The sequence below is a fragment of the Erwinia plantamica genome (assembly GCF_043420595.1).
Classification (GTDB): Bacteria; Pseudomonadota; Gammaproteobacteria; order Enterobacterales; family Enterobacteriaceae; genus Erwinia; species Erwinia aeris.
Window position 1 is genome coordinate 287,112 of sequence record NZ_JBGCUC010000002.1, and the last position, 56,148, is coordinate 343,259.

Below are 56,148 nucleotides of genomic sequence, written 5' to 3' on the forward strand. Positions count from 1 at the left end.
GCCCAAACGCAGTCCGCCCATGTCCGCCAGTTCAGCCGCAAAAGCCATCAGGTCGGCACGCTCGCCGGTTTTCAGCTCCAGCTCGATTTCGTTCAGCGGCTCGCTTAGCTCGCCCGCCTGCACTTCGCCGTGGTCAAAAGCCACTTCAATCTCGCTGTTCAGGTAAGTAACCACCCACTTTTCCCGCACGAAGTGGGTGCTGAACAGCGGCTGCAGCTGCGCCTGTAACGCCGCTACATCACAGTCCTGCGGCCAGATTTCCGCCGGCAGCTGCGCGAGGGCCAGCTCGGGCTTTTCCAACGCTACATTGTATTCCGGGCGCTGATGCAGACCGCCGACGGTTTTCCCCGCCGTTTTCAGCGTCATTTCATAGCTGTCGCCGAAGCCGCGAATACGCAGCCCCATATCCCAGCGGCGCAGCTGGCGATCCGGCGTTTCAAAATAGATGTTGGTCAGTTTCTGCGGCGCGCTGTGCACGTTTGGCCAGGCAGCGAGACGAGCCGGCAGCTTTTCGGCGCCTTCAGGCGTGGTAATGAACTTTAATTCAATTTCTATGGTCATATTTTCTTAATCAGATTAGCGGCACGGTCAACAAAGGCCAGATTATACCTTGCGGCCTCGGCTTTTATGCAGTGCGAAGTCGAAAACCGCGGGTAACGGGCAAGCCAGAGATGACGAAAAGAGTAATGCACAATCGCCCTGGTTGTCCCGCTTTTCCTGGCGCTTTGCGCGTCAGGTCGAGTCCAGGATAGTTCTCATTCAGCTTTATGCGAGCCATCTCCAGACTGTGCCATTACTTTTTTTTCCGCACTCACAAAAAAGATACCGAATGAAAAAAACGCATTTACTTGGCCTCACTTTACTGACTTTCAGCGTTGCCGCCTCGCTTCATGCCGAAGAGAAGCGCTATATTTCAGACGAACTTTCCACCTGGGTACGCAGCGGCCCCAGCGACAGCTACCGCCTGACGGGCACGCTGAACGCGGGGGAAGAAGTAGCGCTGGTACAGACCAACAATGATACGCATTATGCCCAGATCCGGGATGCTAACGGCCGGACGTCATGGATCCCGCTGGCGCAGCTGAGTCAGCAGCCAAGCCTACGCACTCGCGTTCCACAGCTGGAACAGCAGGTAAAGGATTTGACCGATAAGCTGGCCAATATCGACGGCAGCTGGAATCAGCGCACGGCGGAAATGCAGAAGAAAGTCGCGGGCAGTGATGACGTGATCAACGGCCTGAAAGCGGAAAATCAGAAACTGAAAAACGAGCTAATCGTGGCGCAGAAAAAAGTCAGCGCCGCTAACGTGCAGCTTGATGACAAGCAGCGCACCATCATTATGCAGTGGTTTATGTATGGCGGCGGCGTAGCCGGTGTCGGTCTCCTACTGGGCCTGCTTTTGCCGCATATGATCCCCAGCCGCAAGAAAAAAGATCGCTGGATGAGCTGACGCTTTTTCGGGCATCTTTCGGTGCCCTTCTCCTCTTTTTGTCCACCGGCCAGGCGCTTCACAACGGTAGGAGAGCTTCTACACTTCACGTATGATGCCAGAAAAATTTAGTTCGGGAGCCTGTAGTGAAGAGTTATCTTGTCGGTGGCGCGGTACGCGATGCCCTGTTAAATTTGCCGGTCAAAGACAAAGATTGGGTGGTGGTAGGCGCTTCGCCTGCCGAGATGCTGGCGCTCGGCTTTCAGCAGGTCGGCCGTGATTTTCCCGTGTTCCTGCATCCTGACACGCAGCAGGAATACGCGCTGGCGCGCACCGAGCGCAAAAACGGCAGCGGCTATACCGGTTTTGTCTGCTATGCCGCGCCAGACGTGACGCTGGAGCAGGATTTGCAGCGCCGCGATCTGACTATTAACGCCATCGCTCAGGATGACGAGGGCCGCTATTACGATCCCTACAATGGCCGTGCCGATATCGAACAGCGTCAGCTACGCCATGTTTCCGCCGCCTTTAATGAAGATCCGCTGCGCGTGCTGCGCGTGGCGCGCTTTGCCGCGCGCTTTGCTCACCTTGGTTTCGTAATCGCCGGGGAAACGCTGGCGTTGATGCGCTCGATGGCGGAAAGCGGCGAACTGAGCGCGCTGACGCCCGAGCGCGTCTGGAAAGAGACCGAAAAGGCGCTGGAAACCCGCATGCCTCAGGTCTATTTTCAGGTGCTGCGCGACTGCGGCGCCCTCGCCGTGCTTTTTCCCGAGCTGGACAATCTTTACGGCGTGCCGGCACCGGCCAAATGGCATCCGGAAATCGATACCGGCGTGCATACGCTGATGACGCTGGCGATTGCCGCTGAGCTGAGCGATGAAGTAGACGTGCGTTTCGCCACGCTGTTTCATGACGTCGGCAAAGCGCTGACGCCGCCGGAAAAATGGCCGAGCCATCATGGTCACGGCCCGGCGGGCGTGCCGCTGGTGGAGCAGCTTTGCCAGCGCCTGCGCGTGCCGAACGCCATTCGCGATCTGGCGCTGCTGGTGACGGAATTTCACGATTTAGTGCATACCGTCGAGCGGCAAAGTCCGGAAACGCTGGTCGCCCTCTTCGATCGCATTGACGCCTGGCGCAAGCCCCATCGCGTGGAGCAAATTGCGCTGACCAGCGAAGCGGACGCGCGCGGCCGCACCGGATTTGAGAACAATGCTTACCCGCAGGGCGACTATCTGCGCAAGGCGTTTGAGATTGTGCAGAACGTGTCGACCAAAGACGTGGTCGCGGCGGGTTACAAAGGCGTGGAGGTCAGGGAAGAGCTAACGCGAAGGCGTATTGCCGCACTGGCAGCCTGGCGGGCAGAGCCGCTTTAAAAAGAAGCCGGACAAACGTCCGGCTTTTTTTGACTAGACGAAAATCATGTAGACCGCAGCGGCCACAATAAAGCGGTAGATAGCGAAAGGAACGAAGGAGATACGCTGGATCAGCTTCAGGAAGACCTTGATAGCAATCAGCGCCACCACGAAGGCCGTGAGGAAACCTACGGCGAACATCGGCATATCGGCCATCGTCAGGAAGCCCAGGCTCTTATACAGATCCAGCACCGTCGCGCCCATCATCATCGGCACAGCCAGAAGGAATGAGAACTCGGAGGCCGCATAACGACTCACGCCCATCAGCATGCCGCCGGAAATGGTCGCGCCGGAGCGAGAAAAGCCCGGCCACAGCGCCAGACACTGGAAACAGCCAATCATAAAGGCCTGACGGTAAGTCATATCGTCAATCCCTACGGCTTTAGGCTGTTTGGGTTTGAGATATTCCGCCGCCAGCAGCAGAACGCCGCCGACAACCAGCGCGTACATCACGTTAATGGGATTGAAAAGCGTTTTAATTTTATCGTGAAAAATCAGGCCAATCACCACGGCCGGCACCATACCCAGCAGGATGTGGATCAGCGTCAGATGCCCTTTGCCTGTGCCTTCGTGCGGCACTTTGCCAAAGTGGATGCCAATCAGGCCAAACAGACGACGCCAGAACATCACTACCACCGCCAGGATCGATCCCAGCTGAATAACTACTTCAAACGTATCGGCTTTATCACCTTCAAAGCCCAACAGATGACCGACAATGATCATGTGCCCGGTGGAAGAGACGGGGAGAAACTCCGTTAACCCCTCAACAATCCCAAGGATTGCTGCCACCCATAGCTGATGAATATCTGCCATCAAATCTACCCCTATCCGTATCAAAGCCATTAAAAAGGCGGTCGCTGTACGCCACCGCCAAAATTGTGCCCGCAGAAAGGCGGGCCAATCCTCAGACAGCCCATAATGTGGTTTGGTTTCATCGTGATGGCAATCACATTGCGCTTATTTCGGAATAGTCCCTCGTTCGATGATTACGCCAACCTGAAGCGCCTGCGCTACCGCGCCCGGCTTGCTCAGTTTGATCCGCACCCACGGCGACCCGAAACGCGTCAGCAGCAGGGTGGCAACCTCTTCTGCCACGCGCTCGACCAGCGCGAAGCGGCCGCCTGCGACATGGTTAATAATCGCTTCGGAAACGTCCGCATAGCTCAGGCAGTCGTTGACGTCGTCGCTGGCCGCCGCGACGCGGTTATCCCAGGCCATTTCGACATCGAACACCAGCTTCTGCGAAATCGTCTGTTCCCAGTCGTAAACGCCAATAGTCGTGATAACCGACAGCTGTTCAATAAATACAATATCCATGATGCGAGTCTCTGTTTTTACGGTTGCCGGATACCACTTCCGACGGATTATGCGTATTATCCACGGATGACGAGAACAAAACGACCCCCTGAAGACGGAACGGTGTTATGAGCATATTCGCGCCCGGTATGATTATTTTCGCGTATCTGTGCGGTTCTATTTCCAGCGCAATCCTGGTATGCCGACTGTTCAGATTACCCGACCCGCGACAGAATGGATCCGGCAATCCCGGTGCCACTAACGTGTTGCGTCTCGGCGGTAAAGCGCCTGCGCTGCTCGTCCTGCTGTTTGATATCCTGAAAGGTATGCTGCCGGTCTGGCTGGCTTATCATTTCGGGCTCTCGCCCTTCTGGCTTGGCCTGATCGCTATCGCGGCCTGTCTGGGTCATATCTATCCGATCTTTTTCCAGTTTAAAGGCGGTAAAGGCGTGGCGACGGCGTTTGGCGCCATCGCGCCGATCGGCTGGGATCTCACCGGCCTGATGACCGGCACCTGGCTGCTGACCGTTCTGCTGAGCGGCTATTCGTCGTTAGGCGCCATTATCAGCGCGCTGATCGCGCCGTTTTATGTCTGGTGGTTTAAACCGCAGCTGACTTTTCCGGTAGCGATGCTTTCCTGTCTGGTGCTGTTGCGCCATCACGACAATATCCAGCGCCTTTGGCGCGGCCAGGAAACTAAAATCTGGAAGAAAAAGCGCAAATAAATTCATGTAATATCCTGTTAATTCTAAAAAAACAGGTTTACGGCCTTCGCGTTAATCTAATAAAATTATTAACCCGCACATAAGATGCGGGTTTATTTTTTATTACAAGGAAACGTGATGAAAGAATTAACACAGCATGAAGTGATGCAGGTCAGCGGCGCTGGCTATATTCAGGAAGCGCTGAGCAGCATAGGTAGCTATGTCGGCAACGGCCTGTACGGTCTGGTCGCTAATACAGGCGTGGAGCTGCCGCTAATCGGTAAGGTCAGCATAGGCTCTTTCTATCCCGATTTGGGCAAAGATATCGGTTCAACGTTGGGTAGTCAGGCTGGCGGTATGATCGAAAGCCTTATCGCCGGTATTCCGCTGATCGGCGGCTGGCTGAATGGCCTGCTGGGCAACTAGTCTCTAACAGACCGCGCCATTGCCATGAGCAATGGCGCTTTTATGTCAGCGGCTTTCCAGCGGTGAAAGCTCCGACAGCGGCCAGCGCGGACGGACGCTAACGCTCAGGTCGCTGCTTGTCCCGCCTTTGAGCCTGACCATACCCGCGTAGGCGATCATCGCGCCGTTATCGGTGCAGAACTCCGGCCTGGCGTAAAACACCTCTCCGCCCCGCGCTCGCATCACGTCGGCCATTCTTGCCCGCAGCGTACGGTTAGCGCTGACGCCGCCTGCAATCACCAGCCGCGTAAAGCCGGTTTGCTCCAGCGCGCGTTTGCATTTGATGATCAGCGTATCGACAACGGCATCTTCAAAGGCACGAGCCACGTCCGCGCGCGTCTGATCGTCACCGGCGTTTTCACGAATGGTATTCGCTGCGAATGTTTTCAAACCGGAAAAGCTGAAATCCAGCCCAGGCCTGTCGGTCATAGGACGCGGAAAGATAAAGCGCTTTTCCACGCCCTGCTGCGCCATTTTCGACAGCATCGGCCCGCCCGGATAGTCCAGACCCAGCAGCTTGGCCGTTTTATCGAAGGCTTCGCCGGCCGCATCATCCACGGATTCGCCAAGCAGCTGGTATTCACCGATGCCGGTGACGCTAATCAGCTGCGTATGACCGCCGGAAACCAGCAGCGCGACAAAGGGAAACGCAGGCGGATTGTCTTCCAGCATCGGCGCCAGCAAATGCCCTTCCATGTGGTGTACCGGCACCGCCGGCACGTTCCAGGCAAAAGCCAGCGAACGACCGATGGTGGCCCCGACCAGCAGCGCGCCAACAAGGCCAGGCCCTGCGGTATAGGCTACGGCATCTATATCTTGCGCCTGCAGGCCCGCCTCTTTTAGGGCAGCCTGAATTAAAGGCACGGTTTTACGCACGTGATCGCGCGAAGCCAGTTCCGGCACCACGCCGCCGTAGTCGGCGTGCAGTTTGACCTGGCTGTAAAGTTGGTTAGCGAGCAATCCGGCATTATCGTCGTAAATCGCGATACCGGTTTCATCGCAGGAAGTTTCTATTCCGAGCACACGCATGGCATTTACCTCATTCTTGCGGCGCGCAGTGTAACATGAAGCCGCTTCGCGCTGCGGCAAATTTCCGTGTTATCCACCGATCGCCATGATCGATAAGAGGAAAATTTCATCGCCTCGCCTCTTCGAGTGCGGTATAATCCTTGCCCTGAAAAAACCGGCAGCCGCACAGGCGCATCTGTTGGTGAGACATTATGCTATGGTGCTTTACAACGCAGCCTGTGTTGGAGTAAAATTCCGCACCATTTTGAAACAAGCTGGCACTGACGTCAGCAACAAAACCGAATTTATCGAGGTGAGAGTTACATGCCGGTAATTAAAGTACGTGAAAACGAGCCATTTGACGTAGCACTGCGTCGCTTCAAGCGTTCTTGCGAGAAAGCAGGCGTTCTGGCTGAAGTTCGTCGTCGTGAGTTTTATGAAAAACCTACTACCGAACGTAAGCGCGCTAAAGCTTCTGCTGTGAAACGCCACGCGAAGAAACTGGCTCGCGAAAACGCACGCCGCACTCGTCTGTACTAATTATTGAGGGCTTGCCCTCAGGCTTCACAGACCAGTAGTAGTATACAAGGCCGTGCTTTCCGAAAGGAATGCGCGGCTTGTTCTCGTTTATGAGCTGATAGGCCTATGGCTGGACGAATTCCACGCGTATTTATCAATGACTTGCTGGCTCGCACGGACATCGTGGATCTTATCGATGCGCGCGTAAAGCTAAAGAAGCAGGGCAAGAACTATCACGCGTGCTGTCCCTTTCATAACGAAAAGACGCCCTCTTTTACCGTCAACGGTGAAAAACAGTTTTACCACTGCTTCGGCTGCGGCGCGCACGGCAACGCGATCGATTTCTTAATGAATTACGATCGGCTGGAGTTCGTCGAAAGCATTGAAGAACTGGCAACGCTTTACGGCCTCGAAGTGCCGTATGAGAGCGGTTCCGGCCCCAGTCAGTTAGAGCGTCATCAGCGCCAGAGTCTTTATCAGCTGATGGGCAGCCTGAATGATTTCTACCAGCAGTCGCTTACGCAGAACCAGGCGGCTGGCGCGCGCGATTATCTTACCAAACGCGGTCTTAGCGACGATGTTATCCGGCATTTTTCGATTGGCTTTGCGCCTGCGGGTTGGGATAACGCGCTAAAACGTTTTGGTCGCAGCCAGGAAGACCGCCAGTCTCTGAGCGATGCCGGTATGCTGGTCACCAACGATCAGGGACGCAGCTACGATCGTTTTCGTGAACGCATTATGTTTCCTATCCACGATAAGCGTGGACGTGTTATCGGGTTTGGCGGCCGCGTTGTCGGCGATGCACTCCCTAAATACCTTAACTCGCCGGAAACCGAAATATTCCATAAAGGCCGCCAGCTGTACGGCCTGTATGAAGCGCAAAAGAAACATCCAGAACCCGCTAAGCTTCTGGTGGTGGAAGGCTACATGGACGTGGTGGCGCTGGCGCAGTTCGGCATTGATTATGCCGTTGCATCGCTCGGCACTTCCACTACGCCCGAGCATATCCAACTGCTTTTTCGCACGACCGATACGGTAATTTGCTGCTACGACGGCGACAGAGCGGGTCGGGAAGCAGCATGGCGTGCGCTGGAAACCGCATTGCCTTACATGAATGACGGACGTCAGCTACGCTTTATGTTTCTGCCGGACGGCGAAGATCCCGATACGCTGGTGCGGAAAGAGGGAAAAGACGCGTTCGAGGCGCGGATGGAGCAGGCGATGCCGCTCTCCGCTTTCCTGTTCGATACGCTGATGCCGCAGGTCGATCTGAGTACGCCTGATGGCCGTACGCAGCTGACCGCGCTGGCGTTGCCCTTAATTAGTCAGGTTACCGGCGAAACGTTACGTATTTATTTACTTCAGGTACTGGGCGACAAGTTAGGGATCCCTGATCATGTGCAACTGGAAAAACTGCTGACGAAACAGCACGAAAGTGCAAAACAGTCCCAGCAGCCCCAGCTAAAACGCACAACCATGCGTATACTGATTGGATTGCTGATCCAGAATCCGGCGCTGGCGACGATGGTCCCTTCGTTGGAAGGGCTGAATAATTCGGAGCTTCCCGGGTTCCCGCTATTCGTAGAGTTAGTGAGTACTTGCGTAGCGCATCCTGGCCTGACGACGGGCCAGTTACTGGAACTTTATCGCGGCACAAAATTTAGCCAAAGCCTTGAAACGCTGGCAACATGGAACCACATGATAGTTGAGGATGAAGTGGAAACCATGTTCAAGGACTCGCTGGCCAGCATGTATGATGCGGCGCTGGAGCGCAGGCTGGAAGAGTTAATTGCGCGCGACCGCACGCACGGCCTGAATGCCGAAGAGCGTCGTGAATTTTGGACGCTCAGCCAGGCCCTGAAAAAACAGTAACAAACGAATTAACAGCGGCGATGGAAACATGATGAAGCGCATATCGTCGCAGCCGGTTTAAACGCTATCAGCAATAGACCGGCAGGAAAAAAGCTTCTGTCAGCATATCCGCGGCTTAAGTGCCGACTATCCGCCAGGTTGAGCCTGGCAGCCGCCACGATGGGCAGCGGCAATAAACCAACGCCCTCACTGTTATTGTTGGCTGCTTAAACTTAGCCGACCAACACCAATCTAATTTAACAGAAGTGTGGATACCGTCTTATGGAGCAAAACCCGCAGTCACAGCTGAAGCTGCTTGTCACCCGTGGTAAGGAGCAAGGCTATCTGACCTATGCCGAGGTCAATGACCATCTGCCGGAAGATATCGTCGACTCCGATCAGATCGAAGACATCATCCAGATGATCAACGACATGGGCATACAGGTTGTGGAAGAAGCGCCTGATGCCGACGATCTGATGCTGAATGAAAACAGCAGCGATACGGACGAAGATGCTGCCGAAGCGGCTGCTCAGGTACTCTCCAGCGTTGAATCTGAAATCGGGCGGACTACCGATCCGGTCCGTATGTACATGCGCGAAATGGGCACCGTCGAACTGCTGACGCGCGAAGGCGAAATCGACATCGCCAAGCGTATCGAAGACGGCATCAACCAGGTGCAGTGTTCCGTTGCCGAATACCCGGAGGCTATCACCTACCTGCTGGAGCAGTACGATCGCGTCGAGGCTGGCGAAGCTCGTCTTTCCGATATGATCACCGGCTTTGTCGATCCGAACGCGGCAGAAGAGATTGCGCCTACGGCAACGCATGTAGGTTCTGAACTCTCTGAAGAAGAGCGCGACGACGACGAAGACGAAGACGAAGAGTCCGACGACGACACCGCTGACGATGACAACAGCATCGACCCGGAACTGGCGCGTGAGAAATTCACCGAGCTGCGCACGCAGTACGAGAAAACGCGTACGGTGATCAAGGCCAAAGGCCGCAGCCATGCCGACGCCGTCAGCGAGATCCAAAACCTGTCCGACGTCTTTAAACAGTTCCGCCTGGTGCCGAAGCAGTTTGACTACCTGGTGAACAACATGCGTACCATGATGGATCGCGTCCGTACTCAGGAACGCCTCATCATGAAACTGTGTGTTGAAATCTGTAAGATGCCGAAAAAGAACTTCATCACGCTGTTCACCGGCAATGAAACCAGCGAAACCTGGTTCAACGCCGCGCTGGCAATGAACAAACCGTGGTCCGAGAAGCTCAAGGACGTGTCGGAAGACGTTCAGCGCAGCCTGATGAAGCTGGCGCAGATTGAAGAAGAGACCGGCCTGACGATTGAACAGGTAAAAGATATCAACCGCCGGATGTCCATCGGCGAAGCGAAAGCGCGTCGTGCGAAAAAAGAGATGGTTGAGGCTAACCTGCGTCTGGTTATCTCTATTGCTAAAAAGTACACCAACCGCGGCCTGCAGTTCCTGGATTTGATCCAGGAAGGCAACATCGGCCTGATGAAGGCCGTAGATAAGTTTGAATATCGCCGTGGCTATAAGTTTTCGACCTATGCTACCTGGTGGATCCGTCAGGCTATCACCCGCTCTATCGCTGACCAGGCGCGCACCATCCGTATCCCGGTGCATATGATTGAGACTATCAACAAGCTCAACCGTATCTCCCGCCAGATGCTGCAGGAAATGGGCCGCGAACCTACGCCGGAAGAGCTGGCCGAGCGGATGCTGATGCCGGAAGATAAAATCCGCAAGGTGCTGAAGATCGCCAAAGAGCCAATCTCCATGGAGACGCCGATCGGTGATGATGAAGATTCGCATCTGGGCGATTTTATCGAAGACACTACGCTGGAGCTGCCGCTGGACTCCGCCACCTCCGAGAGCCTGCGTTCAGCGACTCACGACGTGCTGGCCGGCCTGACGGCGCGTGAAGCGAAAGTGCTGCGTATGCGTTTTGGTATCGATATGAACACCGACCATACGCTGGAAGAAGTCGGCAAGCAGTTTGACGTTACCCGTGAGCGTATTCGTCAGATTGAAGCCAAGGCGCTGCGTAAGCTGCGCCATCCAAGCCGCTCCGAAGTACTGCGCAGCTTCCTGGACGATTAATCCAGCCTGCGTGACAAGAAGCCCCGGCCCAGGCCGGGGCTTTTTTCTATCTGAAGAAGGGTGCTCAAGGATCCCCCCAGCAATGTGCCGGCGGACCTCCTGTCCACCGGCGGTTTGCCCTACCCTGCGGCGTTGCAGGCTAAGCTGGCCACAACCTCTGTACCTCCCTGCTTAACGTGCAGCTCGCAGAGCGAGCCGCGCGTGATCCAGATAACGGCTATCACCGTTACACAGACCACTATTAAACAGAGCGCGAACAATTTTTGTGCCATCCCAGGCCTCCTTTTCCATTGCTTTACAGCGGGTAAAAGGCTACCTTTACATTGTGGGATGTAGAAAGTAGCCTCACTTTGACTGACGTCGGGTGGGGCTTTTCTCTTTCCGTCCCGGCTGCCCGGAACAAAAAGATCCTGAGCACCCGTCGCGCAGTGTAGCGCGCTTTATCTCCCTCCGCTGGCGCAATTTACTAAACCTGATACTGGATCTGATTTTCCTGCAACAAGCGTGAAAACGGCAGGGCCTAAGGCCGTCTACCGTGGTGATCGTACCAGGGAATATGTAGCGGATTGAATGAAGGCGTTTTTAAGGTGCCTTAAGAAGGGTGCTCAAGGATCCTCCCAACAATGCGCCGGCAGACGTCCTGTCCGCCGGCGGTTTGCCCTACCCTGCGGCGTTGCAGGCTAAGCTGGCCACAACCTCTGTACCTCCCTGCTTAACGTGCAGCTCGCAGAGCGAGCCGCGCGTGATCCAGATAACGGCTATCACCGTTACACAGACCACTATTAAACAGAGCGCGAACAATTTTTGTGCCATCCCAGGCCTCCTTTTCCATTGCTTTACAGCGGGTAAAAGGCTACCTTTACATTGTGGGATGTAGAAAGTAGCCTCACTTTGACTGACGTCGGGTGGGGCTTTTCTCTTTCCGTCCCGGCTGCCCGGAACAAAAAGATCCTGAGCACCCGTCGCGCAGTGTAACGCCCTTCCTCTCCCCGCGCTGATGCAATTCACTAAATCTGGCGCTGGCTCTGATTTTCCTGCAACGCCGATGTAAATCGTCTCAACGAGCAGCTAAAGCCATTACCAATTCTTTATAGGCCGCCACCAGCTCCTCTTGCGAAGCACGGTTCAGCCCGCTGGGATTGGGTAGCACCCAGACTTCCGTTTCACCCAGCTTATGCGGCTGCCTGCCCCATGCCACCTTACTGATGCCGAAAGCCTGCCTGTAGGCCTGCTTGCCTAATACCGCCAGCGCCTCGGGCTGATAGCGCATGATCTTATCGACTAACAGTTTGCCGCCTTCGCGTAGCTCCGTAGCGGAAAGCTCCGTAGCCTCACGGGTGGGCCTTTCCACCAGCATGGTGATACCGCAGCGCGTGGTCAGCAGCAGCTTTTCCTCTTCCGGCTTTAGCTGACGCTCGGTGAAACCCGCCTGCCAGATGGTTTTCCAGAAACGGTTTCCGGGATGCGCAAAATGAAACCCGGTATGCGCAGAAGATTTTCCCGGGTTAATGCCGCAAAAAATCACGCTAAGGTCGGGCGCAAGAATATCGTTGATGCCATGCATCTCGGCTTCCATACGTTTTCTCCTGTCGTTCAGGGAAGAGTAAAATAGCTCAGCGCTTCACAGCCTCTTCCTGCTGACAAAGCGGCAATCACTTTCAGGGCGGCCGCCCTGCGTGTCTTCATCTTCGTGATCAATAGCTTTAAAGGTAGCTTACGGCGCCATGGCGCTTTTGCTTTGGCGCTCGAAAGCGTCGCGCAGCCAGTGTACGAATCCGCTTACGGCCCGTGGGACCTGAGCAGCCCAGGGACGGACGACGTAAAGATGTTCGGCAAAAGCGCCCGGCGTTCGCCACTGCGGCAAAACCTCGACCAGTCTTCCGTCGGCAAGGGCACCCTGCGCGCTGAAATCAGGCAGCAGCGCGATGCCCAATCCTTCCAGCGCGGCATCCCTTATCGATTCGCTATTATTGGTCGCGAAGGGGCCGCTGACATTAACCACGACTTTTTCGCTGCTGTTTTCCCGGCAAAAAGTCCACTGCGGCGTTTCCGTGCCGCGCGGATAGTAGAGGCACTGATGTTCGCTTAGCGCCTGCGGCGTTTGCGGCTGGCCGTACTGGCGCAGATAAACCGGTGATGCCACAACCAGCGCGCGCGTGGCGCATAGCGGTAGCGCTACATGCGTATCGGGCAGCGTATCGCTGTGGCGAATGGCAAGATCGAACCCTTCACTGGCCAGAGAAACCAGCCGATCGGACACTTCCAGCTGTACACGAACCTGGGGATGTTCTTTCAGGAAAGCGGTGATATGCGGCACCAGCTGCTGCCGGGCAAAAGCGACCGGCGCGGTTACGCGGATCAATCCCCGCAGCGGCCCGGCCGAATCGCGCACACTGAAAAAACTCTGTTCTATCTGAGCGAAAGGCGCACGCAGCTCCTCAACCAGTTTTTCGCCCGCGCTGGTCAGCCGCAGGGTACGGGTGGTTCTGGTTACCAATGGCACGCCCGCCTGCTGCTCCAGCTCTTTGATTTTCTGGCTCATGGCGGCCTTGCTGACTTCCAGCCTTTCGGCCGCGCGGGTAAAGCTGCCCTGCTCAGCCAGCACGGTTAGCCAGTGAAGATGTAGCCATAACGCATCGGTTTTTATAGCCATCGTCATTGTTCACTATAATAAATAATCATTTCAACTATAGCGCTTTTTCCCGCGCGCTAATGCCCCTAAAGTAACTTCTGCCGCTCAGGTGCCATTACACTATATTTTAAGGGGAAAACCATGCCATTACTGCAATTTGACGTCATTCAGGGTCGCTCGGAATCGGAACTGAAAACGCTGCTGGATGCCGCGCACCGCGCCGTGCTGGCCGCTTTTAAAGTACCGGCGCGCGATCGCTACCAGATTGTTCACGAAAACAAGCCTTGTCAGATGGTGTTTGAGGATACCGGCCTGGGGCTGACGCGCACCGATAACCTGGTGATGGTACGGGTGTTTACCAGTCCACGCAGCGATGAGCAGAAGCAATTTTTTATGGCGGAACTGTGTCGTGAACTACAAGAGAGCTGCGGTATTTCACCGGCCGACGTGATGATCAGCTTTATCACTAACAGCAAGGGCGACTGGAGCTTCGGTAACGGCGTGGCGCAGTATATGACAGGCGAGCTTTAAGGCATGGGCAGTGAAACAATCCCCGGCCGAAGCCGGGGAAAGCGAGCATCAGAAGTCGTAACGCAGACGCACCAGGTTCATATCGCCCAGGTTATCGCTGCTTGAGGTGAAGACGTGTTCATAATCCACGCGGAAACCGTAGTCGAGCTGGAAGGTGATCCCCACGCCGTTATCGATACGCTGATAGTCGCGATCGTTAACGTATTCCAGACGGTCGCCCATCACATACGGCATAAAGGTTTTCAGGCCGTAGTTGCCAACCGGGATGGTGTAGCCCGCGAGGTACTCAATACCCCACGCATCGCCAGCAAAGTAGTTATCCACGCCTTTTTTCTTGCTCAGCAGATAGTTCTGGTAATAGCCGCCGCCAAGCGAGAAGGTCCAGCTGTCTGGCTTCCAGCTAAGGGAAGTCCCGTAAATGTTCTGGTTCCAGGTTTTATCGTCGCCGGTGCCCGGATTACGCATATCAGCACGGGTATAGTTCCACGCCGCCCCCCAGGTCAGCTCTTTGCTCAGATGGTAATCCACGCCCAGCGAGCCGCCGCCCTGACGCTTGTAGCGCAGGCCATCACCCGGCAAATATTCGTTATCAGCAAACAGATAAGAAGCCAGCACGTCCGCATTACCGAAGGTGTTTTTATACTTCAGCATTTTGCGTGAACGGTAAGAACCGTCGTAGTCGCCGTTGATGCCGTTGCCCGGCGCCTGCGCCAGCATGTCGTAGTCCCAGATATCGGTTTTCGCGCCGACCACATCGTAATACACGCTGTTCTGCTGACCGAAGGTCAGTTTACCCCAGGTCTTGCTCTGGAAACCGGTGTAAAGCATACGGCGGCTGGTGTCATGCGCTTTAGCCGCATAATGGTTGTCCCAGTCGAACAGCGCCGGAATATTTACGCCCAGCTCGTAATACCCCACCCAGCTGACATCGTCAAACAGGTAGTAATCGGCCAGGAAACGGAAACGAGTGCCGCCATCAAAGCCGTTACGCTTATAGGCATTTTTACCGTCGTCGCCGGTCAGGTTATTGAACTGGGGACGGATACTGCCGCCAACGGTGAAATTCAGACGGCTCAGCGGATCGCCCGCCTGCGGATCCTGTTTGATCAACGTTACTTCAGCGTTTGCGGCAAAAGACGCTCCGCCCATCACCAGCGCCAGGCCGACAGCCTGACTTAACACGCGCATTTTTGTTAACATTATGTAGCCCTGTAAAGCATTGCTAAAAAAAGAGAGAACGAAAAAGCAAAAAAACGTCACATAAAGCCGATTTTGCGCGCGATTATAGGGATTAAGCGCGGCAGTACAGCGGATAAAAAAGGCTTTTGTAAAATCTCTTATCTATTTTTGTTTTAGAATTGCTAAAAGCGCCTGCCAATAAACGCCCGAGGCGACACGTTTCTCATTCCCTGTCCACGTTGTGCCCCTGTTTCCCGATAACGCTGGAGAGCCTGACCAGGTTTTCGGCAGCGAAGGCCTTAATCTTTAATTAATTTATTTTTAGCTCTGACGATTTGCCCGCGTCCCTGAGCCTCGTTAAACGCGAAGTTAAACAGAACCTCAACGAAAGTTTATCCCCGTGACGGCGGTCATTTTTCTCGTCTGGCCGCTTATTGCCAGCCTTAACCGGCTGCGTTAAATTGGAAGATTCGCTACAAATTGGTGATGAATACCGGCAGGGACTGCCTTTTTCGGGGAATATAAAAAATAATGGGATCTGAATCACTTTCACTGCTTCTTTTTATCGCCTCGGCCGCGCTGTACAGCTGGAAAGCTGGAAAAAACAGGCTGGGCTTTTCCGCGATTGTTTTACTTCTGGGCATTTATATCGTGCTGAATGCTTCGCTGCTTGCCAGCAACTACTTTACGGGCGAAGGCATTAATGACGCGGTTATCTATACCCTCACCAACAGCCTGAGCGGCGCGGGCATCGGTAAATATTTGCTGCCGGCCGCAGGCATGGTGCTGGCGCTGCTGGTACTGTTTGCCCTGCTTGCCTGGATCTTACGACGCGGCCGAAAGCGTGGCGGCAGCAAGCTTTGCGGCCTGTTGGCGATTGTGCTGGCGCTGGCCTCGATCAAAACCACGCCCGCTTATCAGCAGGTGGCCGATCTGCTGAAATCGCAGCTGGGCAAAGGCGACTCCGATTTTTACGCGCACTATAAGGTGCCCGGCACGCAGATACGCGGCGATAAACCGAATCTGGTTTATATCTATGCCGAGAGCCTGGAACGCACCTACTTTGACGAAGCAGCCTTTCCCCATCTTGCGCCGGAACTTAACGCCGTCAAAGCGGGTTCGCTGGATTTCAGCAACACTCAGCAGCTGCCCGGCACCGAATATACGATTGCGGGAATGGTCGCCTCGCAGTGCGGTATCCCGCTGTTCGCGCCTTTCGACGGCAACGCCTCCAGCTCGCTTTCAACTTTCTATCCGCAGAATGTCTGCCTGGGCGACATTCTGAAAGCGGCGGGTTATCAAAACTACTTCTACCAGGGCGCCAGCCTGAGCTTTGCCGGTAAAGATCTGTTCCTCTCCTCGCACGGGTTCGACCATCTGTATGGATTTAACGAACTGAAAAGCGTGGTGAAAGATCCGAGCTACCGTAACGACTGGGGCTGGTATGACGATACGGTGCTGGATAGCGTTTACGATAAATATGTCGAGCTGGCGCAGCAGGGTCAGCCTTTCTCGCTGTTTGCTCTGACGGTGGATACGCACCACCCTGACGGTTTTATTTCGCGCAGCTGCCAGCGCAACAGCTATCTGTGGGAAGGCAAACAAAACAAATCTTTCGCCGCTGTCGCCTGCAGCCAGCAGCATATTGCGCATCTGATAGAGCGGATCCGCGCCACGCCGTGGTTTAAAAATATGATTATCGTGGTCAGCTCCGATCATCTGGCAATGAACAATACCGCCTGGAAATTCCTTAACCAGCACGACCGCAGCAATCTCTTCTTTATGCTGCGTGGCGATAACGACGACGGTAAAGTCATTGCGGTTAAGCGCAGCACGCTGGACAACGGCGCGACGGTGCTGGACGCGCTGGGCGGCGATAACTTTATCGGCCTGGGGCGCAGCAGCCTTTCGTCCTCTTCTCTTGCCGCGACTTACCTGAATATCAAAGAGAAGATCAACGAGTGGAAGCCGGACGTGATTAAACTGTGGAATTTTCCGAAGGCGATTGCCGATTATAAAACGGACACGGTGAATAACACCTTCAGCTTTGCCGGCGTGCATTTCAAACTGCCGCTGCTGCTCTCCGTTAAACCGGGCAAAATCGAGCCGAAGTTCGACGTCTATCTGGCGCCGCCGTTAAAACAGCAGCTGGCTAATTTTGCGCCGGATGAGAAGTTCGTCTGGATCGATAGCTGCTTTAAAATGGGCGATGTCTGGGATGAGAAACTGGCGCTTAACAGGCAGCTGTGCATTGCCGACGGCACGCTGAATTCACCGCCAACTATCCGCGAGATCAACCCCGGCGTGACTCAGGGCCGCGTGGGCTTCCGCCAGATTGGTGATCAAAGCGAGGAACGCTATCAGCAAACCGTGACCCGGCTGCGCATTGCCGATGAGGATTTACGCTATGCCTCCGACACGCTGCTGTTTGCCCTGCCTGGCCTGCCAAAACAGGTGCAGAAGGTCACCGGCCTTTCCTATATCGAACCCTGGGGCGGACGTTGGTCGGATGCCGGACTGCTGCCTGAAGTCACCCTTACCTGGCTGGAGCCGCTGCCGGAAACCTTCGATCTGCTGCTGACGGCCCGCGCGTTTGGCGCCAACAGCCAGCGGCCTTTCGTTGTTAAAATTGGCGATAGCGAGCAGACGTTCCGCCTGAGCCATAGCGACAGTACGGTCAGCATTCGCCTGTCCAACCCGACACGGGAACGCACGCTGGTTATCAGAGCGCCGGTGCCGGAAACCACTGCCGAAGGCGCGGTAGCCGGTTTCACCGCCCGTCAGCTTGGCATCGGGCTGGTTAGTCTAAAAGTCGTGCCTGTTCAGTAAATTGTCCTCTCCCCGGCCGCATTTTTTCTTTTCCGTCCATGCCTTATGCGCGATTTCGCTCACAATGCCATCAAGTTTTCACGCCTGCTGCCGATTTAATGCCCCTGTAATGCTAAAGGTTTCCTCAGTGACTCTTTTTTAAACAGCAAGGAACAATCCGGATGATTTCTGTAAAAAACTTGAAAGTCGGCGTGCGCCTCGGCGCGGCGTTTGCCCTGGTAATACTGTTATTAATCGTGGTCAGCGTAACGGCTATTGTAAAAATCGGCAGCATTAACGGCGCGGTGGATCGCATTGTTAACGATCGCTATATCAAGGTGAGGCTGGCTTTTGACGCGCGCGACGGGGTTAACGATCAGATTAAATATCTGCGCGGGATGGTTATTGAGACTTCGCATCCGGAGAAAAACCAGAAGCGTTACGGCCAGCTGGACAGCGTGACGCAGCAAACCAACCAGACGATAGACAAGATTGCCAAACTGCAAACAACCGAAGTCGGCATCAAGAAAATCCAGGCAGTAAAAGAGGCGGCGCAGCAGTTTGAAACGGCCAAAAGCGAGCTGCTTACTTTAGTGCGCGCCGGTAATCAGGATGCTGCCGCCGACTATGCGCTGATGAAAATGACGCCTGCCCAAACCGCCTATCTGGATATCGTAAAGCGTTTTGCCGATTCACAGTCCGGACAGCTGCAGGCGGAAGGCGCTAACGCCGTTGCCGATGGCGCTACCGCAATCCGCATTACGCTGATTTTCTCCACGCTGGCGGCGTTGCTGGCGGTCGTGCTGGGCTATTTCCTGACCAGCTCTATCGTTGCCCCGCTGCGCGAAGCAGTACGTATTGCTGAAAACGTGGCGGCGGGCGATCTGCGTACGCAGATCCGCGTGAATTCAACTGACGAAACCGGTCAGCTGATGCAGGCGTTGAAAACCATGAATGAAAACCTGCTGCGTATCGTGACCGAAGTTCGCTCCGGCACCGAGCTAATCGCTACCGCCTCCGGCGAAATTTCACTGGGCAATATGGATCTTTCTTCCCGTACCGAGCAGCAGGCCAGCTCGCTGGAGGAGACCGCCTCCGCAATGGAGCAGATGACCTCTACCGTGAAGCAAAACGCAGACAATGCTCGTCAGGCTAACGAGCTGGCCGCGCTGGCCTCGAAAGTAGCCGTGCAGAGCGGCTCGGCGGTGAATCAGGTCGTCAGCACCATGGAAATGATCAACACCTCGTCGAAGAAAATTGTCGACATTATCAGCGTGATTGACGGCATCGCCTTCCAGACCAATATCCTGGCGCTTAACGCCGCCGTGGAAGCCGCCCGCGCGGGCGAGCAGGGTCGCGGCTTCGCCGTTGTCGCCTCAGAAGTCCGCAACCTGGCGCAGCGTTCGGCCTCCGCCGCTAAAGAAATTGCGCAGCTGATCCAGGATTCCGTGAATAAAGTGGACGAAGGCGGCAAGCAGGTCGCCAAAGCGGGCACCACGATGGAAGAAGTGCTGGCCAGCGTGAAAAGCGTGACGGAAATCATGGGCGAAATCTCTATCGCCAGCCACGAGCAGAGCACCGGCATTGATGAGATCAATATGGCGATTACCCAGATGGATCAGGTTACGCAGCAGAACGCCTCGCTGGTGAATGAATCCGCCGCCGCCGCGCAATCGCTGCAGGAACAGGCTGAACAGCTTTCCCGCGCCATCGGCATCTTCAAAGTAAGCCACAACGCGGCCTGACGGCTAACGGCGGCCCGTAAAAAAGAGGGCCGCCGCTCTTTTTTCCTCTCCAGGAAAAAGATTAGTATAAGGGCACTTTTCCGCTCCCGATGGATATACGCACGTTGAAACCACTCCACCTGCTGGCGCTCTGCGTCCTTTTTCCGCTCGGCGCGCTGGCCGCAAGAACCTCTCCCGATCCTTTACTGGCCTCGCAGATTGTCGATCGCTACGCGCAGAATATCTTCTATAACACCAAAGCGACCGGCATGGCGATGGTGGCGATTGACGCCAACCAGCGCGTCTTTACCAGTCTTGGCTCGGTGCGTCCCGGCAGCAGCGTCAGGCCGCAGAAAACGTCCGTTATCCGTATTGCTTCGCTGACCAAGCTGATGACCAGCGAGCTGCTGGTTAAGCTCGCGGAGAAAGGCGTGGTGCGGCTTGACGATCCGCTAAGCAAATATGCGCCGCCGGGCAGCGCGGTACCGGCCTATGCAGGCCAGACGATCCGCCTGATTAATCTGGCTACGCATACCAGCGGTTTGCCCCGCGAGCAGCCCGGCGGCAAGCCGAACCGGCCTGTTTTCGTCTGGCCAACCGCCAGCCAGCGCTGGAACTGGCTGAAACATGCGCAGCTGAAAGCCGCGCCGGGCACCCGCGCCGCCTATTCCAATCTGGCTTTCGATCTGCTGGGCGATGCGCTGGCTCGCGCCGCAGGCACCTCCTATCCGGCGTTGCTACAGCGTGAAATTACGCGCCCTTTAGGCATGAAGGATACGACTTTTACCCCCTCGCCCGAGCAGTGTTCGCGTCTGATGATCGCGGAAAAAGGCGCCAGCCCCTGCACCAATACGCTGGCCGCTATCGGCAGCGGCGGCGTCTATTCGACGCCTGACGATATGGGACGCTGGATGCAGCAATTCCTGTCTTCCGATCTGCAGGCGCGTTCGCCTCAGGCCGATCGCATTCAGACCATGATTTATCAGCGAGGCCAGCTGACCAACGTCGAGGGAATGGACGTGCCGGGCAAAGCCTCCGCGTTGGGTATGGGCTGGGTTTATATGGCGCCGCAGGGCGGCCGTCCGGGCATTATCCAGAAAACCGGCGGCGGCGGCGGCTTTATTACCTATATGGCGATGGTGCCGCGCTATAGCGTCGGCGTGTTTATCGTGGTGACGCGCTCGCCGCAGACCCGCTTCACGCCAATGAGCGATGGGGTGAACAACCTGCTGACGGAGCTTATCGGCAACACGCCGGACAGCGCGCAGCTGGCCGCCTCCATAATGGAAAGCGAGTAGCTGTCGACGGCGATGGTCTTGCTGGGTTATCGCCGCCCTGCCGTACAAGCATATTGAAAACGGGGCAGCGGTATTCGTCTGAGCGGGGAAACCCGCTCTTTTCCACCGACATTTCCTGAGCGCCCCGGCGTTTGTTAAGCTGGGCTTTAAAGTTCATTTATCAGGAGCCAGCGTGCAGGAAAAAACAGAACCGGCAGGGAAAAAACCGCGCGAACCTCGTACACCGCGACAGCCGCGCACGCCCAGAGAAACGCTGGAACCGCGTGAACCAAGAGAGCCACGGGAACCGCGAACGCCGCGAGAACCGCGTAAACCCCGAGAACCGCGCGCACCACGGCAGTCACGCTTGCCAGAAGAACGGCACACGTCAGGAGAGTCGCATACGCCAGGAGGCACTAGCGTACTATGGGAGCGGTGCCCATCAGCAGAGGCTTGCACGCCAAAAGAGTCTCGTGCACTACAGGAGCTGTGCGAATCAGAAGAGCCCCGCATGCCAGAAAAGTCCTGTACACCGCGAGAACCTCGCCCATCAGAAGAACCGCACGAGCCCCGTCAGACCAAAGCTGACACCATGCCTTGCTCTGAAAAAAGCGGATGGACCGGCGCAAAAAAGCGGATTACGTCAGGCATAAATAAAATCAGGCAGAGAATATCGTCGCGTCCGGGTTTATAAGACATCGGCCGCCAGGACGCCTTTTCCTTTATTTCGGCCGGGCTGCCGAGCGTTCAGCCCAACGATGCTATTCAACGCGAATGTAATGGCCAGCCGCAGAAACGTTATGACCAAACCCGCAGTCACCGTTAACCTGAGTCGTTAAATCCATTGGGGTAAAGAGCAGCGTGACATCACAGTTGCCCCAGTCACCTTCCTCACGTTGTTGCAGTACGCCTCTGCCGTTCTGGATGGTGGCCTTTCCTTCAAGGCTGCCGATATTCGGGCCGTAATACATCGCCATCAGCCCTGGCGAGACGCCATCAAAGTTAATTTTGTAGTGGTCCTGTTCTGCCGAGATGCTGTAGCTATTCCACATCCCTTTTCCTGCGTATTCCCAGTATTCACCAGCGGGCGAAGCAGGCTGCGGTAAGGCAGCAAGTTTCTCTTTTATTAACCCCAGATTATATTGCGATTTGGCGTCTTTCTCATCAATCAGCAGCCAGGCTTTTGCCTTACGATAGTCTCCCTGACGTATCCAGGTGAGCGCCACATTATTATAAGCTACCGCAATAGCGCTATCTGGAAGCTGGCAACTTTCACTCCAGGCTACCTGTTCTGTATAGCTGTAGCGTGCCTTTTCATACTGCTTTGCTTTATAAGCTTTATCGCCTGCTGCGGCATAGTTCTTAATTTTCATACAGTCGATTTCAGGGTGATCCGCATCGGCAAAGGCCATCATTGGGGAAACCATCAAAACTCCGGCCGTGATTGCACGTAACATAGCTCTACCTTATAAAATTAACGGACCCGCAGCTTAACAAACCCTACCGTAAAGATAAGCCCTGATAGTCATTACTCCATCCTGAAGACTCGCCGTGACCTGATCTTAATCAATACTCGTCCGGGCATTCCTCCGCATATTTCCAGCCAGTGATAATAACGTTTGTGATTTTAAAAAATTTGAAACGAGTGGAGAAGATGATGCTACAAAGAATGATTCTGAACGAGACCTCCTGGTTCGGTCCCGGCGCTATCTCGCAAATCGTCCATGAGGTCAGCCAGCGCAGCCTTAAAAAAGCGCTGCTGGTTACGGATAAAACACTGCTTAAAGCGGGCGTAATTGAAAAGGTCACCGCGCTGCTGGATCGGCATCATCTTCCTTACGTCATTTATGACGAGGTGGTGCCGAACCCGACTATCGCCGTCGTTACCCAAGGCGTGGCGGCATTTAAAGCCGCACAGGCGGACTATCTGATCGCCATCGGCGGCGGCTCGCCGCAGGATACGGCAAAAGCTATCGGCATCATTATCAACAACCCTGAATTCGCCGATGTTCGCAGTCTGGAAGGCTTTGCCAAAACCAAAAATCCCTGCGTACCGATTATCGCCATTCCGACCACGGCAGGCACGGCGGCGGAAGTCACCATTAACTACGTGATTACGGATGAGGAAAATCGCCGTAAATTTGTCTGCATCGATCCGCACGACATTCCGGTCGTCGCTATTATCGATGCGGACATGATGGCGAGTATGCCGCCTTCGCTCAAGGCCGCCACGGGGATCGATGCGCTGACCCACGCTATCGAAGGCTTCACCACTAAGGGCGCCTGGGAGCTGACCGACGCGCTGCATCTGAAGGCGATTCAGATTATCAACCGTTCGCTGCGCGCTTCCGTAGCTGGCGACAAGCAGGGCGTAGAGGATATGGCGCTGGGCCAGTACGTGGCAGGCATGGGCTTTTCCAACGTCGGGCTGGGCCTGGTGCACGGTATGGCTCACCCGCTGGGCGCGTTCTACAACGTGCCGCACGGCGTCGCCAACGCCATTATCCTGCCGCACGTTATGGCGTGGAACGCCGATTTCACCGGCGAGAAGTACCGTGATATCGCCCGTGCGATGGGCGTCACCAGGGTGTGCAGCATGAGTCTGGGCGAGGCAAGAGAAGCCGCCGTGGAAGCCGTCCGACAGCTTTCTGTCGACGTCGGCATTCCTGCCCGCCTGCGCGATGTGGGCATGAAAGAAGAAGATATTCCGGCGCTGGCGCAGGCCGCCCTGGACGATGTTTGCACCGGCGGCAATCCACGAGAAGCAACGCTGGACGATATCGCCAGCCTCTACCGCAAAATCTATTGATCGCACGCTATGCAGGCCGCTGCGCCTGCATGTTGCGCAGGCAGTGAAGCCGCCTGCCGGAACGCTGCTGAATGATTGATGCCGCAATCGGCCAGGCACAAGATAGCTGATGGCGGCGTCATGGCTTGATACATGACAAAAAAGAGTAAGCAGATGCGGTGTGGCCCTTGCTGCTTTGCTAACGAACGGCTCGTTCAGGGATGGTTACAGTGAAATACGCCTCAATACCTTTTAACCAGAATCACAATGGCTGGCTGCGCGAGACGCCTGCAAGCCGTCCTGCGCTGCGCGGCGACTGCGAAGCGGACTGGGCGATCGTCGGCGCAGGCTTTGCCGGTCTGGCTTTCGCTCGTCGGCTGGCCAGTCACAATCCGAACCTGAAAATTGTGGTGGTTGATGCCGCCAGCGCGGCGGAAAGCTCTTCAGCCAGAAACTCCGGCTTTGCGATCGGCCTGCCGCATAATATTGGCAGCTCGACGGCGGAGCTGAAAAAGGCGCAGGATTATCGATCCTTATTACAGGCCGGGATCGACGAATTAAAAACGATCGTGACGGATCGAGGGATCGATTGCGAATGGGAGAAGGCCGGGAAGTATCACTGCCAGGCCGATGCACGCAGCGAAAGCGTGTTGCAGGAGTATCGCGATAATCTTGAGCTGATGGACGAGGCTTATGAGGTGCTTGACCGCGAGACGCTGTCGCAAAAGCTGGGCACGCATTTTTATCACAAGGGCATCTATACGCCGGGCGCGGTGCTGCTCAACCCGGCAAGCCTGGCGATCGGGCTGGCCGCAACGCTGCCGGAAAACGTCACTCTTTATGATATGACGCCGGTGATGGCCATTCACTACGGCAAAATAAATCGCCTTGTCACGCCTTTCGGCACGCTTTGTGCGCCGAAAGTGATGCTGGCAACCGCTGCCCTTTCCCGCGAACTGGCACCGGGCATCAGCAAGCAGGCGGCCATGGCGACTTTCGCCAGCCTGACCGCGCCGCTAACCGATGAACAGCGCCAGCGGCTGCCGATCATGAAGAGCTGGGGCCTGACGCCGGTTAACGCCATCGCGGGCGCCACGCTGCGCTACACCGCCGATCGCCGCATTTTAATTCGTCAACACGTGGTGCCGGCCCTGCACGGCCGCGTAACTGCTACGCAAACTTATGCCGCCACGCGGCTGCACAGAGCCACGTTCAACAAAATTTTCCCCCAGCTCACGGACGTCAGCCTGACCCACAGCTGGTCGGGCACCATCAGCGTAACCCGCAACGGCGCGCCGGTCTGGGGCGCGCTGAGCGGCGCTGTTTACACCGCCAGCGGCTGCAACGGGGCGGGGATCTCTAAGCAGACTATCGCGGGATCGCTGCTGGCCGATTATGCGCTGGGCTATGATAATCCGCTGACGGCCACGATGCTGGCGCTGGGCGAAGCAAATTACCTGCCGCCCTCCCCGCTGCTGGATGCGGCCATTGCTGGCTCGCTGCTGAAAGAGCGCTGGCTGGGGAGAAAGGAAGCGTAAGGCGGGCACCGCCGCGAATCGCTTTATTTACTCAGCCATTAGCGGCGGCGTAAGGTTTTAGGTAGTAATGCCTTTGAATAGCAAGCCGGACAGCTCTGACTGTAGCTACAGGCAATTTTGCAGCGTAAATATCAGACAGACATATACGCTGCAGACTAAAAAAATTAAAACCGGGCTTTATTATTCCGTCGGCCTCTCCGCTCAGCCAAATCTCGTCATCTCTGCCAGCACACTGTAATTATCTTCTACCGGCAGCAGCTTTTGCTATTTATCAAACATCGGCCAGGGTCAGGAAGCGCCAAAAAGGAGACGATCGCCGATCTGAATATCGCCGCACGACCAAAGCAGGCTCAGGCAGCGCGGCGGCATTCCATCTGTATAAAAAATATTTGTCAGCTGTGAAGCCGTGCACTATTAAAGCGTATTGCTTACGTTACATTACCCTGATATCGACTTGCATAAGGTATTTAGCATGGAAGCTGAATATAAGATCGCGGATTTTCTGGATACGCACAGGCTGCAAAAGCTACAGGACAACTTCAGCCAGACAATGAGGATTGCGCTGGTAGTGGTGGACGCCACTGGTCTCCCCGTCACCAGGCCAAGCGGCTTTTCTGACTTTTGCGCCCGCTACCGCCAAAACCCGGACCAGGCGGAACGCTGCCACGCCTGCGACAATGCCGGCGGTCGGGCGGCCATGCAGGCGCGGAAACCGGTCATCTACCGCTGCTGCTGCGGCATGGTTGAGTTTGCCGTACCTGTGGTTATTAACGAGCATTATCTGGGCGCTTTTATTGCGGGTCAGGCCAGAGTTGAAGCGGAAAAGGCAAAAACGATCCCCTGCATTCTGCCCAATCGCCCGCGTCGAAAAATCACCCCCTCTCTGAAGCGCTTTCATCAGGCGATACCGATTACCCCCTATCGCCGCTTTGAGCTACTGGCTGAAACCCTGCTGCATATGGCTTCCTGCCTGGTGGAACAGGCCTGGGCCACCACCATCCAGCGCGAACTGCATAAAAAAGAACGGCAGCTGACCCGTGAATTGCGCAGGCGAGTGGAAACGGAAAAACTGCTGCACGAGGCGGAATTTAAAGCGCTGAGCTACCAGCTTAATCCGCATTTTTTATTTAACGTGCTGAATACCATTGGTCGGCTCGCCTTTCTGGAAGAAGCGCCGCGGACGGAAGCCATGGTGCATGATTTCTCCGATATGATGCGCTATCTGCTACGCAAAAATAATCATGCCGTTATCACGCTTGAACAAGAGATCCATTACGTCAACAGCTATATGGCAGTGCAGAAAGTCAGAATGCCGGACCGTTTCACTTATCTTTGCGCTATTCCGGAAAAATATTATGGCGTCGCCTGCCCTTTTTTAACGCTGCAACCGCTGGCGGAAAATTTCTTTAATTACGTTGTTGAGCCGCGGGAAATGCCTGCCGTACTGCATATTCGTGCAACCGACGATGGTCGCGATCTTATTATTGAGGTCAGCGATAACGGCGATGGCATCGCACAACAGACGATAACCCAAATTTTAAGCGGGCCGCAGGACAATAAGCAGGGAATAGGCATAAGGAATATTATGCAGCGCCTGCAGCTGCTGTTTGGCGACGCTTATGGGCTGGAGATCTTTAGCGCCCACCGTCCCATGATGGGCACCACCATCAAACTTCGTTTTCCTCTTCAGCCTCAGTCGTAAAACAGGAGCCGGTTATGTCCACCGTGGTGATAGTTGAAGATGAACCGATGGAAGCGGAAAGCCTGCGCCGCATTGTAGCGGCCAGTCAGCAAGGCGTGCTGATTTATGACGCTCCGACCGGTAGAAAAGCTATGCAGCTGATTGATGAACTGCCGCATATCGACCTGATTTTTGTCGACCTGACCATTCCCCGCCCCGACGGCAGGCAGGTTATTCAGTATCTACGCACCAAAAGCAGCGCTACCCGCGTTATCGTCACCAGCGCCAGCGACGACTTTGATCTTCTCCGCAGTATGCTGCCTTTGCAGATTGAAGATTATTTGCTGAAACCGATAAAAAAGCAGGCCATCATTGATAAGGTTAACGGTAGCCTGAGCGCTGATGCGCACGGAATGGCCCGTGGCGAAGCGCTGAAGCGGCGGCTTCAGACGCTTATCGCCCGGTGTGACTATCCACAATGGCATGACCTGCTGTTGGACGTACACAAACGCGCCTTTCTTGGGGACAACCAGGCAAGCCGCGAGCTGGTTCTGCTGCTGGAACTGATATGTCGGCAGGCGTCATTAAGGCCGCCGATGCGGGAAAAGATCGGCATGCTGGCGCTACAGGTCGGGCAGGACGGTGTGAGCAAGGCGCGCTACCGGCGTCTGGTTCTGCTGCTGTTGCAGGCAAGCCGGGAAATATTTGATGCAGCCCTGAAAACAAGCACGCAGTCCTTTGTCGCCCGAGCAAAATTTCATATTGAACGAGGCATAACGGAAAACGTTACGCTGGATGGTATTGCCGCCAAATCTTTTATCAGCGCCTGCTACCTGAGCCGAAAGTTTAAAAAAGAGACGGGCACAGGTTTTTCCGCTTACGTTAGCCATCGCAAAATGCAGTTTGCCTGCGCCCTGTTACAGTTCAGCGATCTGAATATTCATACCGTTGCACTGGAGCTTGGCTGGCAGGATGCCAACTATTTCTGCCGCATTTTTAAAAAGGAAACGGGCATGGCGCCGTCAGACTACTGTCGTCAGATGACGGCGACCGGAAACAATAAAGACCAGACAAAAAAGTCTCTGTAACGGGCAAAATAGTTTCCCTGGCTCCGTCAGGGAGGCCGGTAAAATAGCGGGATAACATTAAGGAGAACGCTATGCCCGGAAAAAGCCTTGGGCTGATTGAAACCGTGGGGCTGGCCGCCGCGGTGGAAGCCGCCGATGCGGCCCTGAAATCGGCCAACGTGACGCTGGCAGGCTGCGAGCAGACCAAAGGAAACGGCCTGATACTGGTGAGATTAACGGGAGAGGTGTCGGCGGTGAATGCTGCCGTCGAAGCAGGCGCGGTGGCAGCCAGCCGCATGGGCAAGCTTTACGCCCATCGGGTCATAGCCAGAGCGGCAGAGGGCATTGAGGCGATGACGCAAATTACCTGTAAATCGGTAGCTCCAACGCGGCTTGCTTTGCCTGCCGACACAGGCGCGAAGACTGCTTTGCATGACGACGTAACGGCGAAAGCTGTTGTGCCTGACGATATATCAAACGACGTAACGGCGAAAGCTGTTATGCCTGACGATACATCAATGCCGGTTTTACCTGGCAATGTAACGACGAAAGCTGTTGTGCCTGACGTCACCTTAACGCAGCCGGTTTCGCCTGGTGATGCACCAGTACAACCCAGATCCGAAGCAGAGACAGATCCGGTCAATAACGGAGCGGATATCAACGCCAACGAGCCGTCTTCCGATGCGATATCCCCTGTTCAGGATGCTGTAACTAAAGGTAATAAGTCGGCACGTCGTTCCGGTCAACGCAAAAAATAGGCGGTGGTGGCGCCGCGCTTTTCCTTATCACCAGCCAACCGTGCGTCTTTCCTTTACCGCAGCCGATCTCGTATCTTTACCACCAGCCAAACCGTATACCTTTCCTTTACCGCGGTCGCTCCCGTGTCTTTATCACCAGCCAAACCGTATACCTTTCCTTTACCGCAGTCGATCCCGTCTCTTTATCACCAGCTTTCCTTTACCCTAATCGACCCTGTGTTTTACCCCCGGTCAACCGTGTCATCTCCTTTACCCCGATTGCCCCTCTGCTTTGATCACCAGGCGACCACGTGCCCTGGCCGTCGGCCAGCGCTGCCCGTTTGTTGCGATCGCTTAATCACCATCGCTAGCCGCCGGTATGGCAGGTAAACCCCAGCCCTTCCACCACCGCTTTCAGCGGCCCGATGTCGGCCTTAACGGCGCTTCCCCGCAGCGGATAGTCGCGGCCCAGCAGAGCATATTTGTTTTCGCCAAAATTATGGTAGGGCAGCAAATGGATCTCGGTGACATTCATCATCAGTCGGGCGAATTCCGCGATGCGCCGAACCTCTTCGGGGCTGTCGTTAACGCCGGGGATCACCGGCACACGCACCACCGTTTTGGTAATAAAAGAGATGCGCAGCAGATTTTCCAGAATACGTCGGTTATCCACGCCGGTATTTTCCCGATGCACCGTCGGATGAATAGCTTTGATATCGGTCAGCGCCAGATCGACCCACGGAAATACCTCATCAATCACCTCTTTACTGGTTAAACCGGTGGTTTCTATGGCGGTATGCCAGCCCTTCGCCTTGCAGGCTTTCAGCAATTCGCGAGCAAACTCAGGCTGCGCCAGCGGCTCGCCGCCCGAAAGCGTGATGCCGCCGCCGGATCGCCGGAACAAATTTTCCTCTTTCTGTAGCTCGCGCATTACCTGGCCGACCGTCATGCGCTTTCCTTTCATCTCCAGCGCGCCGGTCGGACAAACCTGCGTACAGTCGCCGCACTGCGTGCAGCGCGTGCGATCCACAAAGAAAGGATTGTCCGGCGACAGCGCCTGCGTGGGACACACGCTCAGGCACTTCCCGCAGCGGATGCAGTCACGGTTTTTAAAAAGCAGCTCTGGCCCGGGGCGCTGCGACTCTGGGTTGCAGCACCATTTACAGGCCAGCGGGCAGCCTTTAAAAAACGGGATAGTGCGAATGCCCGGCCCGTCATGCAGCGAATAGCGCTGAATATTAAACAGCACGCCTTCCGTTTCGTAGTCGACTTTCATCCTGTGTCCTGCTGGCTGGCAACCGCGCCGGCCGCATCAAAAGTGCTGTTCGGTACGGCTGATAATGTCGTCCTGAACCTCTTTGGCCAGCACCACAAACTGCGCGCTGTAGCCCGCCACGCGCACCACCAGATCCTGATGCTGCTGCGGATCTTTTTGCGCACGCAGCAGCGTGTCGCGATCCACCACGTTGAACTGCACGTGCATCCCTTTTTTATCAAAATAGTTGCGTACCAGGCTGCCGAAGTTGCGCAGCCCTTTCTCCCCCGCCAGCGCGGAAGGCAAAAACTTCTGATTGTAGAGGGTGCCGTTAGAGGCGATAAAGTGATCCAGCTTGGCTACCGAGCTGGCGGCGGCGGTCGGCCCTGAGCCGTCTTTGCCCTGCCGTGGCGACACGCCGTCTGCCAGCGGCGCTTTTGCCAGGCGACCGTCGGGCAGCGCGCCCACGTCCTTACCAAACAGCACGTTGGCCGAGACGGGATAGATGCCGGCCTGAAACTGGCCGCCGCGCGGATTGCGGTATTTTTCCACTTCGCGACAGTAGATCAGCGCGCAGCGCCGGGCCACCAGGTCTACCTCGTCAATGTCATTGCCGAAGCAGGGCGTATTTTCCAGAATGCGGCGGATCTCAGCGAAACGCTGGCTGCCTTGCGAAGCCGCCGTGGAGGAGAGCTGACGATAAACTTCTTCTTTGATCGCCGCCGCGTCCAGCGATCCGTCCCGATCGATAATTTGCTGTACCATGGCGCAGAGGTCGTTTTCGCTCAGCGATGCCTGAGGCGAGCTGTCGGCTGCGTGACCAAAATTGGTTTCCAGCGCGCTTTTCAGTTCAGCAAGCGTCAGCTTGCCCTCTTCAAACACCTGCTTCTGGATGGCGTAAACGGAGTCGCCGGTATCGGCCACGCCAAACGCCTGCGGGCCGGTAAAGTTATAGATAGCGCCGCCTTCCTGCAAGGATTTGCCCCGCCCGATACAGTCATCCACCAGCGCAGAGAGAAACGGCAGCGGGCAGCGTTCGCCGTGCGCAAGGTCGACGCTGTTGCAGGCCTCTACCAGCTGATGGACGAAATGCGTCATCTGCTGCTGAAAAGCCTGGTAAAAGTCGTCCATGCCGCGCCAGCTGGTCATCTCGCCGGTTATCGGCCCCAGCTGCTTGCCGCCTGCCCGTCCGTTGTTCAGCGTGATTTCCAGCACCTTAGCCACGTTAAAGAAGGCCGCGTCGTGCCAGCCTTCGGTACGGTGCGGCGCCTGCGGCTCCACGCAGCCGATAATGCAGTAATCTCTGGCATCCTGCAGCGAAACGCCGCGATTTTGCAGCGCCGGGATAATCACCTCGTCGTTATAAATGGCCGGAACGCCCAGCCCCAGACGCACCACCTCGCAGGCGCGGAATAAAAACTCGTCGGGCGTACCCTGCCAGACGCGAATGGAGAAAGAAGGCTGCGGCAGGCGAACGTGCGCGGTTGCCTCCATGCACATATAGCTCAGCGGATTCGTAGCGTCGCGCCCCTCTTCCGTCTGGCCGCCAACGCAAAGATTCTGGAACACGGCATAGCCGGCGAAAGCCTGCGCGGAGACTTCGTCGCGGGTTTTATTGATGTCGTTAAGCTTGATCCAGCAGCAGTCCACCAGCTCCTGAGCAAACTCCGGCGTAATGCTGCTGTCCGCCGCCAGATAAGGATACATATACTGATCGAAGCGGCCTGGCGAAATCGAGTGGCCGCTGGATTCAATCTGCAACATGCTCTGAATAAACCAGAAGGTCTGACAGGCCTGCCAGAAAGTGGTCGCGCCCTGCTCCGGCACCTGTCGGCAATTTTGCGCAATCTGCTCCAGCTCGCGTTTGCGCTGCGGATTGTTTTCCGCCTGCGCCAGCCGCGCCGCTTCCTGCGCATAGCGATGGGCAAAAGCGATAGCGGCCTGATAGCTGATAATCACCGCCTGATAAAACTGCTCTTTTTTCAGGTAGTCGGGGCGGCTGCGATCCAGCTTCGCCAGCGCCTCGTTTACCTCTGCGATAATGCCGCGAAAACCGATCTTCAACACCTTGCCGTAATCCACGCTGACGTGCCCCACGCCGCCATAAAAGTAGTTGCCGACGGTAAAGACGCCGCCCGCCATGCTCTCTTTGGTGGCGTCAGACATATAGGACGCGGCCAGCGAGCTGGTGGTTTTGCCCGGCCAGTATTTAAAGGCTTCGCTCAGCGCCTGGGCGGTTTCCTTTTCGATAATAAAGGGATCGGCCAGACGGTGCTCCATCGTTTCGAACTCTTTTTCCACCCATTCAAAGGAAAATTCCGGGCAGATTTCGGTAGAGCGCGGATGGATGGTGACTGCGCCGACAATCAGCTCATCCGCGCGGATGGTGATCGGCAGCTCGTGAAAGATTTTTTCAATAACTCTGGCGCGCCGCATGATGGCGGGCAGATGCTCATACTGCTGATAAGCCAGCGTCGCCAGCGTGGCGCGCTCCGATTCCACGTACGGCTTCACCTGCAGGAGCGTGTTTTTAAGCCTGAGGATACGATCGGTCGGACTGGAAAAGCCTTTTTCCAACATAGTGATAACTCCCGAAAAAGCGTTTTGTTTATGGCCCTGGGGCTTAAGCGCCGAGGTGCTGTTCAATCAGCCGCATCGCCTCCGCCACCGCCGCCACCTCGCCGAAGATCGCCAGCGAAGTGATATGCTGCGGGCAGCTGCCGAAAATCTCCGAAACCATGACGTCGGCGCCTTTACTGGCCAGGTCGGCACAGAAATAGAGATCGGGCACCGGCAGCATTAACAGCGCGACGGCGTCCACACGCAGCAGATCCAGCCGCGTTCTGAATTCCGACGGCATCCGGCGCCTGAGCATCGCCAGCGTTTCCGGCGTGGGGGCGTTGATAATGCGCGTTTTCATCAGCGGATATTCAGCGCCTCGACCATGACGCAGCGGCGCCTTCTGGCGAAGGTGCGCGCCGAGGTCAGCCCTTCGCCCGTTGGCCCGGCGATAGTAAAGGTGGTGTGGCCTTCGCCGCCGACGCCCAGCCCGGCGTAAGACGGCCCGTTTTTCACAAAGATGGTGGTTTGGATCTGCCGCGCCATGCGGGTCAGCTTCTCTACGTTGGTAGAGTGCATCACCGCCGTATGACGGTTGCCCTGCTCCACGCAAACGGCCAGCTCGATGGCTTCGTCAACGTTATCCACGCGCACCAGCGGCAGCACCGGCATCATTAATTCATGCACGACAAAAGGATGCGTCGCTTCGGTTTCAATCAGGATGACTCTGGTTTCCGCCGGCGCATCAATGCCCAGCTGTTGCAGGATATAGCGCGCGTCTTTGCCGACAAACGCCGTATTCGGGCCGCTGCCTTTGTCGTTCAGCACCAGCGTTTGCAGCTGCTGAATAAGCTTTTTGTCGCTCAGCAGGTAAGCGCCGCTTTTCTTCATGCAGTGGATCAGATAATCCGCCGCCTGGCTGACTACAATCACCTCTTTTTCCGCCGTGCACGGCAGGTTGTTGTCAAAGCTACAGCCGTTGATGATATCGCGGGCGGCCTGTTCGATATCGGCCGTTTCATCCACGACGGCAGGCGGATTGCCCGCGCCTGCGCCAACGGCTTTTTTACCGGAGGACATCACCGTTTTCACAATGGCCGGGCCGCCGGTCGCCACCAGCATAGCGATGCGCGGATCCTTAATCAGCGCGTTGGTATTTTCTACAGAGGGCTGCGCAACCGTCACTACCAGATTATCCGGCGCGCCCAGCGCGGCGAGTTTGTTATTGATAAGCGCCACCGTATACAGCGACACTTTGCGGGAGCGAGGATGCGGACTGAAGACCACCGCATTGCCGGCGGCCAGCATACTGATGCTGTTATTGATTAGCGTCTCGGTCGGATTGGTAGTCGGCGTGATAGCACCGATAACGCCATAGGCCGAATATTCCGTCAGTGTCAGGCCGCCATCGCCGCTTTGCGCGCAGGTCGGCAGGTCTTCCGGGCCGGGCGTTTTCAGCGCGGCAAGGCGGTTTTTAATCACCTTATCCGCCACGTTGCCCATGCCGGTTTCTTCAACCGCCATGCGGGAGAGCGTTTGCAGCACCTCCTCCTGTAAAAACGCCTCGCGGATGCCGTTGATAAAGGTCGTGCGATCCTGCATAGAGCAATGGCGATACTGCACCTGGGCCAGCACGGCCGCGCCGATCGCCTCGTCCATCGTGGCGAAAACGCCTGCTTCCTCCGTCTCCGTGACGGCGGATCTTTTCACGTCTTCCGGGTTTGCGCTGCTCTGCGCCAGCGCCCGGGCGACCATGGCCGCCAGCGCCGGATTTTCGGCATCGGCAGCGGGCGTGGTGCGGGTAAATTTGCTCAGGACGTTTTCCACCGCCTGAGCGATCTCGCTGTCATTCATGCTTCCCTTCCTTACCGCGCGATCAGATATAGGGTGTGGTAGTTGAGTGGATGGGCGCCGGATCGAGCGTGGCCAACAGCTGTAATCCCACTTCGCGCGCGGCCGTGACCGCCTGGCGCACCGCGCCGGAATCGCCAGCGAAAGTAAAGATCGCCTCGTTGCTGAAGCTGGTGCCTTTGGCCGGGCTGGCGTAGCCAACAGGTTCAATAACCGCCGCCTTGGCCGCCACGTCGGCGATAACGATGCCTATCGCCGCTGGCGAAGCGCAGGTCATACCGAACGCTTTGCCAACCGGCGCGCCGAAGGCTTTATTCAGCGCGTGGCTGGCGCGGGCGGTGTACTGAAATTCCAGATGCCCGGCCGGCGAGCCGTAAACATCGCCCATCGTCCGTTCGATTTCACCCAGCGTGACCTCCACCGCCCGACGCACATCCGGGACGTCTGCCGCGCCGAACAGGATCAGGCAGCCGTGTCCGCCGCCGCCTTCCGTATCGCGCGCCAGCTCAATGGCGACGATCTCGCTGTTGGTGGCCTTAACGGCTTCATCCGCAGCGAAAATATGCGGGCCTGCGCCGGTTCTGGCGCCGATAATGCCCAGCGAGCGGAACCGGCCGTCGATAGCCATCACCTCATGAAGCTGGCTATCGACATTGGCGATCACCAGGCCGATGGTATGGCCGAGCGCGGTACCGACAAACTCGGTCAGGCCGCAGCCGCTACGCTTCTCTGGCTGGCCGATAGCCCTGGAAATAATCTGTTCGACAAGATTGTCCTGCATGGCTTGTCCTCAGGCCGTTACTCCGTGGCCGTTTTTAATATTTTTTCTACTTCAACATGCGGGCGTGGGATCACGTGAACCGAGACCAGCTCGCCGACCTTGGCCGCTGCCACGGAACCGGCATCGGTTGCCGCTTTTACCGCGCCCACGTCGCCGCGTACCATCACCGTGACCAGCCCGGAACCGATTTTCTCGTAGCCGACCAGCGTCACATTGGCCGATTTCACCATGGTATCTGCCGCTTCAATGGCGGAAACCAGCCCCTTTGTTTCAACCATGCCCAGCGCTTCCTGCTGCATAATGACCTCGTTTGTTTGACTGATAAAAAGACGCGCCTCTGAGGCCACGCCCGATTGCGATGTTAAGGCGGACGCGAAAAAATATTTTGTCCGCCAGTAAGATTATTTTGCGCGTTATCGTTCGGGCGCGGCGGCAAGCCTGGCCGCATCCTGCGCAATCATTTTTTCTTCATTGGTGGGAATGACCATCACGGTCGGCGAATCGTCGGCGGAAATCGTGCCCGCGGCGCCGCCCGCTATCGCCTGATTCCTGTTACGATCCAGGCGGAAGCCGAAGATCTCCAGCCTGGCCAGAGTCAGCTCGCGCACCAGCGCCGAGTTTTCGCCAATGCCGCCGGTAAAGATCAGAGCGTCCAGCCGGTGCAGCGCGGCAAACTGGCCGCCCAGATGCCGCGCCAGCCGGTGCACCATAACGTCAATCGCCAGCGTCGCCCGCGCATCGCCTTTGGCGCGTGCTTCCTGCAAGGTGCGACAGTCGCTGGACAGCCCGGAAAGCCCCAGCAGGCCTGAACGGTTATTAGCCATCTCGCCCAGCGCCTCGATGGGCTGCCCGCTGCATGTCGCCAGGTAAGCCATCGCGCCAAAATCGACGTCGCCGCAGCGCGTGCCCATCACCAGCCCTTCCAGCGGCGTCATGCCCATTGTGGTATCCACGCTTTGCCCGTTGCGTACCGCGCAGAGCGAAGATCCGTTGCCCAGATGGGCAATCACCAGGCCGTGATCCTGCGGATCGAGATCCAGCAGCCTGACCGCTTCGGCGGCGACAAAGCGGTGCGACGTACCGTGAAAACCGTAGCGTCGGATTTTGTAGCGCTCGCGGTATTCCAGCGGTATGGCATAGGTAAAAGCTTCCGGCGGCAGCGTCTGATGAAAAGCCGTATCAAACACCGCCACCTGCGGCAGCGCGGGCAGCAAAGCCAGCGCGGTGTCGATGCCGATAAGGTTGGCGGGATTATGCAGGGGCGCCAGATCCGCCAGCTGGCGGATCTGGTCGATCACCGCGGGCGTGAGCAGCACCGAGCGTTGAAACTCGCTGCCGCCGTGCGCAACGCGATGCCCGATGGCGCACAGCGAGGAGAGCAGCGCTTTCTCTGCCAGCACGGCAAACAGCGTTTGCAGCGCGCAATGGTGCGTTGGCTGCGCCAGAAGCTGGGTGGTTTTTCCCGCCTCATCCTTAAAGGTGATAGCGGCGTTATCCAACCCCAGCCTTTCCGCCAGCCCGGAAAGCAGCGGCGTTTCGCCCTCCAGCGGCAGCACAGAAAATTTCAACGAAGAAGAGCCGCAGTTGATAACCAAAACTGTTGTTGTAGACATAATGACCTCTGAAATCCGTTTTAGGGTCGGGAAGGCGTGAGTAAAAAGTGCGCCTGACTGAAGCGGGCAAGCGACTCGCGGGCGATGGCGATATCCTGCGCGACGCTGCCGCCGCTGATGCCTATTCCGCCCAGCAGCCGCGTCTGCGACCAGCAGGGTAAACCGCCGCCAAGACAGCAGATCCCCTGCTGCGGTAAGCCCTCCAGGCTCGCGCCCGGCCGTACCTGCTGCGCCAGCTCGTGCGTCGCCATCCTCAGCGCCACGGCGGTCCAGGCCTTTTCCGTCGCCAGGCGGTGGCTGACCAGCAGCGCATCATCCATGCTGAAAAACCAGCGCTGCTGTCCGGCCGTATCTACCAGGCTGAACACGATTGGCACTTCATATTCCTGCGCAACCTCATAAGCAATCGCCGCCAGCGCCGCTGCCGCAGAGAGGCTCAGCGAGTGATGCCGCGACGGATGCGAATTAATGGCCTGCTGGATCAGGCTGTCCAGACTCTCCTTTACCGACATAAGTGCGCTTCCTTTTGCTATCCGTTGAGATCCAGCGCATCGACAATGCCCACCACTGCCGCATCGATCACCGAATGCTCGCCGTTGCTCATGCGTGCCGAGCTTCCCGAGCTGACGATAACCGTTTCCCCGTTGCCGGCGCCCACGCAGTCAACCGCGACCTGGGCGCTGCCCGTGGGCTGATGATGCTCGTTCAGGCGAGCCACGATCAGCAGCTTGGCGCCGTTCAGCGAAGGATGCTTGCTGGTCGATACCAGCGCGCCCGTGACTTTAGCCAGATACATAGTCAGTCCTTGTATAAAATGATGTGCCGCCGCCGTATCTCGTCCTGAGCGGCTGGCGTGATCAGCGCGTTTCGGCCTGGCCGCAGCGTCGTGCCTGCGGGCTGCTGACGGATATCTGCCAGCGAAATCAGTTGCTTACCCTTGCTCTGTGTTGTTACACCGGGAAAAACGATCCCCCAGCTTTTCAGCGTGGCGATATAGCGATGCAGCTGCTCCCGCATCGCCTCCGGCAGCGCCGCGTGGGTAAACTCGTCGCCCAGCGTGACGATGATTTTCCGGCTGTGGCACAGCGCATGAAAAGCCCAGGCGCTGGCAACGTTGTCGCTAAGGCATAACGCGATTTTCGCCAGGCTGTTGCCTGAGATCGCCGGGAGAAATAGCTCGCCGTACTCTTCTTCCGCCTGCGGCATTTGCGTGTCGTAAAGCAGTTCAGGCGCGAACCCTTCCCGCCAGCATTGAAATGCTCCGTAAACGGCAGACAGGCTGGCGCTGTGGGAAAGCGTGACCCGCAGGCCGTATCCGGCCTGACTCAGCGCCTCCAGCGCAGCCAGCGTTTCCGGCAGGACGCGCGGATCCGTTCCCGTGATCACCACTCTGACCATGCCCTGCCTTTGCCGCACCAGCAGACGACTGATAATGCTATCGAGCTGGCGGGAAAGATCCGGCTGCACGATCACGCCACCTTCGGCCCGTAGCTTTTGATCTGCACCCGATCGCCATTACGCAGCCCAAGCGCGTTAGCCTCTTCCTGATCCAGGTGGATCTCCGCCAGCGCTTCTGCACTGACGCGCACCTTCACATGGCGCAATACGCCCGCACGCGGCCCCTGGGTTTCCACCGCTATTTCCGCGCCGTCCGTCAGGCCGTGCCGCGCCGCTTCCTCAGGCGAAATATGGAGATGCCGCCATGCGACGATAACGCCCTCCGGTATCGCCACTTCGCCATGCGGCCCTACCAGCGTGATGCCAGGGGATCCCTGCAGCTCGCCGGACATTCTTACCGGCGCGCCGATGCCAAGGACAAAGCCGTCCGCCACTGAAATCTCAACCTGCGTGACGTTACGCAGCGGCCCCAGCACCCGCACGCGCTGTAGCTCGCCTTTCGGCCCGCGCAGCGTGACGGTTTCCTGTGCGGCGAACTGACCGGGCTGCTTTAACGCTTTCATCCGGGTCAGCGACGAACCGTAGCCGAACAGCATGTCCATCTCTTTACGGCTCAGGTGCACGTGCCGGTTGGAGACGCCGACGGCAATAGTCAGCGGCTGGCTTTTTCGTCCTGCCGCCAGCTCCTGTAAAATCTGCTGCGTGATGCTTCTGGCCTGCCGTTGCGTATCCGTCTTCATCCTTTCTTCCTTGCTGTTTACTCGCCCGCCAGGCGCGACAGCAGGCGATCGATATCCTGCTCGCTGGCACGGCGTGGATTGGTTGCTGTACAGCCATCGGCCAGCGCCGCCTGGATCAGTTCACCGCGTAAGGTGGCAAACCGGGCCAGATCCGCGCCCATCTCTTTTAACGTTGCCGGGATGGCAAACTGCTGGTTAAGCGTGCGAACGGCCTGCGCCAGGCTGTCGGCATCCATCAACCGCGCGCACTGCTGGTAGCGAGCCTGCGCACCTTGCATTTCGCTATTAAATTCAATCACTAATGGCAGCAGCATGGCGTTGATCCTGCCATGCGCAAGATGCAGCCTGCCGCCGACGGCATGGGCCATGCCGTGAACCAGCCCCAGCCCCGCCGAGTTGAACGCCATGCCCGCCATGCAGGAAGCGTGATGCATATGCGCCCGCGCGCTGAGGTCGTGCGGTTCACGGTAAGCCTGGGGTAAATAGCGGGCGGTCAGCGCAATGGCTTTTTCCGCCAGCGCATCGCTGAAGTCGTTTGCTTCTGTGGAGACCAGCGCTTCAACCGCGTGGGTCAGCACGTCCATACCGGTATCCGCCGTGACGCTCGCGGGGACGCTGACCACCAGCCGGGCGTCAAGAAGGGTGATATCCGGCAGCAGCGCGTCAGCGACCAACGGATATTTGCTGCCGCTGTATGGGTCGGAAAAAACGGCGTAGGTTGTCGCCTCTGACCCGGAGCCGCTGGTCGTGGGAACGGCAATCAGCCTGATGTGATAAAGAGGATCGTACTCTTCAAGGGTGGCCTTAATGCCTTTGGCCGCATCCAACGCGGAACCGCCGCCAAGCGCGATAATCGTATCCGGCCTGAAGACTTTACATTTTTCCGCGCCTGCCTGTAGCAGCGTGGTAGTGGGATCGGCTTTGACCTCGCTATAGATGATGATCGAAGCCTGGGGCATCAAGGCGATCAGCTGATTTACTTTGCCGGATGAGAGCATAAATTCGTCGGTGACGATGGCGACTTTTTTCAGCCCAAGCTGACTCAGCGCTGCCAGCGCATTTTCACCATGGTAAATATTCGGGACAGAGAAAATCTTCGCCACGCCCTTATCCTTAACAAAACGTCCGCCATTTAAGGGCGACAGATTAGCAACGACGGCGGCTGAGCGGCTCTGGATTAGTTTGTCCGGATACGGGAAATTTTTGCGGAGAAGCGGAAGGAATTAAAAATAATCTTTACCTTTCCGCCTGCAAAGAAAACCCGGCTTCAGGCCGGGTATGCACGATATTGACAGTTTTTTAGTGAGTTCGCTTTCAGGGCTTCACGTCCGTTACCAGCGTGGGCAGATCCCAGGTGCCGCCCGCATGAATATAACGACACATGCCGGTCATGGCGTCGCGGCTTTTGCGGAAAGCCTGGCCATCCCACACCCAGCTTTTCAGGCTCATGCAGTCTGCGATACCCCGGCCTTTCTGCACATCGGTAATCACGCCTTTTTCATAATCCGAGCCGGAAATGGTCACCAGCACCGGCTTACCTTTTAGTTGGTTATCGATAACCCAGTAGCCATACCCTTCGTTATAAGCCGCGCGCCAGCAGAGCGCCGAAAGCAAAGCGTGGCCGTCATCCAGTGGCGTAAGGGTCAGCCCGTCGTTTTCCGGAATAGCATTTTCTGCCGGTGAAACCAGGCTGTCGCACATGTCATCGTCATTTTGATTGACCGTTGCAAGCAGTCGGGTTTTCAGCGCGGCGATTTCTGGCGCGGTCAGCGAACGAGGTTCGCCGCTGCGGGTTTTTGCTGCGTGAATAACCGGCACGGGTACCGCCTGAGCTACGCTGCTTTCCGGCTTATCGCCCTTTTTGGTGAGCGCGCCAGGCGTGCCGATGCGGCCCTGCACGTCGTCAGCTTTCAGCAGCACGGCATAAGCGCCCTCGCCGGAAAGCAGAAAAGGCGTCGCGCCGCCTTTAAATTCCACTTTACCGCTGCCTTTGACGGCGTTGAGTAACGCTGCCGTCTGGCCAGCCGACAGCCGCCAGTTGTCGTCAGCCGCCACGAGATCGCCCGCGGATTTCCCGTCGATCCACAGCGTCAGCTTTTGTACCGGCGCGCTGTCTTCTGCGCTGTCGGCCAGCGTCACTTCGCCCGTCGGCACCGTTCCGGGGCCGGCGGTACGGGTAAGCAAGACGGAACCGGACGGATCGTCTTCTTTGGCATAGCCCGCAACGCGGCAGGTCAGCGTGTTGTCGCAGGCTACTTCCCAGTCTTTGTGTTCAAAGGTTACGCCGCTATGACTGGCCAGTGCCGACAGGGAGAGCGTCGCCAGCGCAAAAAACATCAGTTTACGATTCACTTTATTCCCTCACGTTTTATTTCTGATACCAGCCCAGGTATCTCTCTGTTGCCCAGGGTGCGGGGAAACCAGCAGCCATCGTTGATGGTTGCCAGGCTTTGACGAAACGCTGCGCCATCCCAGATCCATTCTTCCTTAGACGCGCAGCTGCCGGCGCTGCTTCCCATAAAGACATTGGTAATCACGCCATCGTGCCAGGTTTGCGCGTCAGTGGTCACGGCAACAGGCTTCGCTTTTAGCTGGCCGTCGGTGACCCAGTAACCGTATCCCTGGTTATAGGCCGCGCCCCAGCACTGGGTGGAAAGCAGCGTGTGCGTATCATCCAGCGGCGTGGCGGTAATATCGCCGCTGATAATATTGCCATTGACGTCCTTTTCCCCAACCGAGGTCAGATAATCGCACTGCTGCTCGCTGGTTAAGACGGCAAGCAGCTGCGGCCTGAGCGCTTCAGCCTCTTTTTTGGTTAATACAGAGGATTGAGCGGGGCTGACTTTTACCGCCTGGATCACCGGCATAGCCACGGCCTTAGCGACACCGCTTTCGGGCCTGTCGCCTTTTTTAACCCAGGCGCCTGGCGTACCGATACGGCCCTGCACGTCATCCACTTTCAGCAGCGCCGCATAGGCGCCGTCGCCGGAAAGCTGAAAGCTTTCGCGATCGCTTTTGAACCCGACCGTGCCGCTGCCTTTAACGGCATCGATCAGCGCCAGCGTTTGCGCTTCTGACAACCACCAGCGGTTAGCCTTCTGCGTCGCTTCGCCCGCAGGCTGGCCGTTCAGCCACAGCGTCAGTTTTTTTACCGGCGCCTCGTTTTCCCTGTCTTCCGGCAGGATAATTTCGCCAGCGGTAGCCGTATGCTCGCCAGGTGCCCGCGTCAGCAGCACGCCGCCCACATTCTCCTGTACGCTATGGCCGCCGATACGGCAGGTTAAAGTGTTATCGCAGGCCACTGACCACGCCTTATGATAAAAGGATACGCCGCTTTCCTGGGCGATAACCGGGGCGGCAAAGATAGTTAGTGCGGTAAAAACCAATTTATAAAGATGATTCAAGCTGTCGCTCCATGAGAGAAATTCCTGAAGGATTTTAATGGATAAACAAAGGCCAGTCTTATTTACCTTTCACTTCTTTCTTAATAGCCACTACGTAACACGCCGTTCTGCCCGAGCCGCAGCACGGCGGCATGATGTATTTGTCATTTAAGTACGGGCATGGCGAACGGGATATTGCTAACAGGCTACCGTTGCCACGCCTCCCATTCATGTCACGCCTTCCGGTTGACAGGCACGATGTCAGTTAATGCTTTCCCTTTATTGCTATTAAAATCAAAGACCCTGCCTCCTGTTTCTCTCGATCCGCCTGAATGGATCCTTTACACTGCTGATATATAAATTTTATTTGTCATTACGCGCATATATCGCTGATGGATTTATACACAGCGTCAGGGACAGTCAAAGTGGATAAGCAACAGGCATTACGTATTCTCAACAGCTGGCATCTTATTGAATTTTTCCAAACCTATAATGTTGAGGAAGAAGAAACCAGTATTCAGATCCCCGCATCAGAGCTGGAAAGGTACAGTGATACTTTATTACCGTGGCTGAACGACGCGCAGCGGGAAAGAGCAGGCATAAGAGATGCGGATGTCCGCTATGTTCTTCACCTGGGATTGTTCCCTAAAAAAGAGGCCGAGCTGTTAAGCGACAGGCTATTTGGCAAAGAGACTTCTCCACTCGCTGGCTACGAGCAGGAACAGCGGCTGGATACGGATGGTATGACCTGCTTTGCCAAACTGACCGTTGATAAAGAAGGTACGCCTGACTTTAAAAGCCTGTCGGTCAGTACTTTACCCTGGGCGCTCGGCCAGCTTTCGCAAGGATCTGCGGCTCAACTTTCCGTCGAAGCTTTCCGCAGCAGGAATACGTTGTTAACGGAGCAGCTGAACCGGCTCACTCTTTTATTGCCTGTGCATCCACAGTCCGGCAAACCTTATCTGACCGCTGGCGCACTGACAGAACTTTTGCAGATTTTATGTCACTGGGCGCAATACGCCCCCCCTTCGCCTTTTGCTTTGCAGCTTGACTGGTATCCCTTAAAAGCTTCTCGCTCCGCAGAAAAAGAGTTACCGCGGCTGCCCCAGCAAAAAGCCGAACAGAATCAAAATGTGCAAAACGAGCTGGCAGTCATCGCCGAGGCAGAAGAAGAGCAGGAAAATAGCGATGAAGTCCTGCCTATCCTCAACAGCTTTTTTCTGGAAGATATTGAACGGGCCATGCTGGCCGTGGCTCAGGATGAAGGCGGCAAAGCATTGCATCAATATCTTTCAGTTTGCCAGAATCGCCACAGCGATCTTTATTCCCCCAAAGGTCTGGAAACTATTGTTCGTCATCTGGCGCCGCAGCATACACCACATGGTCGCTGGCCTTCCGATCCCCGCTTCAGCCTGTCGCTGATGCAGCAGTTTTCCATCAATACCGTTCTTCAGGAGTTGGTCGAAGGCGGTTTACTCTCGGTAAATGGCCCTCCGGGAACCGGGAAAACCACCATGCTGCGTGACCTGGTGGCACATAATGTGGTGGAACGCGCCAAAGTCCTGGCTTCTTTAGAACAGGCAGCCGATGCCTTTAACGAAGAAGGATTTCTGATCAAAAGCCTTACCGGTTTCGAAATGGTGGTAGCTTCCTATAATAATGCCGCAGTAGAAAATATCTCTCGTGAATTGCCTCAGTGTAAATCCCTGGCAAAGGAGTTTTGCGAAGCAGACTATTTGCGTCCTGTCGCCAATCAGTTAAGCGCGCGGGATAACAAGAATGGTCACCTTCTTCCCCTTGCGGAAGAGGAACAGTGTTGGGGATTAATCGCAGCGGTCATGGGCAATAAAAAAAACCGGACTAAATTTGGTAACCGGTTCTTTTTTACTACACACTTTGAGAAAGAAAGTACCGAAGAAGCCCAGCGTCCGGATAAGTTTAATTTCCTCAATTACTGGCGCTGGTATAAGACTGCCTCACCGCTTTCCTTCTCACAGGCTAAAGAAAAATTTAACGCGGCGCTTGCAGAAGTGGTGCAGTCGCAACAGAAACTCCAACAGCTGGACGAATTGACTACCTGGCTGGCGAAATACAGCGATGGCAAAATAATTAATGCCCTGCAAATAAAACACAGCGAGGCGGCTTCACATCGGTACGAAGCCGAAAGCAAGCAGAAGCAGCTTCAGCAATATGCCGATCTTTTGGAAGAGAAGGTCAGCATCCTGCATGAGGAATACGAGGCGTTGCAGAAGCGCAAGCCCGGCTGGCTGCAGCGTTTATTCAGGCGGACGCACTACCAGGGCTTTCTTCAGCAACTGGACGAGAAAAATCGTGAACTGATTAACGAGCGCAAAAAGAGACTGGCTGCACGCGAAAAACTGGCCGCAGCAGGAAATCTTTTGTCGCAATGCATAAAGGATGAAAAAGCCGCGAAGCAAACCTGGACCGACGTCAAAACAGCCCTGCATGACGCCGCTCTGCATCATGCAAAACTTAAACAAGAACTTCCCGACGTCATTATCCCTGGACCGCAACATAGCATTCAGGATGCTGATACGCAGCGCTATGCTTTCTGGCAGAACGAAACCCTCAACCGCCAGCGTTCGCTGCTATTTATTGCGGCGATGGCGCTGCACCAGGCCTGGCTGGCAGAAGCCACCAGACGCAGCAAAACCTTCCGCCAGAACCTGTTTAAGATGGGCACCTTTTTAAACGCTCCCGGTTCAGAAGCCAATACACCAGGCATGTGGCAGCTTTTATTTATGATAGTGCCCGTTGTTTCAACCACCTTTGCTTCGCTGGGTCGTATGTTCAGTGGCGTAGCGGAAGCGCAGCTGGGTTGGCTAATGATAGATGAAGCTGGTCAGGCGCTGCCACAGGCGGCAGTCGGCGCATTATGGCGTGCAAGACGTGTACTGGTGGTGGGCGATCCCTTACAGATTGAGCCGGTATTTGTCACGCCGCCACGTCTGACAAAATATCTGACAGAGGCGGCGTTAGCCAATGATGCCGAAGAGTGGACACCAGCCAAATGGTCGGTACAGCAGATTGCCGATCGCGCTAATCCGTATGGCTGCACGTTGACGGTGATGAACAAACCAGTATGGGTGGGCATTCCTTTATGGGTACATCGTCGCTGCATCGAACCTATGTTTAGCATAGCGAACCGAATAGCCTATGATAACCGCATGATCCACGGGCTGGACGATCGGGCCATTGTCAGCCAGCCGCTACAAAATGGCCTGAGCAACTGCTGGTACTCGTCGGAAGGCGAGTGTACTCGTAAGCAATATAAATCCGAACTGGCTCGCGATACGGAAGCCCTGCTCCTCAGGCTTTCTACCGCTGGTTATCCGCTCGCCAATATCTATGTTATTACGCCATTTAAAGCGGTACGGGTTGGACTTGTCACTGCTCTGCAACAACAGGGTGTGGTGGACAAACTGGTCAGGGAAACAGGATTGTCGCGAACCGAACTAAAAGCGTGGCGCGGGAAAAACGTGGGTACCGTACATACCTTTCAGGGCAAGGAGAATGACATTGTCATTTTGGTGCTGGGCTGCGATGTAGCTCATCAGGGCGGCGCAGAGTGGGCAGCCAGCAAACCCAACCTACTGAACGTGGCACTCACCAGAGCAAAGAACAATATTTTTGTGATTGGTGACAGAAACGTATGGGCCGATAAAACCGGATTTGATGTAGTGGCGCAGACGCTTCCTGAAAGATCGCTGATTTAATAGGTGTCAGTCAGCGCACTGTCTGTCGCGCGTTGCTGGCCGATCCGTGCAAAATGCGTGGTTCCGGCGATATAACGACGCGCCCTGCAAGCGGAGCGCGTCCTGTTCAATCCTTTTCCGCCAGCTGCCCGAGCAGCTGCGTCAGCCTCTGCCGGACCTCTTCTTCCGGCTCTTTGCTTTTGGCCTCTGCCAGCATCGCAACGGCTTCCACCGGCAGCAAAGCCTGCGGCCAGGCTTCCAGCGCATTCAGCGCCATATGACGGTTACGCGTCACCGGGCTTTTTAAACCTGTCCGGATCAGCGTCCAGCCCTGACCGGGAAAACCTTTTAAATCCTGCAGGATAAAGTCGAGCGCCGAATGCTGTTGATACTGCGGCCCCATCCCCAGAGATTTTTGCGGTCCGGAGGCGATGGCGGTCAGATCCAGCTCGCTTTCCGCCAGTGCGATAACCTGCGCGATATAATCCGGGTTGTCGGTTTGCATCAGCTGATACCAGAGGCCCCCTTCCGGCCGTTCACGGTGCCGATGATAAATGGCTGGCCACGGATCGCCGCCCTGCTCTCTGCAAAGCTGAAGCGCCGTATGAAAAATCATGGCGTCATCATGATGCAGCCCGGCCTCAATCAGCGCGGGCCACTCGGGTAAGGCACGGATCTGCTCGTACAGCGCTGTCAGCCGTTGCCGCTCCGTCTCGTCAGCAAACTCTTCTTCATGCGCCAGCCTGCCGATGTCGCCTGCCACCTCATAATGCAGCAGGTCGGCCACTGTGCCAGGCTGGATATGCGTGAGGTAACGCTCGCAGGCCAGCGCGGCAAAGGAATATTCATCAATAGCGGGGCCGGGCTGACCGCTAATCATGCCGCGCAGGATTTCAGCGGCGCCTTTAAGCAGCTCAGCATCAACCTCGCCCTCTAATGCTTCGTGCAGCCGTCCCTGCTCGGCGCAGTGCCAGGCGGTATATTCCACCATCACGGCATTGTTATAGCCTTCCCTTAACAGCCACTGACGAATGGCCCGATCCGGCGCGTCCGGCAGCCGCTCGATCAGTTGGATACGTCCCCAGCCTGTCGTACGCTTTGCCAGCGCCAGCCATTCCTGCGCGAACTCCTCCGGCAGCAGGATAGCCCGCATCGCCACCACGGCATACAGGGTAAATTCATCGTGGCTGCCTAATGTGCGCAGCAGGTCAACGCTTTGCTGGTACGGGAAAAAAGCCAGCAGCGCCATCGCTAATTTCACCACCTGACGGTCCGGCGCCCGCGTCGCCAGAAACACCGCCAGTGCCCTCAGGCGGCGGGCGTCAATAGCCTCAGAAGCGGCCATCGTCTTCAGCAGATCGTCGATAAAATTCAGCGGCGTATCCTGTTTTGCCAGCTGATACAGCGCCTGCATGTTTTTACTGCTGCTCCGCCGCAGCACGCGGACAATCGCCTGCATCACCTGAGCCGCTTTATCCCGATCGCTGCCGTGCGCGATATGATGACCGAAGGCGCCGTCCAGCGCACCGGGTGCCCAGCGCAGCGTTTGCCCATCTTCTTGCGGCGCAGGCTCGTCCGGCAGCGTCTGTGCCGCTTCAGGCAGCACGCCCGTTTCCTGCGACCACGGCGCCAGCCAGCCATAGATGGCGCGCTGCTCTGTCGACCACACCACCGGAAAACGCTGTTCATCAGGCTGACGGAAAATGTTGGCGATCCACTCTTTCATTTTTTATTCCCTTTTTGGTAAGTTACGCCATGCTCAGCACGGTTTTCATCAGCAACGCGTCCAGATCGCGGCAGTCGCGCCGCTCGCTATCCGGCAGATCTTCGCTGACACGGTTCTCGTCCAGCTGCTGGCGGATAAATGCATGGATGCGCTCCAGACGCTCGCCGTATTCCGCTTCGCCTGCGCGCTGCTTGCGCGCCAGCAGCTGTTCGATTTCAGCCAGCAGCAAGGGATCCGTCACCGTTCCTGCCAGCAGCTCTTCAAAACGCATCGGCGGCACGCCTTTTCCGGCCTCTATCCACTGCACCGCCAGCAGCGGACGCAATACGTAGAAGTACTTTTTCAGCCGCACGCTGTCGCCCTGCAGATAACCACGAAAGTTCTTTCTTGCCATGGAGAGATAGTGCCAGCGCGCCCGTAACGGCGAAAACCAGTCCGGTATCCTTTGCCGTAAATCGGCGACGATGGCCGCTTCCTGCTGATAGATCACCGGCGAATCCAGCCATTCAATCAGCGTTGGATTGGCTCGCTTCAACAGGCCCAACGCTTTTCGCCACTCCCAGCCGCAGACGTCCAGCGTATCGTCGATCGGCAGCTCGATAACGTCGCGCGGCGGCTCGACACGCAGATACCACTCAGGTTGATGTACATAGAGAAAACGCACATCGTAATCGCTGTCCGGCGAGGCAAAACCCCAGCCGCGGCTGCCCGACTCGCAGGCATACAGCACTTTTACCGAGTGCTCTTCTTCTATCTGGCGCAGCACGCCCCGTACGCGCTCGCGCATTGCGCTATCCACGCCATGCAATCCCGTTCTCATTTTTTTATCCTTTTACGCAAACAACCTGCGACAGCGTATGCACCACTTCCACCAGCGAAGACTGGGCGGCCATGACGGCATCAATATCTTTATAAGCCATCGGGATTTCGTCGATGACCTCTTTATCTTTTCGGCACTCCACGTGCGCCGTCGCGCGTCGCTGATCCTCCACTGTAAAGCGGGCTTTCGCCGCCGTGCGGCTCATGGTGCGCCCCGCGCCGTGGCTACAGGAGCAGAAGCTCTCTTCGTTACCCAGGCCGCGCACGATAAAGCTCTTCGCGCCCATCGAACCGGGAATAATGCCCATCTGCCCTTTTTGCGCCGAGACCGCGCCTTTGCGCGTCACCAGCACCGACTCGCCAAAGTGCGTTTCCCGCTCCACGTAGTTGTGGTGGCAGTTCACCGCTTCCAGATGCGTGGTAAAAGGCTTGCTGATAACGCGCGACATCGCCGCCAGTACCCGCTCCATCATGGCTTCGCGATTGTGACGAGCGTAATCCTGCGCCCAGCTCACCGCTTCCACGTAGTCGTTAAAATGCCTGCTGCCCTCTTCAAAATAAGCGAGGTTGCGATCCGGCAAATTGGCGATATGCCGCTGCATATCCTTTTGCGCCAGCGCGATAAACAGGTTACCGATAGCGTTCCCTACGCCACGCGACCCGCTGTGCAGCATGACCCAGACCTGTTGGCTTTCGTCCAGGCAGACTTCAATAAAGTGGTTGCCCGTTCCCAACGTTCCCAGATGCTGATAGTTGTTGGTTTTGAACAGCGCCGGATGTTTTTGCGTCAGCGTCTTGAAGCGCGGCGCCAGTTTGGCCCAGTGGCGATCCACCTCCTGCGGCGGCGTCTGCCAGGCGCCCTTATCGCGACCGGAACGGGTATTGGTGCGGCCGTGCGGCACCGCCTGTTCGATGGCGCTGCGCACGCCCGACAGATTGTCCGGCAGATCGCGGGCCATCAGCGAGGTGCGCACCGCAATCATGCCGCAGCCGATATCTACGCCGACCGCTGCCGGGATAATTGCGCCTTTGGTCGGGATCACGCTGCCGATGGTAGAGCCTTTGCCCAGATGCACGTCCGGCATCACCGCCAGATGGCGAAAGATAAACGGCATTTTCGCCGTGTTCAGCAGCTGCTCGCGCGCTTCTGGCTCAACCGGCACCCCGTTGGTCCACATTTTTATCGGCACGCCTTTCGCCTGCTGCAGAGTCTGATAGCTGTTTTTCATAATCGTTTTCCTCATTGCTGTGACCTGACTATTGCGAATGCCGTGCCAGAAGACCGCCACGCTGCATAATAAAATTTATCTATTTGATTATTATTGATATTTATTGTCATATCACACCTGCGCATTGCCATTACCAACAGAGCAATTTATCTTAGCGGATAACTTATTTATCCTGTGAGATAAGCATGAAAGCTAACGTAGTCATCGGCGTGCTGGGCACGGTGCTGGATAAACGCGGCAAGCGGGCAAACCGCTGGAGCAAATGGCGGCCAACCGTCGCGCTCTGCCAGCAGGAAGGCTTACAGATCGACAGGCTGGAGCTGCTGCATCAGCCGCGTGATATCAGTATGGCGCAGCAGGTGGCGGAAGATATCATTCAGGCCTCGCCCGCCACCCAGGTGGTGCTGCACAGCGTGAAGCTGGAAGATCCCTGGGACTTTGAAGAGGTCTACGGCAGCTTGCTGGATTTTGTCAGCCGCTATCCTTTTAATACCGACGCCGAAGAGTATCTGGTACATATCACTACCGGCACGCACGTGGCGCAAATCTGCTGGTTTTTGCTGACCGAAGCCCGCTATCTGCCCGCGCGCATTTTGCAGACCTCCCCGGCCAGCAAGGGCTCGGAGACGCCAACCGCGCTCGGCCACTATTCCATTATCGATCTCGATCTGAACCGATACGCCACGCTGACCAGCCGTTTTCAGCGCGAGCAGCAGCACTCTACCTCGTTTTTAAAATCCGGCATCGAGACGCGCAATCCCACCTTTAACAGCCTGATCGAGCAGATTGAGCGCGTGGCGCTGCGCTCGGACGCCCCGATGCTGCTGACCGGCCCCACCGGCGCGGGTAAATCTTTTCTTGCGGAGCGCATCTATCAGCTGCGCCATGCTCGCCATCGGCTGGCCGGTAAATTCGTGGCGGTTAACTGCGCCACGCTGCGCGGCGACAACGCGATGTCCACGCTATTCGGCCACGTTAAGGGCGCTTTTACCGGCGCACAGCAGGCGCGCGGCGGGCTGCTGCGGGAAGCCGACGGCGGCATGCTGTTTCTGGACGAGATAGCCGAGCTGGGGCTGGATGAGCAAGCGATGCTGCTGCGCGCCATCGAGGAGAAACGCTTCTTCCCGTACGGCTCTGATAAAGAGGTCAGCAGCGATTTCCAGCTGATTGCCGGCACGCACCGGGATATGCCGCAGTGGGTTGCCGAAGGCCGCTTTCGCGAAGATCTGTTTGCCCGCATCAATATGTGGACGTTTCAGCTGCCGGGCCTGGCCGAACGCCGCGAGGATATCGAACCCAACCTGGATTTTGAGCTGGAACGTTACGCCCGGGAACAGCAGACCCAGGTGCGCTTTGATAAAGAAGCGAGAAGCCATTTTCTGCGCTTCGCCTGCTCGACAGAAGCCAGCTGGCGAGGCAATTTCCGCGAGCTGGGCGCTGCCGTCACGCGGATGGCAACGCTGGCGGAACAGGGAAGAATTTCGCTGGAGCTGGCGGAAGAAGAGATCGCCCGGCTGCGCGCCAGCTGGCGTACTACGGCATCGCAAGCTGCCCTGCCTGAGCGCTCCGGGGCGCAGTACGATCTCTTTGACGAGTGCCAGCTACAGACGGTGCTGAGCGTCTGCCGCACGGCCGATTCGCTTTCCGAAGCGGGACGACGCCTGTTTGCCGTCTCCCGCCAGGGGAAGAAACAGCCCAACGACGCCGATCGCCTGCGTAAGTATCTGGCACGGTTTGGGCTGAACTGGGAGGAGGTTAAAGGGTAACGCAGCCGACGACAGCCGTAACGCTTTTGCAGCCGGGCCTGATGCTGCACGGCTGCAAAAGCGGGTAATGCGCTATTGTCCTTCGAAACCGTAGTATTGCACCGGAAGCCGCTGGCCGTTCACTTCCAGGTCGCGCCACGGCTTAACTACAGTTTCAGGTATTTTATCCCGCAGGGCCTGCTCCAGCCTTGCCGACAGCGTCACGCTGCCAATCTGATCCCAGCCTGTGGCCTGGTGGGCATAGAGAGTAATGCTCTGCTGATTGCGGTTATAGAGCAGCACTTCCGGCGTGCCGTCGTTATTCACATCCTGCATCCACACCAGGCAGGAACCGGTATCCACCAGGCAGATGCCCGACTCCGGCTCAAGGTGTTGCATCTGCCACCAGCTTTCCGGCGGCGCTTCGCTGCCTGCCCGCAGCGGGATGCTGCGCTGAAGGTCGCTAACGGTTGGGTTAGCATTATTGGTGTCGCGTTCTGCCAGCAGCCGCACCAGCACGGCTTTTTGCCGGACAGGCTCGTCGAGCCACTGCGGATAACGGCTTATCTTCTGTAACGCCTGTTTCCCCCGGCGTCCCGCATCACTGAATAAATAGAGATCCATGTCATCCACTTTTGCCTGGCCCTGCGCAAAACGCGCCAGCTGATTTTTCACGGCAATGCGCCACGGATCGGCTACCGGCGTATGCAGTAAAAACCAGCCGCAGGCCGTCAGAGACAGCATCAGCGCGATAAAAATGTTCATGCTGCCCGCGCCCTGTGACCAGGCGCGGCGCTGGAATCCTGACAGCAGCAGCGAGCCAGCCACCGCCAGCAGTGCAATCATAGCGGCGTAGATCCGCTCCACCGTCCAGCCATACTCCGCGACGCGCAGCCACAGTGCCCAGACAGCCAGCCCGGCCAATAGCGGAGTCAGAGCCTGCGCAACCAGCACCACGCGCGCAATAACACGCTGCCAGCGCGACAGGTCAGGCGCGCTTTCGCCAGTGATGGCGCTGAACGCCAGCATCAGCAGCGTCATGGTCAATAACAGCGTGGTGGCTGAAAAAGCTTTGGGAATGATAGCCAGCCCGGTAAACGGCAAACAGGCCAGGAACAGCAGCAAGGCGACCGCGTGCAAAGGCAGCAGCACGCTTACAGCCCGCGTAACCAGATGCCTGTACAGACCGGCAGCGCCCGGCAGGCGTCGACAAAACACAATGCCCGCAGCGATGACCGCGCCGGTCGCTATCGGCGGGAAAAAACGGTTATCAAAGAAAAGCTGCTCAAAGAGCGTGATGCCGATGATGCTGAAGAGATTGCTCCACAGCATCAATACCAGCCAGAACAGCCCGGTCATTAAGCCAGTGACCGCCAGGGTAAAAGTGTTGCGCCACAGCGTTTCGGCGACTGCTCTGCTCCACTGTGACCCATCCTGTTCCTGCTGCGATTTAGTGCAGAAGGCGACCAGCATGGGCATAACCAGGCTGAGCATAACTATTACGGCGCAGATATTTTTAAAGTGAAATTCGCCCAGCGGCAGCGTAGGGAAATTCCAGCGATACCACCCCGTCATTAAGGCAATAATCGGCAATATCAGCAGGGCGCAGAGCCAGGGCCTGACGGCGCGGAGACGATAAAGCGTGAAGGCCAGAATGCTGGCCATCGCTAACGAGAGCGGCGGCAGATACAGAGAATAACGTTCGTGCAGGTTAAAACCATCCGGCAAAGCCCAGAGCAACCCGGCTATCATCCCGATAACGATAATGGCCCATTTAGTACGGTGAGGGAAAACTTCCTTTTGCAACATAGCTATTCCTTGCTGTTGGATTAGGTGAGAGGGAGAAAAACGGGTCATGATAAGACCTTTTTTTGTGAAAATCCCTGTGCCTGGCGGCGGTTATCCTGCACGCTGTCGTTTTTTTTCCGCTTTGATGCTGGCTTTTTCCTCACGGGCGCGTGCCTTGAGGATTTTTCGCATACGAATAGCCAGCTTGATCAGACGCAGTTCGGTACTGACGGGTAAATTACGCTGACAAGCATTCGCCCATAGCATAATTAACAGCACTATGGTGATAACAATGATATTGATTAAGGCCTGGGCTTTATCATGTCTGAATAACAGGATAAGAAACAGCACAACATATACGACAGCGATATTCCTGAGTTTGGTGCTATCTTCCGCCATCTGCGTAATGGCTTCCGGCAGATCTATACCCGCCGTTAAGTCCGGATGATAAATCTGTTTTATAAGCTGCACATTGTTCTTAAAGACAAAGTAATCCTTACGGGTAAAATTATTACTCAGTATTTTTTCTCGTATAGCCTTTTTATTCTCCATACGCCAATAATCCTCTAAACCGTTCTGAATTTCCATAGTTCACGGATCTGTGTGATAGCTGGTTAATGATAATGGCTGCGAAGAATTGACACCAGCGTGAATTTTATAATGTTTGGCATTACTTCTTACTATAAGCAACTCGCATAAATGAAATCGCTAACGGCCAAACAGATAAGCGAGTAACGCTTTATCCTGCGCTGTCCCTACCTTCCTCTTACGCTGGTTATCTCTTCAGCGTCGCCCAACACCTGGCGGCCATTATCCGGCGTAAATATTTTGTTATCGTGACCTCTGCTGACGATAAGCATTTCGCCTTAAGAAGGATCGAGCCGGCCATCGGACTTTACGGTTTACATTCATCGGCTTTTGTTATGTGATCCTGTTACGTGAATTTTTCGAGCTGTCTCGCAAAACAGGATCCTGTATGCGCTTTTACCAGGCCGATCCCCGCCTTGAAAACTACTGGCGCGGCGTTATTCTTTTTGGCAAAAACGTCGCCTCCTATAAATTCGCGCTCGCCCATGCGTTGTACGACCTGAAGCAGCAGGACAACGATCTGATTACGCTGGAAGCGCTGGCCGTGCCCTTTGTGCGGCATTTATGCGCCCACCTGCGCCATGCGCCAAAGCAGATCACCAGCAAAAGTAGCGAATTTTTGGAGGCGTGCAGGCAGTTTAACGCAGGCGAGATCAACGAAGAACTGTTGATTGCCATTACCGTCAAGCGCGGATTCGCTAACGTAATTGATGCTTTTCATAATGTGAATTACGCCGAGATCGACAAACGCTTTTTCCTGGATGAACGCCGAAGCCATAAAGGTATTCGGCTTACGGATAATTTTTATCAGCTGACGGAAAACGAACACTTTGCCAGCCTGGTAGAGGAAACGGATGCAAGATGGCGGCTGGTTGAAGAAGCCTGGGCGATGAACGTTTCACGCAACCTGATTGCAGTGGATTACGACGATAATGACAAGATGCTTTTCAGCCGCCAGAGCGGTCGCCGCGTCACCATTACCAGCTGCCGCAGCAGCCTGAATGGCTACCAGAAAGGCCTGTGCTTTTATTGCTTCCGGCCGATTGGCGTGGCCGGTGGCGAGGAGAACCTGGCTGATGTCGATCACTTTCTGCCGCTGATGCTCAGCGAACAAATCGGCAACCTCAACGGCGTCTGGAATCTGGTGCTGGCCTGCCAGACCTGTAATCGTGGCGCTCAGGGTAAGCTTGCGCGTATCCCTGCGATAACGCTGTTGCAGCGCCTGCACGATCGTAACGAATACTTTATTAACAGCCATCTGCCTTTACGAGAGACTTTAATTCGCCAGACCGGCAATACGCCGCAGCTGCGGCACAGCTTTCTGCAAAAAAACTGGAGTACGGCAAAATTCGCCCTGCTCCACGAGTGGCAACCAGTGGCACAGGGAGGCAGTCTCTTTTGATAAACGAACACTATTACCGGCAGAACGCCCAACGGTTTTTTACCGATACGGTAAGTGTGGATATGTCTGCGCTTTACCAACCTTTTATTACCTGCCTGCGGTCAGGTGCGCGCATCCTTGATGCCGGCTGCGGTTCAGGCCGTGATGCCAAAGCCTTTAGCGAAATGGGTTTTACGGTCGAAGCCTTTGATGCATCGGCGGAGCTGGTTGCGCTGGCTCGTCATCTCTCCGGCAAACCTGTGGAGCGGATGCGCTTTCAGGATGTTGCTGCGGTTGAAAAATATGATGGTATCTGGTGTTGCGCGTCGCTACTGCATGTTTCCGAAGCGGAACTACCTGAAGTCATGACGAAGCTGGCGATAGCGCTGAAGCCTGGCGGCGTATGGTATCTCTCTTTTAAATATGGCCGCGGCGAACGGGAAAAGGATGGGCGCAGATTTACCGATCTGGATGCGGCTGGGTTACAGAAATTGGTAGATGAGGTTAATGAAGCTATTAGTGTAAGTTTGGCTAATAATAAGGCGGATATAAAAAGACAGGCAGGTTCTAAGGACAAAAAGGGAAGTGATTTCGTTCTTGAGGCAGAAAAAATATGGCAGACCGGTGATTTACGTATCGGACGTGGCGATGAGGTATGGCTCAATGCAATTATCAGAAAAAAATTAACTTAGTAAGTTGATTCTGCTTATTCTGCTGATTCTGCTTATTCTGCTTATTCTGCTTATTCTGCTTATTCTGCTTATTCTGCTTATTCTGCTTATTCTGCTTATTCTGCTTATTCT

The 56,148-nt window shown here is 56.1% G+C and carries 49 protein-coding genes (1 of these 49 cut by a window edge); 20 read left to right on the plus strand and 29 right to left on the minus strand.

Features of this window, described 5'->3' with window-relative positions:
* Window positions 1-561, minus strand: the 5' portion of a protein-coding gene (locus AB3U87_RS03140; RefSeq protein WP_394148366.1) for a CYTH domain-containing protein. 741 nt of this gene lie to the left of the window's left edge; 561 of the gene's 1,302 nt are visible here — the first part of the coding sequence; its start codon is at window positions 559-561; its stop codon lies beyond the left edge, outside the window.
* 268 nt (window positions 562-829) lie between these two features.
* Between AB3U87_RS03140 and AB3U87_RS03145 the strand changes: the two genes are divergently transcribed.
* Both AB3U87_RS03145 and AB3U87_RS03150 read left to right on the plus strand, forming a co-directional pair.
* Complete coding sequence (locus AB3U87_RS03145; protein WP_253458197.1) at window positions 830-1,450, plus strand: TIGR04211 family SH3 domain-containing protein; 621 nt, start codon at window positions 830-832, stop codon at window positions 1,448-1,450.
* A 125-nt stretch (window positions 1,451-1,575) separates the two neighbouring features.
* On the plus strand, window positions 1,576-2,802 hold the full coding sequence (locus AB3U87_RS03150; RefSeq protein WP_394148368.1) for a multifunctional CCA addition/repair protein: 1,227 nt from the start codon (window positions 1,576-1,578) through the stop codon (window positions 2,800-2,802).
* 33 nt (window positions 2,803-2,835) lie between these two features.
* Here the strand turns inward: AB3U87_RS03150 and bacA are convergent, their stop codons facing one another.
* Together bacA and folB are read right to left on the minus strand one after the other, a co-directional pair.
* Window positions 2,836-3,654: an undecaprenyl-diphosphate phosphatase gene (gene bacA / locus AB3U87_RS03155; RefSeq protein WP_125287192.1), complete on the minus strand. Its 819-nt coding sequence runs from the start codon at window positions 3,652-3,654 to the stop codon at window positions 2,836-2,838.
* Between the two features lie 144 nt (window positions 3,655-3,798).
* Window positions 3,799-4,158 carry a bifunctional dihydroneopterin aldolase/7,8-dihydroneopterin epimerase gene (gene folB, locus AB3U87_RS03160; RefSeq protein ID WP_253458192.1) on the minus strand — a complete coding sequence of 120 codons (360 nt, stop codon included), beginning with the start codon at window positions 4,156-4,158 and terminating at the stop codon, window positions 3,799-3,801.
* 107 nt (window positions 4,159-4,265) lie between these two features.
* Between folB and plsY the strand changes: the two genes are divergently transcribed.
* Entirely contained in the window at window positions 4,266-4,862 is a 597-nt protein-coding gene (gene plsY, locus AB3U87_RS03165) for a glycerol-3-phosphate 1-O-acyltransferase PlsY (RefSeq protein ID WP_253458189.1), read from the plus strand.
* Window positions 4,863-4,979: 117 nt separating this feature from the next.
* Window positions 4,980-5,267 carry a hypothetical protein gene (locus tag AB3U87_RS03170; RefSeq protein WP_253458186.1) on the plus strand — a complete coding sequence of 96 codons (288 nt, stop codon included), beginning with the start codon at window positions 4,980-4,982 and terminating at the stop codon, window positions 5,265-5,267.
* A gap of 45 nt (window positions 5,268-5,312) precedes the next feature.
* Here AB3U87_RS03170 and tsaD read toward each other — a convergent pair whose 3' ends face one another.
* Window positions 5,313-6,335 carry a tRNA (adenosine(37)-N6)-threonylcarbamoyltransferase complex transferase subunit TsaD gene (gene tsaD, locus AB3U87_RS03175; RefSeq protein WP_301250647.1) on the minus strand — a complete coding sequence of 341 codons (1,023 nt, stop codon included), beginning with the start codon at window positions 6,333-6,335 and terminating at the stop codon, window positions 5,313-5,315.
* Window positions 6,336-6,638: 303 nt separating this feature from the next.
* Between tsaD and rpsU the strand changes: the two genes are divergently transcribed.
* The 3 genes from rpsU (at window position 6,639) to rpoD (ending at window position 10,811) form a co-directional block, all read left to right on the plus strand.
* A complete protein-coding gene (gene rpsU, locus AB3U87_RS03180; RefSeq protein ID WP_001144069.1) occupies window positions 6,639-6,854 on the plus strand; it encodes a 30S ribosomal protein S21 in 216 nt (71 codons plus the stop codon).
* Between the two features lie 105 nt (window positions 6,855-6,959).
* Window positions 6,960-8,705: a DNA primase gene (gene dnaG, locus AB3U87_RS03185; protein WP_370734614.1), complete on the plus strand. Its 1,746-nt coding sequence runs from the start codon at window positions 6,960-6,962 to the stop codon at window positions 8,703-8,705.
* Window positions 8,706-8,966: 261 nt separating this feature from the next.
* Window positions 8,967-10,811: an RNA polymerase sigma factor RpoD gene (gene rpoD / locus AB3U87_RS03190; protein WP_125287187.1), complete on the plus strand. Its 1,845-nt coding sequence runs from the start codon at window positions 8,967-8,969 to the stop codon at window positions 10,809-10,811.
* Window positions 10,812-10,930: 119 nt separating this feature from the next.
* Here rpoD and AB3U87_RS03195 read toward each other — a convergent pair whose 3' ends face one another.
* The 4 genes from AB3U87_RS03195 to AB3U87_RS03210 all read right to left on the minus strand — a co-directional run bounded on the left by AB3U87_RS03195 (window position 10,931) and on the right by AB3U87_RS03210 (window position 13,464).
* Entirely contained in the window at window positions 10,931-11,083 is a 153-nt protein-coding gene (locus AB3U87_RS03195) for a Hok/Gef family protein (RefSeq protein ID WP_253458178.1), read from the minus strand.
* A gap of 388 nt (window positions 11,084-11,471) precedes the next feature.
* Window positions 11,472-11,624 (minus strand): Hok/Gef family protein, encoded by a 153-nt coding sequence (locus tag AB3U87_RS03200; RefSeq protein WP_253458178.1) that lies wholly within the window; start codon window positions 11,622-11,624, stop codon window positions 11,472-11,474.
* A 244-nt stretch (window positions 11,625-11,868) separates the two neighbouring features.
* The gene (gene mug, locus AB3U87_RS03205; RefSeq protein ID WP_394148369.1) at window positions 11,869-12,387 is read right to left on the minus strand and encodes a G/U mismatch-specific DNA glycosylase; all 519 of its coding nucleotides are present in this window, start codon (window positions 12,385-12,387) and stop codon (window positions 11,869-11,871) included.
* 138 nt (window positions 12,388-12,525) lie between these two features.
* Entirely contained in the window at window positions 12,526-13,464 is a 939-nt protein-coding gene (locus AB3U87_RS03210; RefSeq protein WP_253458172.1) for a LysR substrate-binding domain-containing protein, read from the minus strand.
* Between the two features lie 120 nt (window positions 13,465-13,584).
* On the opposite strand from AB3U87_RS03210, the gene AB3U87_RS03215 reads away from it, so the two are divergent.
* Entirely contained in the window at window positions 13,585-13,974 is a 390-nt protein-coding gene (locus AB3U87_RS03215) for a tautomerase family protein (RefSeq protein ID WP_394148370.1), read from the plus strand.
* Between the two features lie 48 nt (window positions 13,975-14,022).
* Here AB3U87_RS03215 and AB3U87_RS03220 read toward each other — a convergent pair whose 3' ends face one another.
* The gene (locus AB3U87_RS03220) at window positions 14,023-15,174 is read right to left on the minus strand and encodes a porin (RefSeq protein ID WP_253458166.1); all 1,152 of its coding nucleotides are present in this window, start codon (window positions 15,172-15,174) and stop codon (window positions 14,023-14,025) included.
* A gap of 510 nt (window positions 15,175-15,684) precedes the next feature.
* On the opposite strand from AB3U87_RS03220, the gene opgB reads away from it, so the two are divergent.
* The 3 genes from opgB to ampH all read left to right on the plus strand — a co-directional run bounded on the left by opgB (window position 15,685) and on the right by ampH (window position 20,983).
* A complete protein-coding gene (gene opgB / locus AB3U87_RS03225) occupies window positions 15,685-17,982 on the plus strand; it encodes a phosphatidylglycerol--membrane-oligosaccharide glycerophosphotransferase (RefSeq protein WP_394148372.1) in 2,298 nt (765 codons plus the stop codon).
* Window positions 17,983-18,143: 161 nt separating this feature from the next.
* Entirely contained in the window at window positions 18,144-19,706 is a 1,563-nt protein-coding gene (locus AB3U87_RS03230) for a methyl-accepting chemotaxis protein (protein WP_394148374.1), read from the plus strand.
* Between the two features lie 89 nt (window positions 19,707-19,795).
* Window positions 19,796-20,983: a D-alanyl-D-alanine-carboxypeptidase/endopeptidase AmpH gene (gene ampH, locus AB3U87_RS03235; protein WP_253458157.1), complete on the plus strand. Its 1,188-nt coding sequence runs from the start codon at window positions 19,796-19,798 to the stop codon at window positions 20,981-20,983.
* A gap of 740 nt (window positions 20,984-21,723) precedes the next feature.
* On the opposite strand, the gene AB3U87_RS03240 is transcribed toward ampH, so the two are convergent.
* Window positions 21,724-22,377: a tetratricopeptide repeat protein gene (locus AB3U87_RS03240; protein ID WP_253458154.1), complete on the minus strand. Its 654-nt coding sequence runs from the start codon at window positions 22,375-22,377 to the stop codon at window positions 21,724-21,726.
* A gap of 242 nt (window positions 22,378-22,619) precedes the next feature.
* Between AB3U87_RS03240 and fucO the strand changes: the two genes are divergently transcribed.
* The 5 genes from fucO (at window position 22,620) to AB3U87_RS03265 (ending at window position 28,794) form a co-directional block, all read left to right on the plus strand.
* Window positions 22,620-23,771, plus strand: coding sequence for a lactaldehyde reductase (gene fucO, locus AB3U87_RS03245; RefSeq protein WP_370734723.1), 1,152 nt, complete (start codon window positions 22,620-22,622; stop codon window positions 23,769-23,771).
* 209 nt (window positions 23,772-23,980) lie between these two features.
* On the plus strand, window positions 23,981-25,288 hold the full coding sequence (locus AB3U87_RS03250) for an NAD(P)/FAD-dependent oxidoreductase (protein WP_394148375.1): 1,308 nt from the start codon (window positions 23,981-23,983) through the stop codon (window positions 25,286-25,288).
* Between the two features lie 472 nt (window positions 25,289-25,760).
* Window positions 25,761-26,990, plus strand: coding sequence for a sensor histidine kinase (locus tag AB3U87_RS03255; protein WP_370734608.1), 1,230 nt, complete (start codon window positions 25,761-25,763; stop codon window positions 26,988-26,990).
* Between the two features lie 14 nt (window positions 26,991-27,004).
* The gene (locus AB3U87_RS03260; protein WP_394148376.1) at window positions 27,005-28,057 is read left to right on the plus strand and encodes a helix-turn-helix domain-containing protein; all 1,053 of its coding nucleotides are present in this window, start codon (window positions 27,005-27,007) and stop codon (window positions 28,055-28,057) included.
* Between the two features lie 71 nt (window positions 28,058-28,128).
* Window positions 28,129-28,794, plus strand: a complete 666-nt coding sequence (locus AB3U87_RS03265) for a BMC domain-containing protein (protein WP_394148377.1) — start codon at window positions 28,129-28,131, stop codon at window positions 28,792-28,794.
* A 346-nt stretch (window positions 28,795-29,140) separates the two neighbouring features.
* Here the strand turns inward: AB3U87_RS03265 and AB3U87_RS03270 are convergent, their stop codons facing one another.
* The 14 genes from AB3U87_RS03270 to AB3U87_RS03335 all read right to left on the minus strand — a co-directional run bounded on the left by AB3U87_RS03270 (window position 29,141) and on the right by AB3U87_RS03335 (window position 42,374).
* Window positions 29,141-30,049, minus strand: coding sequence for a glycyl-radical enzyme activating protein (locus tag AB3U87_RS03270; protein ID WP_394148379.1), 909 nt, complete (start codon window positions 30,047-30,049; stop codon window positions 29,141-29,143).
* A 36-nt stretch (window positions 30,050-30,085) separates the two neighbouring features.
* A complete protein-coding gene (gene grpM, locus AB3U87_RS03275) occupies window positions 30,086-32,608 on the minus strand; it encodes a glycyl radical diol dehydratase GrpM (protein ID WP_394148380.1) in 2,523 nt (840 codons plus the stop codon).
* Between the two features lie 43 nt (window positions 32,609-32,651).
* Window positions 32,652-32,948 (minus strand): hypothetical protein, encoded by a 297-nt coding sequence (locus tag AB3U87_RS03280; RefSeq protein ID WP_253458133.1) that lies wholly within the window; start codon window positions 32,946-32,948, stop codon window positions 32,652-32,654.
* On the minus strand, window positions 32,948-34,441 hold the full coding sequence (locus AB3U87_RS03285; protein WP_369896279.1) for an aldehyde dehydrogenase family protein: 1,494 nt from the start codon (window positions 34,439-34,441) through the stop codon (window positions 32,948-32,950). The genes AB3U87_RS03280 and AB3U87_RS03285 overlap by 1 nt, the downstream gene beginning before the upstream one ends.
* Window positions 34,442-34,463: 22 nt before the next feature.
* Window positions 34,464-35,219 carry a propanediol utilization microcompartment protein PduB gene (gene pduB, locus AB3U87_RS03290; RefSeq protein WP_394148381.1) on the minus strand — a complete coding sequence of 252 codons (756 nt, stop codon included), beginning with the start codon at window positions 35,217-35,219 and terminating at the stop codon, window positions 34,464-34,466.
* Window positions 35,220-35,236: 17 nt separating this feature from the next.
* The gene (gene grpH, locus AB3U87_RS03295) at window positions 35,237-35,518 is read right to left on the minus strand and encodes a propanediol utilization system shell hexameric protein GrpH (protein ID WP_253458125.1); all 282 of its coding nucleotides are present in this window, start codon (window positions 35,516-35,518) and stop codon (window positions 35,237-35,239) included.
* 114 nt (window positions 35,519-35,632) lie between these two features.
* Window positions 35,633-36,832 (minus strand): propionate kinase, encoded by a 1,200-nt coding sequence (tdcD, locus tag AB3U87_RS03300; protein WP_394148383.1) that lies wholly within the window; start codon window positions 36,830-36,832, stop codon window positions 35,633-35,635.
* Window positions 36,833-36,852: 20 nt separating this feature from the next.
* Window positions 36,853-37,344: a GlcG/HbpS family heme-binding protein gene (locus AB3U87_RS03305; protein ID WP_394148385.1), complete on the minus strand. Its 492-nt coding sequence runs from the start codon at window positions 37,342-37,344 to the stop codon at window positions 36,853-36,855.
* Between the two features lie 17 nt (window positions 37,345-37,361).
* On the minus strand, window positions 37,362-37,628 hold the full coding sequence (locus AB3U87_RS03310; RefSeq protein WP_301729986.1) for a EutN/CcmL family microcompartment protein: 267 nt from the start codon (window positions 37,626-37,628) through the stop codon (window positions 37,362-37,364).
* A gap of 2 nt (window positions 37,629-37,630) precedes the next feature.
* Window positions 37,631-38,305 carry a hypothetical protein gene (locus tag AB3U87_RS03315; RefSeq protein ID WP_394148387.1) on the minus strand — a complete coding sequence of 225 codons (675 nt, stop codon included), beginning with the start codon at window positions 38,303-38,305 and terminating at the stop codon, window positions 37,631-37,633.
* Window positions 38,302-38,970 (minus strand): phosphate propanoyltransferase, encoded by a 669-nt coding sequence (pduL, locus tag AB3U87_RS03320; protein ID WP_394148389.1) that lies wholly within the window; start codon window positions 38,968-38,970, stop codon window positions 38,302-38,304. The genes AB3U87_RS03315 and pduL overlap by 4 nt, the downstream gene beginning before the upstream one ends.
* A gap of 17 nt (window positions 38,971-38,987) precedes the next feature.
* Window positions 38,988-40,073, minus strand: a complete 1,086-nt coding sequence (locus AB3U87_RS03325) for a 1-propanol dehydrogenase PduQ (RefSeq protein ID WP_253458108.1) — start codon at window positions 40,071-40,073, stop codon at window positions 38,988-38,990.
* Window positions 40,074-40,284: 211 nt separating this feature from the next.
* Entirely contained in the window at window positions 40,285-41,307 is a 1,023-nt protein-coding gene (locus tag AB3U87_RS03330) for a DUF1176 domain-containing protein (protein WP_394148411.1), read from the minus strand.
* Window positions 41,308-41,318: 11 nt separating this feature from the next.
* Window positions 41,319-42,374 (minus strand): DUF1176 domain-containing protein, encoded by a 1,056-nt coding sequence (locus AB3U87_RS03335; RefSeq protein WP_394148391.1) that lies wholly within the window; start codon window positions 42,372-42,374, stop codon window positions 41,319-41,321.
* Window positions 42,375-42,778: 404 nt separating this feature from the next.
* On the opposite strand from AB3U87_RS03335, the gene AB3U87_RS03340 reads away from it, so the two are divergent.
* The gene (locus AB3U87_RS03340) at window positions 42,779-46,090 is read left to right on the plus strand and encodes a DEAD/DEAH box helicase (RefSeq protein WP_394148393.1); all 3,312 of its coding nucleotides are present in this window, start codon (window positions 42,779-42,781) and stop codon (window positions 46,088-46,090) included.
* Between the two features lie 106 nt (window positions 46,091-46,196).
* Here AB3U87_RS03340 and AB3U87_RS03345 read toward each other — a convergent pair whose 3' ends face one another.
* The 3 genes from AB3U87_RS03345 to AB3U87_RS03355 are packed head-to-tail and all read right to left on the minus strand — an operon-like array spanning window position 46,197 to window position 49,846.
* On the minus strand, window positions 46,197-47,795 hold the full coding sequence (locus AB3U87_RS03345; RefSeq protein WP_394148395.1) for a hypothetical protein: 1,599 nt from the start codon (window positions 47,793-47,795) through the stop codon (window positions 46,197-46,199).
* 22 nt (window positions 47,796-47,817) lie between these two features.
* Window positions 47,818-48,615 carry a nucleotidyltransferase domain-containing protein gene (locus tag AB3U87_RS03350; RefSeq protein WP_394148397.1) on the minus strand — a complete coding sequence of 266 codons (798 nt, stop codon included), beginning with the start codon at window positions 48,613-48,615 and terminating at the stop codon, window positions 47,818-47,820.
* Between the two features lie 4 nt (window positions 48,616-48,619).
* On the minus strand, window positions 48,620-49,846 hold the full coding sequence (locus tag AB3U87_RS03355) for an RtcB family protein (RefSeq protein ID WP_369896296.1): 1,227 nt from the start codon (window positions 49,844-49,846) through the stop codon (window positions 48,620-48,622).
* A gap of 182 nt (window positions 49,847-50,028) precedes the next feature.
* On the opposite strand from AB3U87_RS03355, the gene rtcR reads away from it, so the two are divergent.
* Window positions 50,029-51,609: an RNA repair transcriptional activator RtcR gene (gene rtcR, locus AB3U87_RS03360; protein WP_394148399.1), complete on the plus strand. Its 1,581-nt coding sequence runs from the start codon at window positions 50,029-50,031 to the stop codon at window positions 51,607-51,609.
* A gap of 72 nt (window positions 51,610-51,681) precedes the next feature.
* Here rtcR and AB3U87_RS03365 read toward each other — a convergent pair whose 3' ends face one another.
* Window positions 51,682-53,397: a DUF4153 domain-containing protein gene (locus AB3U87_RS03365; protein WP_394148401.1), complete on the minus strand. Its 1,716-nt coding sequence runs from the start codon at window positions 53,395-53,397 to the stop codon at window positions 51,682-51,684.
* 90 nt (window positions 53,398-53,487) lie between these two features.
* On the minus strand, window positions 53,488-53,964 hold the full coding sequence (locus AB3U87_RS03370) for a hypothetical protein (RefSeq protein ID WP_394148403.1): 477 nt from the start codon (window positions 53,962-53,964) through the stop codon (window positions 53,488-53,490).
* A 388-nt stretch (window positions 53,965-54,352) separates the two neighbouring features.
* Here AB3U87_RS03370 and AB3U87_RS03375 point away from each other — a divergent pair, with 388 nt between their 5' ends.
* Both AB3U87_RS03375 and AB3U87_RS03380 read left to right on the plus strand, forming a co-directional pair.
* A complete protein-coding gene (locus AB3U87_RS03375; protein ID WP_253458089.1) occupies window positions 54,353-55,366 on the plus strand; it encodes an HNH endonuclease family protein in 1,014 nt (337 codons plus the stop codon).
* Window positions 55,366-56,037: a class I SAM-dependent methyltransferase gene (locus AB3U87_RS03380; protein ID WP_394148413.1), complete on the plus strand. Its 672-nt coding sequence runs from the start codon at window positions 55,366-55,368 to the stop codon at window positions 56,035-56,037. The genes AB3U87_RS03375 and AB3U87_RS03380 overlap by 1 nt, the downstream gene beginning before the upstream one ends.
* Window positions 56,038-56,148 lie beyond the last annotated feature (111 nt).

Excerpts from the sequence above, each read along its gene's own strand:
- AB3U87_RS03145 (WP_253458197.1), top strand. The coding sequence starts at position 830 with ATGAAAAAAACGCATTTACTTGGCCTCACTTTACTGACTTTCAGCGTT.
- bacA (WP_125287192.1), bottom strand. The coding sequence starts at position 3,654 with ATGGCAGATATTCATCAGCTATGGGTGGCAGCAATCCTTGGGATTGTT.
- folB (WP_253458192.1), bottom strand. The coding sequence starts at position 4,158 with ATGGATATTGTATTTATTGAACAGCTGTCGGTTATCACGACTATTGGC.
- plsY (WP_253458189.1), top strand. The coding sequence starts at position 4,266 with ATGAGCATATTCGCGCCCGGTATGATTATTTTCGCGTATCTGTGCGGT.
- AB3U87_RS03170 (WP_253458186.1), top strand. The coding sequence starts at position 4,980 with ATGAAAGAATTAACACAGCATGAAGTGATGCAGGTCAGCGGCGCTGGC.
- tsaD (WP_301250647.1), bottom strand. The coding sequence starts at position 6,335 with ATGCGTGTGCTCGGAATAGAAACTTCCTGCGATGAAACCGGTATCGCG.
- rpsU (WP_001144069.1), top strand. The coding sequence starts at position 6,639 with ATGCCGGTAATTAAAGTACGTGAAAACGAGCCATTTGACGTAGCACTG.
- dnaG (WP_370734614.1), top strand. The coding sequence starts at position 6,960 with ATGGCTGGACGAATTCCACGCGTATTTATCAATGACTTGCTGGCTCGC.
- rpoD (WP_125287187.1), top strand. The coding sequence starts at position 8,967 with ATGGAGCAAAACCCGCAGTCACAGCTGAAGCTGCTTGTCACCCGTGGT.
- AB3U87_RS03195 (WP_253458178.1), bottom strand. The coding sequence starts at position 11,083 with ATGGCACAAAAATTGTTCGCGCTCTGTTTAATAGTGGTCTGTGTAACG.
- AB3U87_RS03200 (WP_253458178.1), bottom strand. The coding sequence starts at position 11,624 with ATGGCACAAAAATTGTTCGCGCTCTGTTTAATAGTGGTCTGTGTAACG.
- mug (WP_394148369.1), bottom strand. The coding sequence starts at position 12,387 with ATGGAAGCCGAGATGCATGGCATCAACGATATTCTTGCGCCCGACCTT.
- AB3U87_RS03210 (WP_253458172.1), bottom strand. The coding sequence starts at position 13,464 with ATGGCTATAAAAACCGATGCGTTATGGCTACATCTTCACTGGCTAACC.
- AB3U87_RS03215 (WP_394148370.1), top strand. The coding sequence starts at position 13,585 with ATGCCATTACTGCAATTTGACGTCATTCAGGGTCGCTCGGAATCGGAA.
- AB3U87_RS03220 (WP_253458166.1), bottom strand. The coding sequence starts at position 15,174 with ATGTTAACAAAAATGCGCGTGTTAAGTCAGGCTGTCGGCCTGGCGCTG.
- opgB (WP_394148372.1), top strand. The coding sequence starts at position 15,685 with ATGGGATCTGAATCACTTTCACTGCTTCTTTTTATCGCCTCGGCCGCG.
- AB3U87_RS03230 (WP_394148374.1), top strand. The coding sequence starts at position 18,144 with ATGATTTCTGTAAAAAACTTGAAAGTCGGCGTGCGCCTCGGCGCGGCG.
- ampH (WP_253458157.1), top strand. The coding sequence starts at position 19,796 with ATGGATATACGCACGTTGAAACCACTCCACCTGCTGGCGCTCTGCGTC.
- AB3U87_RS03240 (WP_253458154.1), bottom strand. The coding sequence starts at position 22,377 with ATGATGGCCTTTGCCGATGCGGATCACCCTGAAATCGACTGTATGAAA.
- fucO (WP_370734723.1), top strand. The coding sequence starts at position 22,620 with ATGCTACAAAGAATGATTCTGAACGAGACCTCCTGGTTCGGTCCCGGC.
- AB3U87_RS03255 (WP_370734608.1), top strand. The coding sequence starts at position 25,761 with ATGGAAGCTGAATATAAGATCGCGGATTTTCTGGATACGCACAGGCTG.
- AB3U87_RS03260 (WP_394148376.1), top strand. The coding sequence starts at position 27,005 with ATGTCCACCGTGGTGATAGTTGAAGATGAACCGATGGAAGCGGAAAGC.
- AB3U87_RS03265 (WP_394148377.1), top strand. The coding sequence starts at position 28,129 with ATGCCCGGAAAAAGCCTTGGGCTGATTGAAACCGTGGGGCTGGCCGCC.
- AB3U87_RS03270 (WP_394148379.1), bottom strand. The coding sequence starts at position 30,049 with ATGAAAGTCGACTACGAAACGGAAGGCGTGCTGTTTAATATTCAGCGC.
- grpM (WP_394148380.1), bottom strand. The coding sequence starts at position 32,608 with ATGTTGGAAAAAGGCTTTTCCAGTCCGACCGATCGTATCCTCAGGCTT.
- AB3U87_RS03280 (WP_253458133.1), bottom strand. The coding sequence starts at position 32,948 with ATGAAAACGCGCATTATCAACGCCCCCACGCCGGAAACGCTGGCGATG.
- AB3U87_RS03285 (WP_369896279.1), bottom strand. The coding sequence starts at position 34,441 with ATGAATGACAGCGAGATCGCTCAGGCGGTGGAAAACGTCCTGAGCAAA.
- pduB (WP_394148381.1), bottom strand. The coding sequence starts at position 35,219 with ATGCAGGACAATCTTGTCGAACAGATTATTTCCAGGGCTATCGGCCAG.
- grpH (WP_253458125.1), bottom strand. The coding sequence starts at position 35,518 with ATGCAGCAGGAAGCGCTGGGCATGGTTGAAACAAAGGGGCTGGTTTCC.
- tdcD (WP_394148383.1), bottom strand. The coding sequence starts at position 36,832 with ATGTCTACAACAACAGTTTTGGTTATCAACTGCGGCTCTTCTTCGTTG.
- AB3U87_RS03305 (WP_394148385.1), bottom strand. The coding sequence starts at position 37,344 with ATGTCGGTAAAGGAGAGTCTGGACAGCCTGATCCAGCAGGCCATTAAT.
- AB3U87_RS03310 (WP_301729986.1), bottom strand. The coding sequence starts at position 37,628 with ATGTATCTGGCTAAAGTCACGGGCGCGCTGGTATCGACCAGCAAGCAT.
- pduL (WP_394148389.1), bottom strand. The coding sequence starts at position 38,970 with ATGAAGACGGATACGCAACGGCAGGCCAGAAGCATCACGCAGCAGATT.
- AB3U87_RS03330 (WP_394148411.1), bottom strand. The coding sequence starts at position 41,307 with ATGTTTTTTGCGCTGGCGACGCTCTCCCTGTCGGCACTGGCCAGTCAT.
- AB3U87_RS03345 (WP_394148395.1), bottom strand. The coding sequence starts at position 47,795 with ATGAAAGAGTGGATCGCCAACATTTTCCGTCAGCCTGATGAACAGCGT.
- AB3U87_RS03350 (WP_394148397.1), bottom strand. The coding sequence starts at position 48,615 with ATGAGAACGGGATTGCATGGCGTGGATAGCGCAATGCGCGAGCGCGTA.
- rtcR (WP_394148399.1), top strand. The coding sequence starts at position 50,029 with ATGAAAGCTAACGTAGTCATCGGCGTGCTGGGCACGGTGCTGGATAAA.
- AB3U87_RS03365 (WP_394148401.1), bottom strand. The coding sequence starts at position 53,397 with ATGTTGCAAAAGGAAGTTTTCCCTCACCGTACTAAATGGGCCATTATC.
- AB3U87_RS03370 (WP_394148403.1), bottom strand. The coding sequence starts at position 53,964 with ATGGAAATTCAGAACGGTTTAGAGGATTATTGGCGTATGGAGAATAAA.
- AB3U87_RS03375 (WP_253458089.1), top strand. The coding sequence starts at position 54,353 with ATGCGCTTTTACCAGGCCGATCCCCGCCTTGAAAACTACTGGCGCGGC.